This window comes from Clostridium grantii DSM 8605 (assembly GCF_900129965.1).
Classification (GTDB): Bacteria; Bacillota; Clostridia; order Clostridiales; family Clostridiaceae; genus Clostridium_AF; species Clostridium_AF grantii.
Genome location: NZ_FQXM01000003.1, coordinates 173,014 through 230,684, shown reverse-complemented (window position 1 = coordinate 230,684; position 57,671 = coordinate 173,014). Strand labels below are relative to the sequence as shown.

The window sequence follows — 57,671 nt, the reverse complement described above, 5'->3', positions numbered from 1 at the left end:
ATTAAATGCTATAGTGATTTTCTCAAATGGTGGTGTAATGCCAGTAAGTAAAGTGGCAATGGAATCATTAGGAGCTAACTATGATGTTACTAAAACAGGATTATATGTTATAGCTAGTAGAACTACTAAATTTTATTATTTGAGTGATATTATTCCAGGTGGGGTCATGATAATGAGTATAGGCGATATTATTTCGGCGCTAGCTATGATGGGATTTATTATTAAAACTATGAAAAATGAATCACTTATAGGGATCCCACTGTGAAACTTGATTTATACTTGTACAAAATCTCCATGTTTCTAGGAGTTTTGGACACGTATAAATTAATAGTTGAACTGGGATACCTATAAAAATATTAAAATTTAAAAGGTTATTTTGGATTTGTATATTTAAATAAATTGAAGAATGGGAGCATAAAATTACTAATTGTGAATAGTGAATCCTTTAAAACGAAAATTATGCTTATATTTTTAGCATAATAACAGGTTGACATTATTTGTTCATTCTTATATAATCTTTAAAAGATAGTTTTTAAAAATTTATATTTATGCTATGAAAAGAAGTAGTAAATAGTAAGATGTTTTACAGAAAAGGGATAAAGCTGAGACCCCTAAATAATCAACTATTGAACTTGTCTTTGAGCAATGGGAAGAAAAATCCCGTCGGCCTAGCCGTTATGAAATTAAGAGAAATTTTGGATGGTACCGCGCAAACAGCGCTCCAATGGAGTAAGAGCTGTTTTTTTTGTACCTTTAATTCTAAAAAAACTATTAATAAATCGGCTATTTTTAAGAAAATAACATTCAATTTAAAAGTATAGTTATCATGTTGTTGGGAAAAGATGTTGACTTTTTACAAAAGATACTGTATTATACAAATTAATTCATTTATATGCACTGTTGTGTATAAATACAAAATTATATATGGTGTAAGTTAAGTACTAGAAAGTTGGATACTTAACAAAACCTGAAAATGCGTTGATAAGAAGTAGTAAATAGTGATATGTTTTAAAGAAAAGGGATAAAGCTGAGACCCCTAAATAATAAACTATTGAACTTGTCTTTGAGCAATGGGAAAAGAAATCCCATCGGCTTAGCCGTTATGAAATTAAGAGAAATTTTGGATGGTACCGCGCACAGACAGCGCTCCAATGGAGCAATGTCTGTTTTTTTGTACACTTAAAGACACTAAGATCAATTTTTAAACATTTAAATATTAAAATAAATGTATAAATTTTCGAAGAAAATTATCTATAACTGTGAACTGTACACTGTCAACTGTTCACTGACTAAAAGGGGGACATTTAAATGAGAAAAATTATAATTTTTGATACTACACTTAGAGATGGAGAACAAACACCAGGGGTAAGTTTAAACAAAGAAGAAAAAGTTGAAATTGCAAAACAATTAGAAGCAGCTGGAGTAGATGTTATTGAAGCCGGTTTTCCTATAACATCAAATGGAGATTTTGAAGCAGTTTCTGCTATCGCAAAAGAAATAAAAAATTGTACAGTAGCAGCTTTAGCTAGAGCAAATAAGAAAGATATTGATAGAGCTTGGGAAGCAATACAATGGGCTAATAAACCTAGAATTCATACTTTTATAGCTACATCTGATATTCATATGGAATTTAAATTAAAAATGCAGCCAGAAGAAGTTCTAAAGAAAGCTAAAGAAATGGTTGCTTATGCTAAAAGCCTTTGTGATGATATAGAATTTTCACCGGAAGATGGAAGTAGAACAAGACCAGAGTTTTTATATGAAGTTCTTGAAACAGTAATTGATGCAGGAGCTACAGTTTTAAATATTCCAGATACAGTTGGGTATTCTACACCAGGAGAATTTGGAGCTTTTATTAAAGGAATAAAAGAAAATGTTAAAAATATTGATAAAGCAAAGATAAGTGTGCATTGTCATAATGACTTAGGACTTGCAGTAGCAAATTCTTTAGCGGCTATGGAAAATGGAGCAGATCAAATCGAATGTGCAGTAAATGGTTTAGGGGAAAGAGCAGGAAATGCTGCTTTAGAAGAACTAGTCATGGCTATTAATACAAGAAAAGATTACTTCAATTGTGAAACAGGGGTTAATACAGAAAGAATTCATAGACTTTCTTCTTTAACTAGTAGAACAACAGGGGTAATGATTCAGCCGAATAAAGCAATAGTAGGAGCAAATGCTTTTGCTCATGAATCAGGAATTCATCAACATGGGGTATTGAGTAATAGAATGACTTATGAAATTATGACACCAGAATCTATTGGACTTAAAGATAATGTAATGGTACTTGGAAAACATTCAGGAAGACATGCATTTGAAGATAGAATAATAGAATTAGGTTATTCCTTGGATAAAGAAAAAATCAATGAAGCTTTTATTAAATTCAAAGAATTAGCAGATAGAAAGAAACAAATATTAGATGAAGATATTGAAGCATTAATTCATGAAGAAGTTATTGAAATTAATGAAAAATATATATTAAAAGATTTCCATACAACTACAGGAAATCAAATAAGATCTACATCCACAGTGAAAGTAGTTTCGGAGGATGAAATCTTTGAAGAAGCAGCCATTGGGGATGGACCAATAAACTCAATATTTAGAGCTATAGAAAGATCTTTAGGAGAAGAAATGGAATTATTAGATTTCTCAATAAAATCAATAACAGCAGGAAGAGATGCCTTGGGTGATGTAAGAGTTCTAGTAGCTAAAAATGGTAAGAAATTTGTTGGAAAAGGAATTAGTACTAATATTATAGAAGCAAGTGCTAGGGCTTATTTAAATGCTATTAATAAATATAAGAACAGCATTGAATAATTGACAGTAAACACTAATTATTAATCCTTTTAAGTTAACTACTAAAAAAATAATTATGCAAATAATATTTCAAATAAGATAAAAAAAAGACGGGGGTATTAAAAATGGGGATGACAATGACTCAAAAAATCCTTGCAGCTCATGCAGGATTGGAACAAGTTAAAGCGGGCCAACTTATTAAGGGAAAATTGGATTTGGTATTAGGAAATGATATAACAACTCCGGTAGCTATTAAAGAATTTAAAAAAATGGGAGTTAATAAAGTTTTTCATAAAGATAAAATTGCTATAGTACCAGATCATTTTACTCCTAACAAAGATATTAAATCAGCAGAGCAATGTGTTGAATGTAGAGATTTTGTTAAAGAAATGGATATAACAAATTATTTTGAAGTTGGCAGAATGGGTATTGAACATGCATTAATACCTGAAAAAGGCTTGGTTGTAGCAGGAGATGTAGTTATAGGAGCAGATTCACATACTTGTACTTATGGAGCTCTTGGAGCTTTCTCTACGGGAATAGGGAGTACGGATATGGCGGCAGGTATGGCAACAGGAGATGCTTGGTTTAAAGTTCCAGATGCTATTAAGTTTAATATTACTGGAGAACTTAGTGAATGGGTTAGTGGTAAAGATGTTATCTTGCACATTATTGGTATGATTGGAGTAGATGGTGCTAGATATATGTCTATGGAATTTTCAGGAGAAGGATTAAAAAATTTAAATATAGATGACAGATTTACTATGGCAAATATGGCTATAGAAGCAGGAGCTAAAAATGGTATTTTTGAAGTTGATGATATAACTATTGATTATATAAATGAACATTCTACTAAAGAATATACAATTTATAAAGCAGATGAAGATGCTGAATATGCTAGAGTTATTGATATTGATTTAAGCAAATTAGAACCTACAGTAGCTTTTCCACATTTACCTGAGAATACAAAAACTTTTGATGAAATAGGAGATATAGATATTCATCAAGTAGTTATAGGGTCTTGTACAAATGGAAGAATTGAAGATTTGAGAGTTGCAGCTAAGGTACTAGAAGGAAGACAAGTAGCTTCTAATGTAAGAGCTATAATTATTCCAGGAACTCAAAAGATTTATCTTCAAGCTATTAAAGAAGGATTAGTAGAAATTTTTATAAATAGTGGGGCTGTATTCTCTACACCAACCTGTGGACCTTGCTTAGGAGGACATATGGGAATCCTTGCAAAGGGAGAAAGAGCAGTTTCAACAACTAATAGAAATTTTGTAGGTAGAATGGGAAGTACAGAAAGCGAAGTTTATCTTGCAAGTCCTGCAGTGGCAGCAGCTTCAGCAGTTACAGGAAAAATTTCTTCACCTAAGGAGGTATGCAAATAATGAAAAGTACAGTGATAAAATACGGAGATAATGTAGATACAGATGTAATAATTCCAGCTAGATATTTAAATACTAGTGATCATAAAGAGCTAGCTTCTCATTGTATGGAGGATATCGATAAAGAGTTTCCTTTAAAAGCTGAAAAAAGCAAAATCATTATTGCAGGAACTAACTTTGGATGTGGTTCTTCAAGAGAACATGCACCTATTGCTATAAAAGCTTCAGGTATAGAGTGTGTAATTGCAGAATCTTTTGCCAGAATTTTTTATAGAAACTCTATTAATATAGGCTTACCTATAATTGAGTGTGAAGAAGCTGCAAAGGATATTGAAGATGGTAATGAAATAACAATTGACTTAAAAGCAGGTACTATTGAAAATATAACTAAAAATAAAACTTATCAAGCAGAGCCTTTTCCTGAATTTATTCAAGAAATAATTGATGCAAATGGACTTGTGAACATGATTAAAGAAAGGATGGCAGAATAATGAATATAACTATACTAAAAGGTGATGGAATAGGTCCAGAAGTAATGGATCAAGGAATCAAAGTTTTAGAAAAAATATCTGAGTTATACGCTTTTCCTTTAAATTTTAATTATGGGTTTATTGGCGGAGATTCAATAGATAGATTTGGAGTACCTTTAACAGACGATACAATAGAAATGTGTAGAAAATCTGATTCAGTTTTACTTGGAGCAGTTGGAGGAGAAAAGTGGAATCAACTTCCTAAAGAAATACGTCCAGAAGCAGGGCTTTTAAAAATAAGAAAAGAACTTAATTTATTTGCAAATTTAAGACCAGCAATTTTATTTAATCAACTTAAAGATGCATCTCCATTAAAAAATAGTCTTTTAGAAGATGGACTAGATATTATGATAGTAAGAGAATTAACTGGAGGAATTTATTTCGGAGAACAATTTCATGATGTAATAGATGGAGTTGAAACAGCTTGGGATACAATGAAGTATATGGATTATGAAATTGAAAGAATAGCAAGAGTTGCTTTTGAAATTGCACAAAAGCGTAATAAAAAATTAACTCTTGTAGATAAAGCTAATGTACTAGAGAATTCAAGGTTGTGGAGAAAAATTGTGGAAAAAGTATCAAATGATTACAAAAATGTGGAATTAAATTATCTTTATGTGGATAACGCATCAATGCAATTAGTATGCAATCCAAAACAATTTGACGTTATTGTAACAGGAAATATGTTTGGAGATATTATAAGTGATGAAGCTTCAGTAATTACTGGGTCTATAGGAATGCTTCCATCTGCTTCATTATCTGATGATAAATTTGGATTATATGAGCCTATTCATGGCTCAGCACCAGATATCGCAGGACAAAATATAGCCAACCCACTTGCTACAATAATGAGTGTAGCAATGATGCTTAAATACTCATTTGATATGAATGAAGCCTTTGACAGAATAAATGCAGCAGTAGAAAAAGTTCTAGAAAATGGATACAGAACAAAAGATATTTACGAAGAAGGAAAAACTTTATTATCCACAACTGAAATGGGCGAAAAAGTTATTCAATACTTATAAAATTATACCTGTAGGGGTCGGTTTCCATGCCGACCCGATTTTTTAATGCATTGTTAACCAATTAATTTTTATAAAAATAATCCAATGTTCTTCATTGACATTATATTTATATAATGCTACTATGACAGTATAAAATAAATTTATTTAAAAGATTACACGACTGGCGGAGATATGTGGAATTAACCACTATGGGAGTGTAATTAAATAGACAAACAACTTCAACTATAAATTTATTCAAGTCCATAACTCGCAAAAACATGAGATTTTGGACATGAGTAAATTAAGTTTATGTAAGATTTGTCTATAAATGCCGACCGCCTGGGCAACTTGTCCAGGCGGTCGTTTATTTTTTGCTTGGATTAGTAAAAACTAAGGAGGCATAAAATGAATTTAGAACAGTGGAAAGATTTTAAAAAAGGTAAATGGAACGAGGAAGTTAATGTTAGAGATTTTATTCAGAATAACTACCAGCCTTATTTAGGAGATGAAAATTTTTTAGTTAGCATAAGTGAGGCTACAAAAACTCTTTGGTCACAATGTGAAGAATTACTAGCAGAAGAACTAAAAAAAGGTGTTTTAGATATTGATTTAAATACCATATCAGGTATTGATAATTTTGAGCCAGGTTATATTGATAAGAATAATGAAAAGATAGTTGGACTTCAAACAGATGCACCATTAAAAAGAATGATAAACCCATATGGTGGAATAAGAATGGCGGAAAGAGCTTTAAAAGAATATGGATATGAAGTTAGCGAAAAAATGGATGAAATTTTTTCGAATTACAGAAAAACTCATAATCAAGGCGTATTCGATATATATTCAGAAGAAACTAAATTAGCGAGAAAAACAGGGTTATTAACTGGGCTGCCTGATGCTTACGGTAGAGGAAGAATAATTGGAGATTATAGAAGAATTCCTTTATATGGTATTGATAGATTGATAGCTGATAAGAAAAAAGATTTTAGTTTAATAAATATGGCTATGAATGAAGAAGTTATGAGACTTAAGGAAGAAGTTAGCGAACAAATAAAAGCTTTAGAAAAAATGAAAAACATGGCTAAATCTTATGGATTTGATATTAGTGTTCCAGCAAAAAATGCTATAGAGGCAGTTCAATTTCTTTATTTTGGTTATTTAGCAGCTATAAAAGAGAATAATGGAGCAGCAATGTCTCTTGGGAGAACCAGCACCTTTTTAGATATTTATATTCAAAGAGACATTGTTAAAGGCTTAATTTCTGAAATAGAAGCACAAGAATTAATTGATCAATTTATAATAAAATTAAGGTTGGTTAGACATTTAAGAACACCAGATTATAATGATTTATTTGCAGGAGATCCCAATTGGGTAACAGAGTCAATTGGGGGGATGGGCTTAGATGGCAGAACGCTTGTTACTAAAACTTCTTTTAGATATTTACACACTTTAATTAATTTAGGATCTTCTCCAGAACCTAATCTTACCATATTATGGGACAATAATTTGCCGGAAAAATTTAAAGAGTATTGTGGCAAAATATCCATTGAGACAGATTCTATTCAATATGAAAATGACTCTCTTATGAGAGAAATATATGGGGATGATTATGCTATTGCTTGTTGTGTTTCGGCTATGAAGCTTGGATATGAAACGCAATTTTTCGGAGCTAGATGTAACCTTCCTAAAGCATTGTTATATGCTATAAATGGGGGAAAAGATGAAAAGATAAATATAAAGGTAATTCCTAATATTGAACTAGTTAAAGAAGATGTATTAAATTACGAAGACATAAAAGAGAAATATTATAAAGTATTAGAGAATGTAGCTGAACTATATGCAAATACTATGAATGTAATTCATTATATGCATGATAAGTATGCTTATGAAGCAGGTCAATTAGCTCTTCATAATACTGATGTAGAAAGAATAATGGCTTTTGGAGTTGCAGGATTATCAGTGGTTACAGATTCTCTAAGTGCCATTAAATATGCTAAAGTTAAACCGATATATAAAGATGGAATAGCTGTAGATTTTGAAATTGAGGGTGACTTTCCAAAGTATGGCAACGATGACGATAGAGTGGATTCAATTGCAGTAGAACTAGTAGAAAAATTTATATCAGAACTAAAAAAGCATAAACTTTATAGAAATGCTAAACACACTTTATCCGTATTAACTATAACGTCTAATGTTGTATATGGAAAGAAAACTGGTTCAACTCCAGACGGAAGAAAAGCAGGAGAACCCTTTGCCCCAGGCGCTAACCCAATGCATGGTAGGGAAAATAGTGGCGCTCTGGCAGCATTAAACTCAGTAGCAAAAATACCATATAAAGATGTGTGTGAAGATGGGGTTTCAAATACTTTTTCTATAGTACCAGAAGCTTTAGGGAAAATAGAAGAATATAGACCTAAGCAATTAGTAAATATATTAGAAGGATATTTTTCTCAAAAAGCCCATCACTTGAATGTAAATGTACTTAACCCAGAAATGCTTATAGATGCAATGAATCATCCGGAAAAGTATCCATCGTTAACTATCAGGGTATCAGGATATGCAGTACACTTCAATAGATTAACAAAAGAACAAAAAATGGAAGTAATAAGTAGAACTTATCATAAAACAAATTAAAAACTGAAATGTTTAGCTAAAACAGTGGACAGTCAAATTGGGTTATCTTTTAATCCTAAACTGTCCACTGATATTAAAACTGTTAATTATTTTTTAAAGCTCCAGGCTCTTTAATTAACCCATTTCTATAAGCAATTAAAAGCATTTCGATTTCTTTGATGCTTTTTTGTAGTTCTTTTCCTTTATCTGTATCCATAACTCTTTTTCTCATAGGAGTTCTCTCTAATATGATAGCAGAAGAAATTATGTCTTTATCTTCATGGATTGCTTTTTGAATGGAGTCAAAAGGTTCATGAGAAATTAATAAAAGACCATAAGAATTATGAACTAAAGTATAGCCAGCAATTCCGGTTTCAGGTTGATAGGCTTTGCAAAAACCTCCATCTATGGCTAATAATCTTCCACCAGCTTTAATTGCGCTTTCACCATCAATAGATTTAACGGGCACATGACCATTAATTATATGAGATTTATCAGGGTTTAAGTTAAACTCGGACAAAAGTCTTTTGGCAAAACTTTCTTCATTTCTATAAGTATAATAAAGCCCTAGCTTTTCGTGATGGGTTTTTGTATCAGCGATAAAATAGCGCTCAAAAGTGGTCATTTTATCTTTTCCAAATTGAGGCGAATCTGTCCCACACCACAAATACCAAATCAAGTCCATAGCTTTATGTTGAGATACAATATCATCTTTAAAGAAATAAGCTTCTCGAGCAATTGAATCATATTTTTCAAGTAAGTCTTTACCTTTATAATAATCACCGTCAATAATAACCTTTTTAAAACTGCCATCCTCATTTAAAGGGATACAGCCATGAAAAAGTAAATTTGAATTATGAATTAAGTACATGCTACCTTTGCTATAAAGAAATCTAATATGTCTTTGAAGTTTTTCGCTATTAAGAAATGAATGTTTTAATTTTTTTATTAAAAGTTCTTCTTCAATAGTTAACTCATAAGGATTATCTTTATTTAATGTAGGAAGAAAATTATCTTTTATTGGGTATTCCATATTATTCAACAAAACTGTTGATTTTTCTAAATCAATTTTATCCAATAACAATCTATCATCCATATTGAATTCAGGATGATTCTTTATAATTTGACCTTCTAACTTAAATTGGATAATGGTTATGGCTTTATGCATTTTAGAAAGAAGTTTTTTTTCTTTTTTAGTGAATTTCTTGGTTGGATTATGAGGTATGTAATTTGTACAAGAATCTTCATCATAAATTTCCATGGCAAAAGTAGCTAGTGGAAGTAGATTAATACCATAACCATCTTCCAAAGTTCTTAAATTTCCATATCTTAAAGAATTTCTAAGTACATTTGCAATACAACTAAGATTTCCAGCAGCAGCGGCCATCCATAATAAATCATGATTTCCCCACTGTATATCTACAGAATGATGATTCATAAGCTCTTCAACTATGATTTCCGCACCAGGTCCTCTGTCATAAATATCTCCAACTATATGAAGACGTTCAACTACTAAGCGTTTAATAACAGAGGCTATAGCTATAATAAATTCATCCGCTCTATCAATATCGATAATGGTATCAATTATTCCATTATAATATTTCTGCTTATCCATTTTTTCATCTCTTTCATGAAGTAATTCTTCAATGATATAAGCAAAATCAGTGGGAAGTGCTTTTCTAACTTTTGATCTAGTATACTTAGAAGAAACTATTCTACAAATATCGATTAACCTATGAAGAGTGATTTTATACCAATCTGATATTTCATTTTCATTTTCTTTTATAAGACTCAATTTTTCTTCAGGATAATATATAAGTGTTATAAGGGTCTTTTTTTCGCTTTCTCTTAATGAATTTCCAAAAACTTCATTTATTTTTCTTTTGATAACTCCAGAAGCATTTTTTAGCATATGTGTAAATGATTCGTACTCACCATGAATATCGCTGATAAAATGTTCAGTACTTTGAGGTAAGTTTAATATTGCTTGAAGATTAATTATTTCAGTTGAAGCAGCTGAAATACTGGGATACTTGGATGATAATAGTTCTAAGTATCTTAAATCTGAAATGATTGCTTCAAGGTTCTTTTCGTCGAAATAAGTCATGGAATCCCCCTTAGATAAAAATATATATTCGTCAATTAATGACAAATATGATAAACAATTAAAATATATGCTATACAAATAAAGTATAGTATAAAAAAAAAAATAAGTATACACTTTTTAATAAAAAGTCATAATTAAATTTCAGGGATATTACAAGCTAGATATTTGGTAAAAGAAAAAAGAAAGTATTAACAAAAAATGAACAAATTATATTGTTATTGTATTTCTAATAATGTATAATGTAAATGTAGTTTGGTGAAATTTTATATGAATAATTAATCATAAATTTAGTGAAAATTAAATTCATAATATAAATTTACCGACATATTAATAAAATATGATAAATTAAAATGATAACATTTACAAAATGTGGGGGTATAGTATCTATGAATTCATTAGAATATAAGTCTAAATTAAAAGATAGCCTGGAAGCTTATTTTGATGTTTCTTTGGACAAGGAGTTAATAAACAATAAATTTGATATTTATGCAAATTTTAATTCCAGGAATGCAAAGTATATGCTATCAAAAAAAGCTGAAATTTATGCATATAAAAGCAATGAATATGTATTTTATAAAAACATAAACCAATCTATACATAAAGGATTTTCCAGGGAAATAAAAGAATATATATTAAATAATACAAATGAATTATTGCAATTAGATAAAGAACATATGAGTAGCATAATTAATGTTATTTTTACTATATCGGGAGGGTTAACTGAAGAAATAATAAAAGAAACAAAGAGTTTTAAGTTGTTCAAGAATTTTAATTTTGGTTTTAATGGATGGATGAATACCAGACTTATTGTAATTGATTTAAATACCAATGAAATTTATACAAATAAGTTTGGGAAAAAAGACGGAAAAAAATTTTTATTTAACAACTAGATAACAATTTAGATTTTACTGAATCTAAATTTTTATAAAAAAATTCAAGGAGGTTTATTATGAATTCTTTAGTACTTATTTTTGTTTCTATTGTATGTTTTGTTATAGCATATGCTACTTATGGTAGTTGGCTATGCAAGAAGTGGGGAATTGACGATAAAAGACCTACACCAGCTCACACTAGAACTGACGGTGTAGATTATGTTCCAGCAAAAGCTCCAGTTTTACTTGGACACCATTTTTCATCAATAGCTGGTGCGGGTCCTATTGTTGGTCCAATTGGGGCAGCAGTTTTTGGATGGCTACCTGTTATGTTATGGATAATCATAGGAAGTATTTTCTTTGGTGGAGTTCATGATATGGGTTCTCTTTTTGCATCAGTAAGACATGATGGGAAATCAGTTGGAGAAGTTATAGGTGTAAGTATGGGTAGAAAAGGTAAAAATCTTTTCTCATTGTTTGCTTGGCTTACATTATTACTTGTAATTGCAGCATTTACATCTATATGTGCTAGTACATTTACAGCAGTACCTTCAGCAGCTACATCTTCATTATTATTTATGGCTTTAGCGGTTGCTTTTGGATTTTTAGTTTATAGAAAAGGCGCTGGACTTTTATTAAGTTCCGTTATTGGAGTAGTTTTATTATTTGTATGTATTTGGTTAGGAATAATGTTCCCATTATCATTATCTTATAACGTATGGGTAATTATTTTATTAGTTTATATCGCAATAGCATCTATTGCGCCAGTTTGGATATTATTACAACCAAGAGATTATTTGAACTCATTTTTATTATATGCAATGTTATTAGGGGGAGCAATAGGTGTTGTTCTTATGCACCCAACAATAGAATTACCAGCTGTAACATCTTTTAATTTAGGAAAAGGTAATTTGTTATTCCCAATGCTTTTTGTAACTGTTGCTTGTGGTGCCATTTCAGGATTCCACTCATTAGTTGGATCAGGAACAACATCTAAACAAATAGATAGCGAAAAAGATATAAAGATTATTGGTTTTGGTTCTATGCTGATAGAAGGTGTACTAGCTACTTTAGCAATTATCACTGCTGCATATATTGGTGGAGATAAATTAAAAGAGCTATTAAGTGCTGGCGGAGCTGTTAATGTATTCTCATCAGGTCTTGGTGATTTTATGACAAGTTTTGGATTGCCATTTGAAACAGGTAAAAGTTTCACAGCTTTAGCTATTTCAGCTTTTGCATTAACATCTCTAGATACTGCAACAAGACTTGGAAGATTTATTTTCCAAGAAATGTTGGATAATGGTAGTGGAAAAGAATCTCCATTTACAAATAAATATGTTGCAACAATCATTACTGTTGTATTAGGTGGAGCTTTAACATTTAAAGGATGGGCAGCGGTATGGCCTATATTTGGATCAGCAAATCAATTGTTAGCTGCATTAGCTTTACTTTCACTTGCTGTTTTCTTGAAAAAGAGTGGAAAAGAGTATAGAATGGCAACAATTCCTACTGTATTCATGTTTGCGGTAACAATAGTTGCTTTAGTTATACTAATATATACTAAAATAACTGCAGGTTTTGCAGCAAATATTGTGCTTATAATTATAGCAGTGGCATTATTGGGATTATCTTTTGTATTAATAGCAGAAGGTATTAAAGCACTAAAAGACGAATAGTTTTGGTTTAAGTATATAAAAAATGCAAATAATAAAGCTAACGTAATTTTGCGTTAGCTTTATTATTTAATAAGGAAAGGGAGTTTTTTTATTGTCAGAAGAAAAATATACTTTCAAGAAATTTTTCGTGGATTTAAAGTTGTTTTTAGGAGCAGCCTCTGATTTTAATAGAAAGTCAAGTGCTATATTAGAAAAAGAAGCTCACAATGAAATGGATAATTTTGTTTTACTTTGCTATGGAGATTTACTAGGTTTGCCTATCCCAACTTCATATTATACCCTTGAAATTCTACCTTATATTGCAGATGATTTGGAACATTGGCAAAAAAGGATGTTAGATAGAAAATCAGTATGGGGTGAGCGTTGGGGAGATTATGATTTAGACGCATAAGATTATATTGGAAGGAGAAAATTCATGAACAAAATAGTATTCTTCGGAGGAAAAGGTGGAGTAGGAAAAACTACATGCTCAGCAGCTTTTGCAGTAGCTAGCGCTAACAGGGGTAAAAAAACACTTCTTGTATCTACAGACCCAGCACATTCTACAACACACATATTTGAAAGAAATATCGGTAAAGAAATTATAAATCTTCAAAATAATTTAGATGCTTTGGAAGTAGATGGGGAATATGAAAGTAAAAAATATATGGAAGGAGTAAGAGCTAATTTAAAAACAGTGGTAAGTCCTATTATAGTAAAAGAAATAAAAAAGCAGATTGATGCCGCAGCCGTTTCACCAGGAACAGAAGAGGCAGCTCTTTTTGATAAAATGATTGAAATCATTAATGAAAAATATGAAGAATATGATCAAATCATATTTGATACTGCACCAACTGGACATACAATAAGACTTATTTCCCTTCCAGAATTGTTAGGAGCTTGGCTTGAAACTCTTATTGGTAAAAGAAGAAAAGCTTTAGGGTTAATGCAAATGGCTAAAAATGCAGGAAAGAAAAATAAAAAAGATATAGAAGAGGATGCAGTTGTAACTATTTTAAAGAAAAGATTAGATAATGTGAATAAAGCAAAAAAAATATTGATAGATGATAAAAAAATGAGTTTTATTTTTGTTTTAAATGCAGAAAAATTGCCTATTGAAGAAACGAAAAAAGCAGTAGACACATTAGAAAAATATAAGATTCATGTGGATACTTTAGTAATAAATAGAATTCTACCAGAAGATATAAGTGATGAATTTTTTAAAAATAAAAAAAATCAAGAAGAAGGGTATTTGAAAGAAATTAGTGAATCTTTCAAAGGAAAAAATTTAGTTAAACTACCTATGTTAAATTCAGATATGAGAGCAACAAATATAAAGGAAATAGCGGAATTTTTTTAAAAAATAAAAGAACTTAAAAAGTTTAAATCAACTTTTATAAGTTCTTTTAAAAATTATTATTTTATTATTTTAATTTAAGTGTTAAAGTTTTAATTTCTCCATCTCTTGATACTTTTATTTCAATATCATCACCTATGGCGTGACTTTGTTTGATTTTATTTAATTCATCTAAAGTTTTGATATCTTTTCCGTCAAAACCAACTATAACATCACCATTTTTAAGTCCTGCAACTTCTGCAGCGCTAAATTCAGAAACCTCATGAACATAAATACCAACAGGGTAATTATATTTTTTAGACATTTCTTCAGTGATTTCTCTAACTGATATTCCAAGAGTTATTATAGGTTTTAATAAATCTTCAAGTAAAGGTTCTATATCGTTTATAGGTATTGCAAAGCCTAAACCTTCTACATTGGTACCACCTATTTTTGCACTATTTATTCCTATAACTTGGCCATAAATATTAACTAAAGCGCCACCACTATTTCCAGCATTTATTGCAGCATCTGTTTGAATATATTTTTGAGTTTTGCTATTCTCATCAGTAACTTCTCTGTCTAAAGCACTTACAATACCAGAGGTTATTGTGCCAAGAAATTCTTCACCTAAAGGATTTCCAATTGCAACTACAGGATCTCCTACTAATAGATTACTAGAATCACCGAATTGTGCAACGGCAGGTACAGTTACATTATCCTCAAGTTTAATAACTGCCACATCTAGCTCTTCATTATAATTAACAATTTTAGCAGCATGTTGAGTTTTCTCATTATCACTATCGCTTGTGGTGTTAAAAATAACGTTTATTTCTTTAGCACCAGCTACAACATGATAGTTAGTAAGGATATATCCTTCTTCACTAAAAATTATACCAGAACCAAATCCACCTTGATTAGGAAACCCAAATCCATCAAAAGCTGAAGAAGAAGTGGTAGAAACACCTACTACAGCAGGTCCAACTTGTTGAGCTATATTGGAAACGGATAAAGGTATATAGTTTGTTGAGGTTGCAGATGATGTTGTAGATTTTGGAGTAGTATTGTTAATTGAGTTATTTGAAACAACATTAGGGTTAAGTTGAGGGTAAAAATACATAGTAGCACCAGCTGAAACTACTCCGCCTAACATAGAACATATTAAACCAAAAACTATGTAATGGACAAAGCCACTTTTTTTAGTTTTTGTTTTATTGTGTTTAGTCGCTGAAATAGTATTTTCTTCAGTTTGAGTACTAAGAGATAAAGTAGTTTCATTTACCATTTCACTAGAGTTTTCGTTGTAATTTTCATTGTAATTTTCGTTCATAATTAATGCCTCCTATTTGATACATTATATAAGTTTATTATGACATAAAAAGTAAAACATTTCAAAAGTATACTTTATATATCCTTATGTTATATTAATATATTAAGTTCTTTGTGTGACAATTTGTTGACAGAAATATTATGAATATGAAAACTATTTTTGAACGAAGTAAAAATTGATTCATCTATCAAGCTAAAACACTGTGAACTGATAAAGGAATATGGTAAAATTAAAAAAAGACTGTGATAAAAGTGGGTGTTATAAATTGAATAAAACTATATTATTAGTTGAGGATGAAGAAAGAATTAGAAAGCTGATAAAAGCATATTTAACCAAAGAAGGGTATCAATGCATCGAAGCAGAAAATGGTGTAGAAGCTTTAAAGAAATTTAAAGAGTTCAGCGTAGACTTAATAGTACTAGATATAATGATGCCTTACATGGATGGATGGACAGTGTGTACAACTATAAGAAAAGAATCAGAAGTACCTATAGTAATACTTACTGCAAAAGCAGAAGAGGATGATAAATTACTAGGCTATGAGCTAGGGGCAGATGACTATGCTACCAAGCCTTTTAGTCCAAAAGTGCTAGTGGCCAAAATAAAAGCACTGTTAAAAAGAACAACTATAAATGAAATCAATATAGATGAAATAATAAAATATGATAAATTGGAAATTAATAATTTATCTCATGAAGTAAGTGTGGATAATGAAATAATAAATTTATCCCCTAAAGAATATGATTTATTAATATTCTTTACAAAGAATATTGGTATTGCTTTATCTAGAGACACAATACTTGATAAAGTTTGGGGCTTTGATTATTTTGGAGGGCTTCGAACTGTAGATACTAACGTTAAAAGATTAAGAGAAAAGTTGGGAGATATGTCTGAACATATTGTAACAATAAGGGGTAGTGGCTATAGATTCGAGGTGAAATAAATGAGAAAAAATATAAGCTTTAAGCTATTTATGGTTACTGTATTTTTCTTTCTTTTATTTATAGTAACTCAATTAATACTTCAATCTTTATTTTTCGAAAGATATTTTATTTGGAGAAAAACCACAGAGTTTGAAACAAAACTTAAAAAATTTGAATTTCAATATTATAATTATGTGGACGATTGGAGTAAAGCTATTGGTTTAATCAATGAATTCGAAAAGAATGAGGATTCAAAGATTGTAGTATTAGAAAATGATGGTACCATGAGCTATATAACAAAATATTATGATGAAAAAAATGATATAACAAAAATAAATGATGTTAAAGAAATAATAACTAAATGGAGAAATGATTCAAATAATGCATATAATTTAAAAACTGCTACTGATATTATAACTTATACAGTAAATAATAAAAATTATGATTTTAAACATTTAGTTTGTGTTTCTTCCATAAAAAAGAATGGAATTCAAGTGAAAACAATATTTGCAATCACTCCTTTAAATGAAGTTAGTGATACAATTGAAACTCTTTCAGATTTTTATATGTATTTTTATATAGTTGCTTTTGTAATTAGTTTAATATTATCAATAATTTATTCAAGAATGGTTTCAAGACCTTTGAGAAAAGTAACAAAAACTGCAAAGAAAATGTCACGATTAGACTTTTCAGAAAAATGTGAAGTTACAAGCCAAGATGAAATTGGAAGATTGGCAGAAACTTTGAATTTTTTATCAGCAAATTTAGAATTAGCATTAAATTCCTTGAAAAAATCCAATAAAAAATTAAAAATTGATATTGAAAAAGAAAAGAAAATAGAAAAAATGCGAAGAGAATTTATTGCTTCAATTTCTCATGAGTTAAAAACGCCAATAACTCTTATTGAGGGGTATGCAGAAGGATTTAAAGATGGAATATTTGAAGATGAGGAAAAAGACTATTATATAGATGTAATACTAGATGAAGCAAGAAAAATGGAAGTAATGGTGGCGGATATGCTTCAACTATCCAAATATGAATCTGGAAATATAGAATTACATATAGAGGAATTTGATATTATTCCTTTAATAAACAAAATAATTAAAAAAATGAGTACTTCTCAAGTAAATGATAAAAAATTAAATTTAATAACTGATTTTTATGAAAAAGAGATTTTAGTAAAAGCTGATATTCAAAGGATAGAAGGGGTTATAAATAATTTTTTTACAAATGCTATAAGACATACACAACAAGATGGAAATATATATGTAAATATTAAAGATGATAAAAGTCGGATATTTATTGAAGTGGAGAATGAAGGAAGCTTTATACCAGAAGAAGAAAAAAATAAAATATGGAACAAATTTTACAAAATAGATAAATCGGGTAATAAAAAATTTGGAGGTACAGGTTTAGGACTCGCTATAGTTAAAAATATACTAGAACTACACAAAAGCACTTTTGGGGTGGAAAATACAGAAAAAGGGGTTAAATTTTATTTTTCCTTAGACAAATAAAAATTATTTTTTATTTAGAATGGAATTTATTTCTCCCCCTATTAAAATCACTAAAGAACTCATATACAGCCAGATCATTAAAATAATAACAGTGGCTATACTACCATAAATCATAGAATAATTGCCAAAGTTATCTACATAGTATGCAAACCCAAGTGAGGATAATAACCAACCAATGGTAGCAAAAATTGCACCAGGAAAAACATCTTCAAAGGTGAGTTTTACAGTAGGTGTTACTTTGTATACAACTGCAAAAATAAAAATCATCAATATTAAAGCGAGAATATATCGCATTAAATTCCAAAATAAATTGAAGTTTATATTAAATCCTAGCCAAATAGTAAGTCTTAAACCTATAATATTACCAACTACAAGTAAAAAGAAAGCTATGATAATCATAAAAGTTAAGCCTAAAGTTCCAATGATGCCGGAAAGTTTTAAAACAATAAAGGATCTAGTTTCTTTGCTTTTATAGGCTCTATTCAAACCCTTAATAACTGCACTTAAGCCAGTAGAAGAAGCCCAAATAGTAACAATTAAAGAGAAAGAAAGCAAATTTCCTTTTTTAGAATCAAAAAGTTCTACAACAGTGGAATAAATTAATTCATAAACATTTAAAGGTAAAATAGCCTTAAGGCTTACTAATACTTCTGAACTGTCCAAAGGAAGATAACCAAAGATAGTAAAAAGAAATATTAAAAATGGGAATAAACTCAAAAGTAATCCGTAAGCAAGTTGAGAACTTAAAGCAAAAATATCATCATCATCTAATTTCTTAACTAATATTTTTATAAAATTTATGTAGGTCAAAGTTTTTCTCCTTTTTAGTGTTTTCATAAATATCCTTTAATCTAGTATAAATTAAAACAACAAAAATTAGTACAAAAATTAGTACAAAAATCTAAAGTATAAATAAAAATTATCAATAAAGTTTTACTACAAATAAATAAATGGGGGTACAACTAATGAAATATTTAAGATTTAATTATGAAGGAAATGAAGATTTGGGGATTCTTATTAATGAAGAAACAGTAATACCTTTTAAAAAAATTTTTAAAGAAAATTGTCCAAAAAATTTCACCGAATTTATTGAGAATTTTCACAATAAATATGAAAGCATCATTACAGAATTAAAAGATGAGGTTAAGGGAATTCCTTTAAAAAATGTTGATTTAAAAGCTCCTTTAAAAGAAATTCCACGTGGCGTGATTTGTTTAGGTAAAAATTATAAAGAACATGTAAAAGAAGTTCCATCAACTATGGATTTAAAGAATGGTATACCGGAATTCCCTATTTATTTCTTTAAATTAGTTAATGAGCCAGTGGGACCAAATGAGGTCATTAGTCTTCACCAAGAATTAACTTCACAATTAGATTATGAAGTGGAATTAGGAATTATAATAGGCAAGGAAGGAAAGGATATTCCACCAGAGAAAGCGGAAGAATATATTTTTGGATACACAATAATAAATGATGTATCCGCAAGAAATCTTCAAACAAAGCATGTGCAATGGTTTAGAGGAAAGGGGTTAAATAATACTTGCCCAATAGGTCCTTATCTAGTGGATAAAAGTGATATAAAATTCCCAGTACAATTAAATATTCAAAGTTACGTTAATGGTGAACTAAGACAAAATTCAAATACAAAAGAGTTAATCTTTGATATAAATTATATAATAAGTGATTTATCAAAAGGAACAACTTTAAAACCGGGAGATATTATAGCCACAGGAACTCCTTCAGGAGTGGGTATGGGATTTAAACCTAACAAATTCTTAAAAGCTGGAGATGTGGTTAAATGTGTCATTGAAGGAATTGGAGAAATGAGCAATATGGTTAAATAAAGTGAAATGTTAAAAGTTAAAACATAGTGCCGAAAGTACTGTGCACTATGTTTTATTCTTTTGGGGGTGTTGTAATGAAAAAAAATATTCATTTAATTGGAGCTGTTTTTGCAACTACATTATTTTGGGTTGTTTTAAATGAAAAAATTGAACTCTTAAATATAATTATAGGAATTGGTATAAGTTTAGTAGCATTAATTATTACCCGTAAATTTATATTAAAGAAACCATTTAGTGAAACTTATAGGTTTAACTTTCTATTTTTAGTGAAATTTTATTTGTATTTAATATATAAGATTTTTTCTTCTGGATTTCAGATACTACCTATTATTATTAAGGGAGAAGAAAATAATACTATTATAGATATAAAAACGGAATTAGATAATGAACTTTATATAGCACTATTAGCCAATGCAATAACTTTAACACCCGGCACAATAACTGTGGGAAATACAGGCAAAAACTTAAAGGTTTTGTGGATAAATCCTACCACTGATGATAGTGAAAAAGCAGGGGAAATTATAAAGGGAGATTTCGAAAGATTGTTAATAAAAGCTAGTAAAAAAAGTTTTTAATATAAAAAATGGGGTGGATAAATGTTTGAAATTATAGTTATGATGATAATAACCTTGCTGGGAATTGGAAGTTTAATAAGAATAATTTATGGACCCTCAATATGGGATAGAATACTTGGATTAAATTTATTTTCTTCAAAAATAATCATGTTAGTAGTTATATTTGCTTTTTATGAAAGAAAATCTTTTCTTTTAGATATAGCTATTGTATTTGCTCTTTTAGGCTTTATTTCAATAACGTTTATTTCAAGATTTATAATGAAAAAAGGTAAAATATAGAACAATTCTAAGGAGTGACTTTATGATAGATATTTTAGGAAATGCAGTTATTATAATTGGATTAATATTTATGTTTTTTGGAGTTTTTGGGCTGTTTAGATTCAAAAAATTTTATCCTAGGGCTTTATCAGCTTCCACAATAGATACTGTAGGATTTATATGTATATTAACAGGAATTATTCTTAAAGAAGGAATGAACTTTTTTTCTATTAAAATAGTATTAATATTAATAATTGCAATGATAATAAATCCAGTAGCAACCCATTCTATAGTTAAATCCGCTTATAAAAGTGGATATAAAGAAAAGTAATTATAAAGAAAATAAGAAAGGAAGAAAAGAGTTATGCTTAAAATATTTTTGATTTTATCTATAATTTTTGCATTTAAAGCGATTAACACAGAAAAACTCAGGGTGGCTATAATTAATATGGGCATATTCTCATTAATAAGTTCATTTTGTTATTTGATTTATAGCGCGCCAGATGTTGCAATTGCAGAGGCAGTAATGGGATGTACCTTAAGTACTATTCTATATTTAGTTGCTTTCCAAAAGTATAGAGTATTTTCTATTTACTATATTGCTATCAATGGATATGAAAAAGAATCTGGAGAAAGATTAAAAAAAAGAGAAAATCTTTTCAAAGTTATAGGCAGTTTTTGCAAAGAAAAAGAACTGGAATCTCATGTTATTTATACTAATGAAGATATTGAACATATTAAAGCAGAGCACGATTATGATTTGATAGTGCATGAGCATAATAATGAAATAACCATTTATGGCACTAATGACAATTATTTATTAGAAGGATTAGAAAAATTTATTTGTTTTAATTGTGATGAAAACCTTAATTACGAAATTGAAGAAATGCAAGAAAGTGAAGTTTCTCAGGAGGAGGTATTATGAAAAATAATAAATCTAAAAATAGAAGAATCTTTCTTGGAACATATCTATTAATAATAGCTTTATTTGTTTTATTTCTTTACTATAAAAACTCAGAAATAATACCTAACGAAATTATAACTTATTACACCAATTCAGCTTTAATAGATACAGGAGCTGAAAATGTGGTCACCGGAATTTATCTTAATTATAGATTATATGATACTTTCTTTGAAGCCCTTATGTTGCTGGTTAGTGTTATTGGAATAATTCATTTTTCCAGACATGATGGCAATGATCACCTTGAAGATGAAGATGTGAATAAAGTATGGGAAGAAAATTTGGAGCAATCTCAATTAATGACCTCAATGGGAGGATTTTTATATCCCTTCATACTAATATTTGGAGCCTATATAATTTTTAATGGTCACAAATCTCCAGGAGGAGGTTTCCAAGGAGGAGCAGTACTAGCTTCTGTTTTTATAATAAAATATTTAGTAATGCCAACAAACGATATTCATGCTGAATTTTTATATAAAACTGAGAAAATACTTTTCTTTTTAATAATTTCAACTGGAATAATATTTTCCTTTGGGGGTTTATTAACCCGATATAATTTCTTAAATGTTCCATTCTTGATTTTTATGAATACTTTAATTGGGATAAAAGTATTCTGCGGTTTATCAATAGTTTTTTATAGATTTGTTTTCTTTGAAAGTAGGTGATGTGATGAAATTTTTAGAATATATTAATGGAGAAACAGTGAGTATTATTTTATTCTTTATTGGATTTTATGGATTAATGGCTAGAAGAAATATAATAAGAACCATTATATCTTTTGGTATTATTCAATCTGCAATAATTTTATTCTTTGTAACAATCAATTTTAATATAGGGGATATTGCACCTATAGGAAAAAATCTTGGAAATAATGTTGCAGACCCCTTGCCACAAGCTTTGATGATAACAGCAATAGTTATTGGAGTGGCAGTTACAGCAGTTTCATTAACAATGTTTATTACTTTATATCATAAATATGGAACAACCAATTGGCAAAAAGTTAAAAAGAAAAGGGTGGGGAGATGATGATAGATTTATATATTTTTATTCTAGAACCTATTTTGATAGCTACACTTTTTTACTTATTTCCAAGAGGAAATACAAAGCTTGCTTTTATAGGATTTCAAGGAATTTTATTGGCTTTGTCCATTAAAAATTTTATTTATGTTAGAAATAATGGCACAATAATTCAAAACTTAGGCAGTTGGAATGCTAATATAGGAATTGCACTGAGAGCAGATTTGCTGTCCACAATTTTAGTTACTTTAACTTTATTTCTTTTTCTAGCTATGCTTATTTTTAGTTATGATAAACATTACATAAATAGCTTATTCCTATTTTTATTTTTAATTCTCCAGTCCTTAATAATTGGAATATTATTTAGTGAGGATTTGTTTAATCTTTATGTTTTATTAGAAGTATCCACCATGGTAGTTAGTGTTTTAATAATGTTCAAAAAAGATAAAAGATCAATCTATGATGGAATGCTTTATTTATTAGTAAATATAGCAGCTATGACTTTCTTTTTGTTTGGAATAGGATATTTATATAAAATGTTTGGAGTATTAAATATATATAGTATCAATGAAAAAATGTATTTAATTGAAAATAAAAAATCACTTATATTACCTTATGCTCTTATGATAACAGCTGTAGGATTAAAATCAGCACTTATGCCTTTGTTTAGTTGGTTACCTAAAGCCCATGGAACGCCTAGTGCACCTTCTATAGTTTCGGCAATTTTATCAGGATTATATGTAAAAACAGGAATTTACCTTTTTATAAGAGTTCAATTTATGTTTTCACCAGTGCTGGACACCTCACAACTTTTTTTGATAATGGGTTTGCTTACAGGAATTGCGGGATTTTTCCTAGCTATTTGCCAAAGTGATATTAAATTAATATTAGCTTATTCTACAGTATCTCAAATTGGGTTGATTATGATTGGATTAACATTGGGTGAAGGATACGTTTACTGGGGTGCCATTTATCATATGATCAATCATGCCATATTTAAGTCAACTTTATTTTTGACTGCGGGATTAATAATAGAAGAGTACAATACTAGAGATATTTATAAAATTAAAGGAGTATTTAAAAGAATGCCCTTTGTTTCAATAGCCGCTATACTTGCAATTTTAGGGATAACAGGAGCGCCACTTTTTAATGGGAGTATTTCTAAATATTTAATTCAAAGTGCAACAAAAGGAACTTATATGGAGTATGCAATATTATTAGTAAACTTTGGAACAATAGCTTACTTTATAAAATACTCATCCATATTCTATAGCAAAAAAGAAGAAACTAATTTTCCAATAAAGTTTAGAAGAAATAAAAATATAAACTTAAATAGAACTATTGTGGTGCTTTTTCTTGGAATGGTATGTTTCTTAGGTGGAGTATTTGGAGAAAAAATAATTTACATATTATTTAATCAAAAGATACATATAACCTTACAATCATATCTTCACAAAGCAGAAGTATATTTACTAACTTTAATAGCAGGTTTCTTTTTCTATAAATTTGTAATTTTGAAATGGAAGTTTTTGCATAAGGTTAGAGAAATAGAATTAAGTTTCAATGGTATTTGTATTTCTGTAATCAGTTTCTTTTTCTTTATGCTCACAATACTAACTTTTGCATAGAGTTCAGTTTCTATGAGACCCTCTATTGTACTAATAAAGTGAAAAATAAATAAGAGAAAAATCCAATGATAGCATAAAGCTAAATATATACAAATTACATTTTACATTATAATTGAAAGAATACGTGAAAAGGGTAGACAAAAATGTCTACCCTTTATATAGTGTTAAACAGAAGGAGTTGATTAAAGTGTTACATGTAAGCTGATTATTTTAACTAAAAACTTACAACAAGCTACTTTATTCTAAAGTATCGCCGATTTCCAATAGAGACACCTCCAGTAAAATTAAATCATAGACTTAGTTTCATACTTTCATTGCTATCTCTGAAATCTATCTTTAATCAATTCCCTCTGACATTTATTATGATACCCCGATACTCAGATAATATACACACTATTAATATTTTTTTGAGAAAATAAAGAAGAAAAAAACAGGTTGCCTCTTGAAGAATGCTGTGCTATAATGAACAAGAAAATAGAAATCTTTAAAATAGTCCTGTGAGGCTGGTAAGATAATTATATTGAACAAAGACTTTATGAGTCTTATTCTGCGCGAATATAACTTCTTATCAGTAGGTAAGAAGTTTTTTTATTTTCAAAAAATATAAATTTTTAATTCAGTCCAGTGAGACTGGAAAGAGGAGGCTTTTTTTATGACAGAAAACGTAGTAGGAAAATCAAAAGAAGTATCAAAGGGTTTTGAGAGTTCTAAGAAAGTTGTTTTAGCACTTCAACACTTAATCGCAATGTTTGGTGCAACAGTATTAGTTCCGATTCTTACTGGATTTGATCCAGCAGTTGCTTTAATTTGCGCAGGGTGCGGAACCTTAATATTTCACTTCTGTACAAAGAAAAAAGTACCAGTATTTTTGGGTTCTTCCTTCGCATTTATAGGCTCTATCATAATGGTAAAAGAACAATTTGGTAGTTTAGCTTATGCACAAGGTGGTTTGATAGTAGCGGGACTTATTTATGTTTTATTATCTTTAGTTATAAATAAAATAGGCGTTGATCGTTTGAATAAAATTTTACCGTCACATGTTATTGGCCCAATGATTATTGTAATTGGACTTAGCTTATTACCAGTAGCAATAGATATGACAGGGTTAAGTATTTCAAGTTCAGCAATAGCTATTAGTACTCCAGAGATTTACTTAGCAATTATAACTTTTTCATCAGCAGTGTTAATAAATAAATTTGCAAAAGGTTTTGCAAGACAATTATCAATTCTAATAGCAGTTATTATAGGATATACAGTAGCATCATTAATGGGACTAGTTGATATGTCAGCAATGACAAGCGCACCATTAGTTGCTATACCAGCTTTTGCTGCACCTAAATTTGATATAGGAGCTATATTAATAATAGCACCAGTTGTATTAGCAGTATTCATGGAACATATTGGAGATATTACTACTAATGGTTCAGTAGTAGGTAAAAACTTTATCGAAGATCCAGGCTTAAACAGAACTTTATTAGGAGATGGACTTGCTACTATGTTTGCAGGATTCATAGGGGGACCAGCAAATACAACTTATGGAGAAAACACAGGGGTTCTTGCAATTACAAAAAATTATGATCCTTCAATACTAAGATTAGCAGCTATTTTCGCAATAGTTTTAGGTTTTGTAGCTAAAATAGGAGGATTATTAAGAACAATTCCAGTGCCAGTAATGGGTGGAATCAGCTTTATGTTGTTTGGGATGATAGCTTTTATAGGGGTTAGAATATTAAAAGATAATAATGTTGAATATACTACTAAAAATGTTATTGTAATGGCTACGATAATAGTAGTTGGATTAGGAACAACTTATTTAGCTAAATATTTTGGAATATCTATTGGAATTCCATTATCAAGTAGTAATCCTGATTTAATTCTAACAGGTTTAAGTTTAGCAGCTTTAAGTGGAGTTATATTAAATGCAATATTAGGACTTGTATATAAAATTGAAAAGGCTTAGTTAAAATAACAATTTTATAATAAAATAAAAACGCTCTTTTCTGTATTACTAGGAAAAGAGCGTTTTGTTTTGAATAAAATCCAGTTAGCAGTGAATATTTATACTTACTTTTGAAAAACCCCTTGTAATTAGCATCATTAAATAATATAATTTATTAAATATGTAAATAGGGGGTACTATAGATGAAGTGTTCTAATAGAATTAATGGGGTGGGGACGTCACCTGTTAGAAAATTAATACCTTATGCTAATGGGGCTATTAGCAAGGGTAAAAAGGTTTATCCTTTAAATATTGGGCAACCAGATATCAAGACACCAGATTTGTTTTTTGAAGCAATTAGGAATTATAAAACAGAGGTATTAAAATATGTACCATCAAATGGTATGCCAGAGCTTATAAATGCTATAAAAGATTATTATAGCGGATATGGTATGGAGTATGCATTTGAGGAAATATTAATCACTTGCGGGGGTAGTGAGGCTTTATTACTTACATTATTAGCTTTAGCAGATGTAGGGGATCAAGTGCTTGTTGTGGAACCGTATTATGCAAATTATAATACTATTTTTAAGGCTTTAGAAATAGATGTAGTAGCTGTTTCCACTAAAGCAGAAGATGGATTTCATTTACCAGCTAAAGAAGAAATTGAAAAAGTAATTAAAAATAATCCTAAAATAAAAGCTATTTTACTTCCTAATCCAGGAAATCCTACAGGAACAGTATATACAAAGGAAGAAGTTCAACTTATATCAGATATTGCTAAAGAAAATGATATTTATATTATAGCTGATGAGGTTTATAGAGAGTTTGTATATGAAGGTAGTGAATGTGTAAGTTTTGGAACTATGGAAGGTATTGAAGAAAATTTAATTATTATAGATAGTATTTCAAAGCGTTATTCAGCTTGTGGCGCAAGAATAGGATGTATAATATCTAAAAACAAAGATGTAATAGCTCAAATCTATAAATTATGTCAATCTAGGCTCTCAGTACCAGAACTTGAACAAGTAGGTGCAGCTGCTTTATATGAAACACCTGATGAGTATTTTAAAGAAGTTAACGAAGAATATACTAAAAGAAGAGATACATTATATGCAGAAATGAGTACAATGGAAGGCGTTGTTTGCAGCAGACCAGAAGGAGCTTTTTATTCTATGGTTAAACTTCCAGTAGACGATGCAGAAAAATTTGTGATTTGGTTATTAAGTGAATTTGATATAAATGGAGAAACAGTTATGATGGCGCCAGGAGAAGGTTTCTACGCAACTCCAGGAGCAGGAATTAATGAAGTGAGAATAGCTTATGTATTAAATGTAGAAGATATTAAAAAAGCAATGAACATTATCAGAGAAGGGTTGAAACAATACCCAGGAAGAACGGTATAAGTAATGAAGAATTGAGAATGGAGAGTGGAGAAGGTTGCTTAATTCTCAATTTTCAAATTTTAATTGAATAAAAGGGGTGTAAATTTTGGAAAAACTAGTAGTGGCAAAATTCGGGGGAAGTTCTTTAGCTAATGCAGAACAATTTAATAAAGTTAAAAATATTGTACTTGAGGACAAAAGTAGAAAGTATGTTGTACCATCTGCGCCGGGGAAAAGATGTAGTGAGGATTATAAAATAACAGATTTGTTTTATCTTTGTCATGCTCACGTGCAGCAAAAAATTCCCTTCAATGATGTTTATAGATTAATTGAAGAAAGATATTTGGGAATAGTTAAAGATTTAGAGTTAGAACTAGATATAGAAAAATACTTAAAAGAAGTAAAAGAAAATATTACTAATGGTGCTAGCGCAGATTATACTGCTAGTAGAGGGGAATATTTGAATGGATTAATACTTGCAGATTTTCTTGGTTTTGATTTTGTAGATGCTTGTGAGTTAATAAAATTTGATGAATCAGGCTATTATGATTCAGAAACTACAGATAAAGCTATATATCAAGTGCTTGTAAAAGAGAGTAGAGAAAAAGGTGTAGTTATCCCTGGTTTCTACGGCGCAATGCCAGATGATGAGATTAAAACTTTCACAAGAAGTGGTTCTGATGTATCAGGTTCAATTATTGCACATGGGGTAAAAGCAGATTTATATGAAAACTGGACTGATGTTTCAGGATTTCTTATGACAGATCCTAGAATAGTAGAGAATCCTAAACCAATTGCTAAAATCACTTATAAAGAACTAAGAGAGTTATCTTATATGGGAGCTAGCGTACTTCATGAAGATGCAGTATTCCCAGTATTAGAAGATGGAATACCTATCAATATTAGAAATACTAATAAACCAGAAGACGATGGTACATTGATAGTTGGTGAAAATAAAAGTGATTCTATAGGAGCTATTACAGGTATAGCAGGTAGAAAGAACTTTACAGTACTTGCTATTGAAAAAACTCTCATGAATAGCGAAATAGGTTTTGGAAGAAGAGTTTTATCTGTTTTAGAAAGCCATGGAGTTTCTTATGAAAATACTCCTTCTGGTATTGATACTATGTCTGTTATTGTAGACGATGTTCAAATAAAAGGTAAATTAGATAAAATTATAAAAGAAATTAAAAGGACTTGTAATCCAGATTCTCTTCAAGCTATTCCTAATATGGCATTAATCGCAACAGTTGGTAGAGGAATGGCTCAAACAGTTGGTGTGGCTGCAAGGATTTTTGGTGCACTTGCTAAAGAAAGTGTTAACATTAGAATGATAGATCAAGGATCTAGTGAAATGAATATTATAGTTGGTGTTGAGAATCATGAGTTTGAGAAAGCTATAAGAGCTATTTATAGGGAGTTTGAATAAAAAACAATATATATATAGTGTAAAGGGATAATTTAAATATATTATCCCTTTATTTATTTAATAAAAAAATCATAAAAAGGTTTAAAATGTATTTTTTTCAGGCCAATTATGAATAATTTATAACATAGGAGCATTTGCTATATGATAAAAATATAAAATAATGTATAATAGGAGATAAGATTTATAAACTTATTTAGATATAGACATAAAAGATATATATAAATATAATAATAAATTCATATAAAATTAAATTTTAAATAAAACTAAAGTATGTTATAATCACATAGTGATTTTAACACATCTAAGAGATGGGTATCTTAAGATGAATTTAGTAAAGTAATATAATGGGTAGCTACAAAGATTCAATTAATTGGGGGTATTAAAATGAATGAAGTAAATAATTTAACTTTTAAATTTAATAGTGATAGTCAAGTATTAAAAAAGAACATAGTATATTTATTCTTAAAAAGAACTATTGATATTTTAGGGTCAATTGCAGGGTTGATATTATTTTCGCCTATATTTATTATTATTGCAATAGCAATAAAATTAGAAGATAAAGGACCAGCGATTTTTTCACATAAAAGATTAGGTATGAATGGAAAGTATATAAAAATTTACAAATTTCGTTCTATGTTTTGTGATGCAGAAAAAATGTTGGAAAGTTTATCACCTGAACAAAAAAAAGAGTTTCAAGAGAACTTTAAATTGGAAAATGATCCTAGAATTACAAAACTAGGTAAAAAATTAAGGAAAACAAGTTTAGATGAACTACCGCAGTTTTTGAATGTATTAAAGGGAGAATTGACTTTAGTTGGTCCAAGACCAATAATTGAGATTGAACTAGAAAAATACGGTGAATTTGCGGCAAAATTTTTAAGTGTAAAACCAGGCTTGACCGGCTTATGGCAAGTAAGTGGTAGAAGTGATACAACCTACGAGGAAAGAGTAAAAATGGATATGGATTACATCGACAATAGAACTATTATTGGAGATGTTATTATTATTCTAAAAACTGTTACTACTGTAATAAGTAAAGAAGGGGCTAAATAAGAAAGGACGGCATAATGTATAAAATATCAATAATAATGCCTGTTTATAATGGCGAAAAATATTTAAATAAACTTATTTCGGAAATTAAATTGCAACATATAGACATTCCAATAGAAATTATAGCTGCAGTAAGCAAATCCAAGGATAATAGCTTAAATATATGCAAAGAATTATGCGATATAGTCTATGAAGTTGATAATTTCCAACATGGACTAACAAGACATGAAGCAGCTTTAAAAGCTACTGGTAATATTTTAGTTTTTATTACTCAAGATATTATGCCGGAAAATGTAAATTGGTTAAATAATTTAGTTAAACCTCTTATTGAAGAAAATAATATAATTGCAACATATTCTAGACAAATAGCTTATCCAGAAGCTTCTGAAACTGAAAAGTTAATTAGAAACTTCAATTATCCAGATTATAATAGGATAGCTAATAAAGATACCAAAGGAAAATGGGGAAGAAAAACAATTTTTTATTCAGATTCTTCATCAGCTACCCTAAGAAAAGATTTTTTAGAATTGGGTGGCTATAATTTTGATCTTGGTACAAATGAAGATGTTATTTATGCTATTAATGTAGTAGATAGTGGTAAAAGTATACTATATAATTCGCAAAGCATTATATATCATAGTCATGATTTTAAAATCAAAGCTGCATTTAATAGATATAAGCTTATAGGTGAGTTCGAGAAAAAATATGAAACGAAGATCAAAGCATATGATTCAGCTTCAGAAGGTAAAAAATTATTGATTTATTTGTTGAGGAATTTATTGAAAAAATTTAAAATTATAGAGATTGTATACTTAGGTGTAGATTTATTTACAAGATATCTAGGGTTTAAAGTTGGATATTTGAAAAAATAGATGCAATAAAATAATATTAAAGGTGGTGGATACTTTGTTTAACAGAAAATTAAAATCTATGCTTATTATTATACTAATACTTTGTATTAGTCTTGTTTCTTCGCCAAATTTAGTACAAGCAGCAGGAACAAATGGGTGGAAAGCTAGTGGGAGTAATTGGTATTATTATGTGAATGGGAAAATGAAAACTAATTCATGGGTACAAGGTTCCTCAAAACTCTGGTATTACATGGGGTCTAACGGAGTTATGAAGACTAATTCATGGGTACAGGATTCAACATCTAAAACTTGGTATTACTTAGGTTCTACTGGAGCTATGAAAACAGGGTGGGTTTATTTGGGTAATAAGTGGTATTACTTATATTCAAATGGAGCTATGGCTGCTAGTAAGTGGATTCTTTATGGTGGGAAATATTATTATTTAAATGCAAGTGGTGATATGGCAGTCAATACTAAGACTCCAGATAATTACTATGTTGGTTCCACTGGAGCGTGGGATGGTAAAGCAGCTACAACAAGTAATACAGCCAGTAGTACAACTAATACTACAACAACCAATACTAGTTCAACAACAAAAGTGTTCCAGGTTATATCCATAAATTAAACAATTAAGTGCTTATCATCTAAAAATGATAAGTACTTTTTATTGTTTTGATTTCCGGAAAAGTTTTTTAGTTTTTAATATACAAAAAAATATGTTATAATGCATTTGTGTAATATTATTTATATGAAACAAATAAAGAAAGGAAGGAAGACGGATGTTAAGTAATGAATTTGAAATATCTTATGCTCCAAAAGATGAAAATAGAATTTCTAATTTAGAAAAAGAAATTGATAAAGAAGATTTGAATTCTATTTCAGATATAGAGGAAAGCTCAGTTTCTTTTAAAACTATATACATATATGAATCAGAAGAAAACATAGAAGTAAAAGTGTTTATAATAAATTCAACAAAGCAAAATGTGAATTTTGATTATTTACCTTTGATTATTGTAAATAAAGATAAAGAAGTAGTGGTATCAGAATATTTAAAGTTAGTAGAAGTTGGAGAAATACCTACTATGAACATTAGACCTTATAGCATATTTTTTAGCAAGAATAGTTTGGTACATTATAAAACTATAGATGAAGATTGTACGTTACAGATACAATCTGATAAAATAGCCGCAAAAGTGTCTAATAAAACATTTTTGGATTATATTGATGAAAAAATATCTTTATATGATAGAAGGATAATTGAAAAATATATTGAAAATATGGCTCCAGTAATGAATGATAGTTTTAAGGTTAATCCATACAAAAGCAGCATTGATGAAGAAGGCAACAAATATTCTTTGTTGATATTATCAAATGGAACTGAAAAAGATGTGCAGCTAACTGATATGAATTTAATTTATAAAAATAAAAATGATGAAATACAAGCATCTAAGAAAATAGAAAGCCTACCTTTGATAAAAGGTAATTCCACAGCAGTTATAAAAGTTATCATCGAAAAAGAAGATGTGATTGAAGAAAATTTTGATCCAGAAGAATGTAAATTAACTTTCGCATAATTATAATAGTGAGGAGAAAGTATGAAAATTTTAGATAAGGTACTAAAAGACTACAGCAAAAAAGAAATAAAAAAACTTATAGCTACAGCAGAAAAAATAGAAGCCTTAGACACTGAAATGCAATTATTAAGTGATGAAGAATTGAAGAATAAAACTCTAGAATTTAAAGAAAACCTTAAAAATGGGAAAACTTTGGATGATATATTAGTAGAAGCTTTTGCAGTGGCTAGAGAAGCATCTTATAGAGTGTTAGGTTTAAAACATTACCAAGTTCAATTAATTGGAGGTATAGTATTACACCAAGGCAGAATAGCAGAAATGAAAACTGGAGAAGGTAAAACCTTAGTTGCCACACTTCCAGCATATCTTAATGCTTTAACTGGAAAAGGTGTACATATAATTACAGTTAATGACTATTTGGCACAAAGAGATAAAAACCAGATGGGAGCAATTTATGAGTTTTTAGGACTTACTACAGGAGTTGTTATTCATGATCAAGCTCCAGAATTAAGAAGTGCTCAATATTATTGTGATATTACCTATGGGACAAACAGTGAGATTGGCTTTGATTATCTAAAAGATCATTTAGTGGGAAATAGAGCGCAAAAAGTACTTAGACCTTTAAATTTCACTATAGTAGATGAAGTAGATTCTATTTTTATAGATGAAGCGAGAACTCCTTTAATAATATCAGGAGAAGGATCGAAATCTAAAGAAATTTATAAAGTTGCGGATTTGTTTGCAAAATCCCTAGTAAAAGATGTGGACTTTTCTATTGAAGAAAAAACTAAATCAGTTTTATTTACTGAAGAAGGTATAGAAAAAGCTGAGAAGTTTTATAATGTAGAAAATTATGCCAATCTTGAAAATCTAACAATTCAACATCACACCTTTCAAGCTTTAGCGGCTAATTATGTTATGAAAAATACCGTTGATTATATGATAGTAAATGATGAGGTTATGATAGTTGACACATATACAGGAAGAGCTATGGAAGGTAGACGTTTTAGTCATGGATTACATCAAGCAATAGAAGCAAAAGAAGGAGTGAAAATCCAAGATGAAAACACTACTATGGCAACTATTACTTATCAAAATTTCTTTAGATTATACAAAAAACTTTCAGGTATGACAGGAACAGCTGTTACAGAAGAAAAAGAACTTAAAGAAATTTATAACACAGATGTAGTAGTTATTCCCACAAATAAACCTATAGCTAGAGTTGATAGAGAAGACTTGATTTATAAAACAGAGCTTGGAAAATTTAAAGCAATAGTTCAAGACATCATTGAAACTCATAAAACTGGACAACCTTTATTGGTAGGAACAGTATCTATAGAAAAATCAGAATTGCTATCTACTATGCTTAAAAGGAAAAGAATAACTCATCAAGTATTGAATGCTAAATACCATAAAAAAGAAGCTGAAATAGTTGCACAAGCAGGGGAAGTAGGTATGATAACTATTGCTACTAATATGGCGGGTAGAGGGACTGATATAAAATTAGGAGAAGAAGCTTTAAAACTTGGGGGCCTTAAAATTATAGGAACAGAAAGACATGCCTCTAGAAGAATAGATAATCAATTAAGAGGTCGCTCGGGTCGTCAAGGAGATGTGGGAGAATCTGTATTCTATGTTTCTCTGGAAGATGAGATAATAACCAGATTTGTAGGAGAAAGAGCAGAAGCTCTTGATAAAAAATTAAAACTTTTAGAAGAAGAAGCCTTAGATCATAAAAAAGTAAGAGAGTTAGTAGAAGATGCTCAAAGAAATGTAGAAGGAGAACACTTTTTTCAAAGAAAAAATTTAATTAAGTATGATGATGTAATAAATGAACAACGAAAAGTAATTTATGAGCAAAGAAATGTAGTAGTAGATAGCGATTCATTAAAAGATCATACTTTATCCATGTTTGAAGAAATAATTGATACAGAAGTAGAACAAAGAATTGTAAGTGAAGACTATATAGAAACAGAAGTTGAAGATTGTGTTAAATTTTTCAAAGATTTTTTTGGAGATATAAAAGAATTTACTAAAGATGAATTTATGAAATTGAGAAAATCAGAAATAAAAGAAAAATTATATGATATAGCTACAAAGATTTATAAGGAAAAAGAAGAAGCTTTTGGAGAACAATGGATTGCCATTGAAAAGAATTTCACATTAAAATTTGTTGACAATAGATGGATAGATCATATGGAAGAAATGGATGATTTGAAACAATATATTGGATATCAATCCATGCTACAAAAAGACCCTGTGCAAATGTACAAATTGCAAGGAAGTCAGCTTTATATGGAAATGTTATATAATATAAAAAAAGATATAACTAGATATATCTCCTATATAAAACCATTTAATGCAAAATAATTAAAATAAAAAAAGGAATTTTTTTGTTTTTATAGAATATAACTAGGTGTATAAGAAAAAAGCAACAATAAATATATATATTGATTATGAAAGAAGAATTTATATTAAATAGATATATTTAATATAAAAGGGTTGTAAAATGTACATAAAAGTATTATAATAACCTATAACTTGTACAATTTTTTTTACCTAAGCTTAAAAAAAGTCTTGCATACTAGGACAAGTTCTATTACAATAATATTGTAGTAAAATAACCTTGTATTGTATGAGTTTTCCAAACCTATGACAATCGTTATAGCCTTTATGTTGTAGATTAAATCTAACAACATAAAACAATATAAAACCAAAATAAAAATAAGTTTAATAAGAGATGTACATATTTTTTATTAACTTAAAAAACTAGGAGGAAAGATATTAATGAAAAAATCAAACAAATCATTAATTAGTGCAGTAACGGCTTTTAGTACAGTAGCTGCTATGGTAGCACCAGCTACAACAGCTATGGCTGCAGTAACAGGCGAATGGTCAAAAGCAAGTGGATCATGGATGCTTTATAACAATGGTCAAGTAGTTAAAAATGCTTGGAGCATGGATGCAGGAAAATGGTATTATTTAGGTGCAGATGGAGTAATGGCAGCAAGCAAATGGGTTAAATCTGGTTCAGCTTGGTACTATTTAGGTGCTAACGGAGCTATGGTTGAAAAATCATGGGTTAAACATACTGATGGAAAATGGTATTACTTAGGATCAGGCGGAGCAATGGTTGAAAACAAATGGGTTGGAAACTATTACTTAGGTGCTGGCGGAGCTATGGCTGTAGATACAGTAACACCAGATGGATATAAAGTTCTTGCAAGTGGTGCTTGGGATGGAAAAGATAAAGTTACAGCAGCTATAAAAGTTGAGTCAGCTAAAGCAATTAATGCAACTCAATTATTAGTAACTTTTAATAAAGAAGTTGATAAAACAGATGCAGAAACTACAACTAACTATTCAGTTGGTAAGTATACTGTTGCAACAGCAAAATTACAAGATGACAAAAAATCAGTTTTAATTACAACAACAGCAGCAATGAGTGGAACAAGTCTTTATATTGTACAACCAATTAAATCAGCAATAGATGCTACAGCTAAAACAGCAATATTCACAAATGTAGAAACATATACAGATACTGTTGCACCTACAGTGTTAAAAGTAGAATATCCAACATATGATACAGCAAAGGTAACATTCTCAGAGCCAATGTCAGCTTTAGGAAACGTTACAGTAACACAAGATGGATCAGTTTTAAACGTAGCACCAAGTTTCACAGCAGGTACAAATGTTGCTACATTTGATCTTTCAAGCGTAACTGCTAATAAAGTTGTTTCAGTAGTTATTGTTGGAGCAAGAGATACTGGTAGCAATTTAATAGCTCAAAATCCTACTATGCTAAGCTTAACTAAAACAAAAAGTGACACTACTGCGCCAACAGTAAGTTCAATTGATGTTTTATCTGATACAAGAGTTTCAGTTACTTTTAGTGAAAAATTAAAAGCAGCTCCAGCAGTTACTGTTGGTGAGAAAACAGTAACTTTTACAACAAGTGAAGATGGAATGACTTGGGTAGGTACATTTGATACTATAACAGGTGTTCAACAAGTAAAAGTATCAGAATTCAAAGATATGAGTTCAAATGCTGGTACTACTGTTACAATGCTTAAGCAAGTATCTAAAGATACAACTAAACCAGTATTAGTTAGTTCAGAAGTAAAAGTATTTAATAGTAAATCTTACTTAGTTCTTAATTTTTCTGAAGAAGTAACAGCTGATCAAGGAATAATAAAAGGAACAAGAGTGAAAGATTATGTTAGTAACACATTCACTACAACTACAGCAGTTACACCAGTAGCATATACCAAAGCTAACGGTGCAGATGTAGATAATACAAAAGCTGTAATGTTGGATTTATCAAATGATACAACATTCCCAGTAGGAGCTTATACAGTTTCAATACCAGCAGGGTTTGTAAAAGATAAAGCTTCAACTCCATTAGTTAATGATGCAAAATCTGTAACATTTACAAAAGGAACATTATCAGTAAATGATACTACAGCACCAACAGTTAATGGTGTACCTACTATTTCAGCTGATAATAAAACTGTAACAGTTAAATTCTCAGAATCAATGGATTATGCTACAGCTTTAAATGTAGCTAACTATACAGTAAGTGGGCAAACAATATTTACAAATGCTATTTTCTCAGGCGATAACAAAACTGTTACATTAACAGTGGCACCTGGAACAATAACTTACTCAGGCGATAGATTAATTCAAGTATCAGGAACAAGAGATTTAGCAGGAAATCTTAATACAACATATAGTCATGTAGTAGATTTCAATGAAAATGTTGCACCATATGTTGCATCAGCAAAATTGACAGCTGCTGATACTATATCAGTAACATTTAGTGAAAATGTAAAAGCTACAACTGCAACAGATTTTGAAGTTTATATTGCAGGAGTTAAAGTAACTACAGGCGCTGTTACTTCAGTATCAGATGTTGCAACTAAAACAGCTACTATTAAATTAACAAGCCCAGTAACAGATTTAAGTAAAGCAATACAAGTTAAACTTGTAAATACTAGTACTGTTGATGAAAAAGGTAATGCTGCTGTAACTGGTCAATTAGTTTCAGTTCAATAGTTATCGGATTAAAACTTTAAGTAAAATAAGTAATAAAATATTAAAGAATCGTCATTTATATGGCGGTTCTTTTTTTATGATCTTAATTCACAATCAATTCAAATCAATAAACTATCTAAAGCCACTTTTAAGCCATTGACGTATCAAACAATATTCAGTTTTCAATGTACAAAAATATATATAAAAAGATCATTTAATATTCTTAATTTCTTACTTAATTATATTGTATTTAATTAAATAAGTCAAGCAAATAAGGGTTTATTCTATGGGAAAAGTTGAAATTATTTGTCGAATAATAAGATGAATGTCGAATGATAGAATAATGTCGAATGAAGTCGAAGAGCTTCAAGGGAACTGAAATAAAATATTAAATATTTCATAGACTATCATTTCCTATTCGTTTAAGTTAAACACTTTGTAAAATTTTATACATTGATACAAAGTTAAATGAAAACTCATGATTGTTAGGATGAAATACCATTAATTATGGTAAATTTATAGATTACATAATTTTTCTAATATAAAAAACAAGAAATATTTGACGGAATCATCCCTTTAATGTATAATTATTACATTAAGTGAAAATGGAGGGTTCAAATGAAAAATTTTAAAAAAAGTGTCAGTTTAGTGGTTACAATTTTGATGAGCATAGCATTATTTGCAGGATGTTCATCAGATGGGATTGCATTTTATAATGCAATGAAAAAGAGTAATAAAATAACTACTGCTGAAACAAAGAGTACAATCTCTATTAATGTTTCCGCAACTAATTTATCTCCACAAGAAGAGCAATACATGCCCCTTGTTTTGCCTATGATAAATGGGTCAAAAATTTATGTGACAAGTAAGGTGAAATCAAATGAGGCTCAAACTATTGCTAAAATGGAAGGTAATATCTCAATTCAAACAGCAGATACAAATGTACCTTCTATGGATGCTGGAATGTGGGTTGATGTTAACATGGAAGGGGACAAGCCTCTAATAAAAGAAGTAATAAAAATTCCGCAAGAATATAATATGTTTACTAATGGAAAAGAATATATCGTAATGGATCTTCAAGAGCTTTCAGAAGAAACTACTGATGTAGAAGTTGATTATTCAAGTGTTGTGGATATGAGTAAAGAATTTCAAGAAAAAATGTTAGATTTTATGGATAAGTATGCTTATAAATTTAATCCAGATGTAAAAATAGCTAAGAATGGAAATGAATACATAGAACAAAATGGAAAAAATCAATATGTTACAAATTATGAATTAAAATTAAATGATAAGCAATTAAAAGATTTGATACGTTACTCTTCTAATAATTTACTTCAAGATGAAGAAGTATTAGGTTTTGTTTTAGATTACATGAAAATGATATTAGAAGTAAGTGGATTACCGGAAGAAGAAATGCAAGCAAGTTTAAAAGAGATGGAAACAGAATTGGCTAATTATAAAACAGAACTTCCTACAATGATGGAAAACATTAATAAACAATTAGATAAGTTAAATGATGTTAGAATGTTGGGTGATAAAGGGATTAACTTAAAATATTCCGTAAACTCAGAGGGATATATAATAAAGGAATCAGGAACAGTGCAATTTGTTATAGATTTACCAAGCATTACGGCTATGAATAAAGAATTAGTAAATGAAGAAATGATGGCATCTATGCCAACAGGAATTTACACAATAGATTTAAATTTTAATTCAGAAATTAATAATATCAATTTACCTTTAGAATTTAATTTTCCAAGTTTGAATAATGATAATTCTATTGGGTATTTAGAATTAATTCAATCAATGATTCCGGAAGTTGAAGAATTGAACGGTTGGGTTCAATATGATGATGTCTGGGTATATTTTGATAAGGGTGAATTAAAAATAAATGAATGGATTAAAGGTTCAGATCAAAAATGGTATCATATAGGTGAAGATGGAACAATGGAAACAAATGCATGGATTTATCATTCGGATAAACAATGGTATTATCTAGGTGAAAATGGAGCTATGAAAGAAAATTCTTGGTTAAAATATTCTGATGGAAAATGGTATTATTTAGGGCGAAATGGTGCTATGGCAAAAGGTTGGATTCAAACAAGTGGTAAATGGTATTATTTATATAACAATGGAGCTATGGCACAAAACACAAGAACTCCAGATGGTTATACAGTATTAAGTGATGGGTCATGGAACGGTAAATAAAAAAAGAGAGAGGGTATAGTTTAGACTATACCTTCTCTTTTGTATTTATGTAGTTGGATAATGATTCTAGTATGTAAAGTTCTGTCTTCTAAATTATGGTTTATATCAATGTAATCATTTTTGTGTGGGTTTTTATGTTGGAAAATAGAAAACAAATGTTAAAAACAAGAATAAAGAACGAAAAAAAGGTTAATTAAGAAAATAGTCCTTTAATATACTATAAAAAACATGGTTTTGATGTTATAATTTATGAAGTAATGGTTAAATTATGTAGCTATTAAATGATATATTTATACTTTAAATTTAATTATGGAATGTAGCCATGGGGAAGGAATGAGAATATTGTTAATTAATAAGAAAGCTATAGGAGTTGTATTATGGAGTATACTTATATTTTCAAATTTGAGTATTTTAGTAGCTAAAGCTGATGGAATAAGTGGGTGGAATAAAGAGGGACAAGCTTGGAAATATTATATTAATGGAGAAATGAAAATAAATTATTGGATACAAGATTCTGTTAAGCAATGGTACTATATAGGTTCAGATGGTGTTATGAAAACAAACGCATGGATAAAGGATTCAGCAGAAAGATGGTATTACTTAGGGAATAATGGAATTATGCAGAAGGGTTGGAAATATGAAGGTGGTAAGTGGTATTATTTGAACGCAGAAGGGGCCATGTTATCAAATCAATGGCTAAAATTAAATGGTAGCTCCTTCTATTTTAATAAAAATGGAGAGATGGAGATTGAGTCAATAGATGCAAAAACTCCACCTAAAATAGCTTTGGATTTTCCAAAAAACAACAGTTCAATAAAGGATAGTTTTAATATTAGTGGTTGGACTTTAAACAATTCAGGAGTGAAAGAAGTTAAGATTTATATAGATGATATATATATAGGTAATGCCACAACAGGTATTTCAAGAGAAGATGTCAATAAAGCATTTCCCGGATATATGAATGGAGATAAAAGTGGGTATAGCTATAATGTTGATATAAATACAATAACAGCTGGAACTCATAATATTAAGATTCAATCAATTGGAAATAATGGGACAAGCATTGATAATATTATAAAAATAAATATTGTAAAATTGCCGTATAGAATTGCAGTGGATTTTCCAAAAGAAAACACTAATATAGAAACAAGTTTTTCGGTTAGTGGATGGGCTTTGAATCCTTCTTCAGTAAAATCTGTAGAGGTATATGTAGATGATGTATATAAAGGTGACGCTTATGTGGGAATATCTAGATTAGATATTAAACAAGCATTTCCGGATTATAAAGGTGGAGAAAAGAGTGGGTATAATTTTCCTATTGATATAGATACAATAAAAGTTGGTGTTAGAAATATCAAAGTGAAAGTTAAAGGATATGACGGATCTATTACTGAGAGTTCAAGAAATGTTAATATTGTTAAAATACCATCCAAAATGGCATTGGATTTTCCAAAAGCTAATACAGAAATTAAATCAAATTTTAAGATTAGTGGATGGGTATTAAATGCATCGGGCATTAATGGGGTAAATATTTATGTGGATGATATTTTTATGGGAAAAGCAGAAATTGGACTAACAAGAGAAGATGTGAATAAAGTATATCCAGGTTATAGGAGTGGGGATAAAGGTGGATATTGCTATGATTTGAGTGTGTACAATGTTTCATTAGGAAAACATATTGTTAAAATTGAAGCTATAGGAGTGGATGGTGAATTAATTAATTCTTATGTTTCTGTAAATGTGCTGGATAATACAAAACGATTTGTTTCTTCTGAAAAAACTGTACAACAAATGATTGACTTAGAATATGCAAAAAGTCCTAAATACGGTACTGGGAGAGAAGCTACCAAAGAAGAGGTGGCTCATTATGTGAACCCAAATAATTTTATTAATGATGAGTTTGGTAAATACATGTTTATGAAATTAAGTTATATGGAGGGGGTTGACGTAAATGATTTGAATCTTATGTTAAAGGGTAAAGGTGTATTAGCTGAAAAAGGACAAGTGTTTAAGGATGCAGGTAAAGCTAATGGTATAAATCCAATTTATTTAATTGCACATGCATTGTTGGAAACAGGTGATGGAACTTCAAAATTATGTGATGGCTCGTTGAGTTATAATGCAACTAAGGTGTATAACGCTTATGGAGTTGGAGCTATTGATTCAAATCCTAATTATTATGGATCTAAATATGCTTATGAGCATGGATGGACTTCAATAGATGCGGCTATTAATGGTGGAGCAGAATTCATATCTACTAATTATATAAAAAGTAATAAGTATAATAGCAAATATCAAGATACCTTGTATAAGATGAGGTGGAATGATGAACAAATGTGGCATCAGTATGCTACAGATATTACATGGGCATATCAACAAATAACGGATATAAAAAAATTGATAGATATGTGCACTAATAGTACGAACTACTTTGAAATACCAATCTATAAATAATCAAATAACTTTCGAATTAAAGACTTAAAAATACTGGATTTGGTATTTTTAAGTCTTTTTTATAATTTAATTGTATTAAAAAATAGATCTTGTGTATGTTACATAAGACCTGTTTGTAATTAATAACTTACACTACAATTTGGTAAAGCTTTTATTAAATTCTTAGCAGCTATAGTAGCTATTTGATTATTCTTTATATCAAGGGTATCAAGTTTTAGTAAAAAAGATAAAGTGTCTATATCATTAAGTTATTTAAAGAATTTAATTGTTCTATAGTTGAAATTTTGTTGTTGTATAAATCTAGTATTTCTAAATTTTTTAATGAATTTAAATGTTCCATTCCATTTAAAGTTCTAATATCATAAGAAGTAGCATCTAATTCTGTAATTTTATCTATTTGATGCGTTAAGTAAGGTGCTTTCTTGGTTGGCCAAATCTCCAACAGTAATAATAGGTAGATTGCCAAAGGATTTGGCGTAGTTTAATAATTTAAAGCCTTCAGGTATTCTTGAATCTATATTAGAAGCATGTATATCCGGAGCGTATAGTACTCATTTGTTTCTATACATAGATAATAGTATCCATCTGTTAATTTTCTTAAAAATAATTGATTTAATTTGAATTGTTTGGTATTGTGAGTTAATACCAGCTTTGAAAATTGGCTGAGTCATTTTTGCTATCGGAATATAATTATCAGGAAAATCAATATATGGCTGTAGTTTTAGTTTACCATATAGTTGTATACTGCCAATATCAGATATTTCTAAGTTTAAAGGAATATCTTTTTTTGCTTTGAAGTTATCTAATATATTTAGCTTGATTGCTATACTATTTTTAGAATCAAAGGCATTTGTATGAGTAAGAAAATTTGAGGATTTGTATTTTTGCATTAATCGTGGATCTGATTTAATTGAAGTTGAATTTGTTGAACTTACACTAAGGTATACTTTTTTTTGATTGATTTCTTGGTAATAGAAAATACTTTTTTCTTCAATATTTTTCTTAGATAAGCAACATATGCCGAATAAAAAAAGATTTTCATATATTAAATAAAGGCTTAAGAATAATTAGCTTAGAATTTTTGAGTATTTTTTTTAATTATTTTTATTATAATTTTAAAAATAGAAATGAAAAACATAATTAAACTAGAAATAAACAAAACTTGATGGTATAATAAATTTAACCAATCACAATAAGTTGAATAAAAATTTAAATTAAATTATAAAATATATATAAAACACCATTTATTCAAATAGAAAAATTGAGGAGATGAAGTGGATTATGAAAAATAATAATAGGCTAAGAAAAACGTTTATAGTGTTAGGTTTATTGATAAGTTTGAGTTTTTCAATAGCAAATGCTTATGTAATGAATGGATGGGTTAAAGAAAATCAAGCTTGGAAATATTATAATAATGGGGTAATGAAAACAAATTTATGGGTGCAAGATTCAGTAAAAAATTGGTATTATATAGGAAGTAATGGAGTTATGAAGTCTAATGAATGGTTGCTGGATTCAGGAAAGAATTGGTACTACTTAAGCTCTAGTGGAATAATGAAAACAGGATGGCTTTATACTGGTGGCAAATGGTATTATTTAAATACTTCTGGAGCAATGGCATCAAGTAAATGGGTGGCCTCAGGAGGAAAATACTATTATTTAAACAAATCCGGAGATATGGCGGTTAATATAATTACGCCAGATGGATATAAAGTAGGGGTAGATGGAGCGTGGGATAATAAGCCAGCTACAAAAACTAGTGAAACCACAGTATTAAATTCTGGTAATACTATAATTACAAATAAAGAAGAGTTTAAAAATTTGATAAAAAATAGCTTAAAAAATTATGAAACAGTAGTAGAATTCCAAGGACTTTATTCAAGTAAAAACCAAATAACGGATTTAAGTGTAATAAATGATGTTATTTATACCGACCCAACATTAGGTGGAGGGTGGTACAAAGGCGCAAAGATTTCATACTCTACTAAATATATAAATGGAACTATTTCCAGCACGATTAATTGTGTACTTACAATAACTTATGCTAAAACTAAGGAAGAAATGGTTGCAATAGAAACACAAGTAAAAAACAAAGCAAATGAAATACTTAAAAATATAATCACTGAAGGAATGAGCGACTATGAAAAAGAAATTGCTATCCATGATTATATAGTATCAAATACATGTTATGATTATCAAAATTATGTAAATAACACATTGTCATATGATGCACACACTGATTATGGAGTACTAATAAAGGGACAAGCTGTATGCGATGGTTATGCAATAGCAGCTTATAGATTATTGAATTTAGCTGGTATAGAATGTAGTTATGTTGTAGGATATGCGGGTGGAGTACCACATGCATGGAATAAAGTTAAAATCGATGGTAAATATTATTATTTAGATATAACATGGGATGATCCTGTAACATCTAATGGAACTAATATATTAACATACAATTATTTTAATTTAAGTGAAAGTGAAATTTTAAAAGATCATGTAATAATTTATGGAAGATAAAAACAACAATAAAAAACAGTTTACCTAATTGTAAAATAAGGTATTAACGAAAAACCCTGTAGCTAAATTCTATAGGGTTTTTCATTTTATAAAAACAGTGGATTTTGCAAAAAAAAGAAATAATTCAATAAAAAATTTTAAGTTAATTGTAAAAAGTTGTATTTGCATGGTATAATTGAAATGCTATTATTTTGAATAATAGCATTTTTGCAAATTATATAACTTAGGTCATTTAAAGCAAGGGAGATAACTATGAAATTTAAAAATAAGTTTAATATTTTTATTAGTGTATTAACTTTGGTGTGTTTACTTAATACCACAATAATAAATGCTGTAACATATGAAAATTTATCAAGTGAAAATAATATATTAGCGGCAGAGGAAGTAGTGAGTAATAAGCCAGATGAGGTTTTAGAAGAAGTTAAAACTTTAGTAAAAAAATATTTTGTGCATGAATATTCAGAAGAAGATTTTAAAGTTTCTACTGTTGATGAATTAATAAAAAATTTAAATGACCCTTACACTTCATATTTTACAAAACAAGAGTATGATGAATTTATAAATAGCTTAGATAATAAATTTTGTGGTGTGGGAATAAATGTTGAGATGGCAGATGAAGGAGTATTAGTTATTTCTGTTATTGAAGGCTCTTCAGCAGAAGAAATTGGAATTGAATCAGGGGATATAATTATAAAAGCAGATGATTTTGAGTTATCTAATATTGCTATTGAAGAAGCTATTACAAAAATTCGAGGAGAAGAAGGAACAAGCGTACATCTATATGTAAAAAGAGGAAGTGAGATTTTTGAGTTTGATGCTATAAGAAAAGTTTTAAGAAACTCTACTGTAACTTCAAAAATATTCAATGATAATATTGGATATATTGGAATAACAACCTTTGGTGACGAAACAGAAAAAGATTTTATAAGTTCCATGAATAATTTACAGGATAATAATATTGAAAAACTTATTGTTGATTTGAGATATAATCCTGGTGGATGGATGGATTCTGCTACAGATATTGCAGGATATTTTGTAGGATATAAAAATGTTTTAAATATAGAGGATAAAGATAAACAAGTGTACAAAATTTATAGTAAAAAATATGATAAAATTTTTGATAAACCAGTAATATTTTTAATTAATGAATACTCAGCTAGTTCATCTGAAATTCTTTCTGCTGCAGTTAAAGATTATGGTAAAGCTTTCTTTATAGGAAAAACAACTTATGGTAAAGGAGTAGCACAAAGTTTATTCTCATTATCCAATGGTGGTTTTTTAAAGCTTACCACATTGAAATTTTATTCTCCAATGGGTAATATAATTCAAGATATTGGAGTTAAAGAAAATTTTACAGTTGATAATAAAATAGATTCTTTATATGTGGCTATACTTTTAAATGAAGAATCCAAAGAAAACTTGACAGATAAAAGCGGGTATGTAAAGATTAAGATTGATGGAAAATTGTTTTACATAAACTTAAATGAAGCAAGAAAAAAAGAGAATTGGGAAGCTTATAAGTATATAATCGAAAAAACTAATAGGGATGATATTTATATAGGTAAAAAAGATTTATGGGTGAAAAGTGATGAAAATTTCAAATTGGATGCAATTTGTTTTTATCCAGAGGCAGTTCAATTGAAAACTATTGAAAAGGCTACCGAAGACAAAGAATTCACTATTAATTTTAGTAAAAAAGTTAAAGTAAGCACAGCTAATAAAGAAACCATAAAATTATTAGATATTTCTACAGGGCAAGAAGTTAAGTATGATTTCATCAGCACAAATAATCAGGATTCTATAAAATTAAGACTTCAAGAAGAATTAAAGAAAGGAAAATCTTATTACTTGATTGTTGATAAGGAAATACAAAGTAGTGATGCGGAAAATTTGGATGAAACATCTTTGACAAAGCTCACTGTAAAGTAGTACAAAGAAAATTTTACAAAAAATTAATGTTTTTTACTAATTTTAATTTTAGCTAAAACATGATATAATTTTAATGATATTTTTTAGGGTATTAAAGTAGAATGTGTTGAATAACATAGGTTTATGAAAATTAAAAACAAATGGGTTGATAGGAGATGGATTTATGAAGGGTATAATTTTAGCAGGAGGGTCAGGAACAAGGCTTTATCCTATAACAAAATCGGTATCAAAGCAGATATTGCCTATATATGATAAACCAATGGTTTATTATCCTATGTCTGTATTAATGTTAGCGGGAATTAAAGAAATACTAATTATATCTACACCAAGAGATATAAACTTTTTCAAAGATTTGTTTAATGATGGAAGTAATTTGGGATTAAGTATAGAGTATGCTATTCAAGAACAGCCTAGAGGATTAGCAGATGCTTTTATAGTTGGAGAAAAATTTATTGGTAATGATAAAGTAGCTTTAGTACTTGGAGATAATATATTCCATGGATATGGATTTACAGAAAGACTTGAAAGAGCTGTGTCAAGAGAAGAAGGGGCTACAATTTTCGGATATCATGTAAGTGATCCAACTTCTTTTGGAGTAGTAGAATTTGATGATAAATACAATGTTCTGTCTATTGAAGAAAAACCACAGATACCAAAATCAAATTACGCAGTACCAGGATTATATTTTTATGATAATGATGTAGTAGAAATAGCTAAAAATGTAAAACCTTCAGCAAGAGGCGAAATAGAAATTACAGCTGTAAATAACGAATATTTAAAAAGAGGGGATTTAAAAGTAGAACTCTTTGGAAGAGGTATGGCTTGGTTAGATACAGGTACACACAAAGGCCTATTAGAAGCAGCAAATTTTGTTGAAGCAATTCAAACAAGACAAGGGCTTTATGTTGCTTGCTTAGAAGAAATTGCTTATAGAAAAGGGTATATTAATAAAGATAACTTAATTGAACTTGCGCAGCCATTATTGAAAACTGAATATGGTGAATATTTAATGAATATTGCAGAGGATAAAAAACTTGCAAAGAAAATTGCAGGAAAATAAAGGGGTTAGATTATGAAAATAGTTATAACAGGCGCTAAAGGACAATTAGGGACTCAGTTAATTAATATAATAAAAGCTGGAAAATCAGAAATTGGTAGTATTGATGAAAGATACAAAGATTCAGAAATTGTTGGTATAGATATAGAAGATTTGGATATTTCAAATTTAGACGATGTTGTGGATTTTATTAATAAAGAGAAACCAGATATAATAATAAACCCTGCAGCTTATACAAATGTTGATGCTTGTGAGAGCAATGAAGATTTAGCTTATAAGGTTAACTCTTTAGGAGCTAGAAATTTAGCTATTGCTGCTGAAAATTTAGGAATAAAGTTAGTTCATGTATCTACAGATTATGTTTTTGAAGGAAATGGGGTAAAACCTTATAAAGAATATGATATGCCAGGACCAGTAGGGGTTTATGGAAAAACAAAATATTTAGGTGAATCATTTATAAGAGAGTTTTGTTCAAAACATTTTATTGTTAGAACAGCTTGGTTATATGGATATTATGGTAATAACTTTGTTAAAACCATAATGAAAGCAGCTAAGGAAAGACAAGAACTTCAAGTAGTTGATGACCAAAGAGGAAACCCAACTAATGCAGAAGATCTTGCTCATCATATTTTAAAAATTGCCTTAACCCAAGAATATGGAGTTTACCATTGCACTGGTGAAGGAGAATGTAGTTGGTATGATTTTGCTTCCAAGATTGTGGAGCTTTCAAATATAGAATGTATAGTATCACCTTGTGATTCAGAACAATACAAAAGAGCAGCTAAAAGACCAGCTTATTCTTCATTAGATAATATGATGTTAAGATGTACTGTTGGTAATGAAATGAGAGAGTGGGAAGAAGCTTTAAAAGAATTTATACAAAAGGTTAAACTATAGGAGGATAAAGATGAAAACATACTTAGTAACAGGTGGAGCAGGTTTTATAGGGTCTAATTTTGTTTTGTATATGCTTAAGAAATATGATGATATAAAAATAATAAATGTTGATAAATTAACTTATGCAGGTAACTTAGAAAATTTAAAAGAAATAGAAAATGATGAAAGATATGAATTTGTTCAAGCTGATATTTGCGACAAAGAGAATATACAAAGTATTTTCAATAAAAATGAAGTTGATTATGTTGTTCATTTTGCAGCAGAATCACATGTGGATAGAAGTATTAAAGAACCAGAAATTTTTGTTAAAACAAATGTACTGGGAACGGTTAATCTTTTAAATATTGCTAAAGAAGCTTGGGAAAATGAAGATGGATTTAAGGAAGGTAAAAAATTCTTACATGTATCTACGGATGAAGTATATGGTTCTTTGGGAGAAACAGGTTTCTTCATGGAAACTACACCAATTGATGCCCATAGTCCTTATTCTGCAAGTAAAGCAGGTTCTGATTTAATGGTAAAAGCTTATGCAGATACATATAAAATGCCAGTGAATATAACTAGATGCTCAAATAATTATGGCCCATATCAATTTCCAGAAAAATTGATACCATTGATAATTAATAATTGTTTGAAACATAACGATTTACCTATTTATGGGGATGGATTAAATATTAGAGATTGGTTATATGTAGAGGATCATTGCAAAGCTATTGATATGGTTATTTCAAATGGAAGACTTGGTGAAGTATACAATGTTGGTGGACATAATGAAAGAACAAATATTCATATTGTAAAAACTATAATTGAATATATAAATGAAAATGTGGATAATGAAGTTTCAGAAACATTGATGAAGTTTGTAGAAGATAGAAAAGGTCATGATAAAAGATATGGAATTGACCCTACAAAGATAAAAGAAGAGTTAGGTTGGTATCCTGAAACTCCATATGAGGAAGGTATTAAACTAACTATCAAATGGTATTTAGAAAATAAAGAATGGCTTGAAAATGTGACTAGCGGAGATTATAAAAATTATTATTCAAAAATGTATAATAAATAGATAAATAAATATAAAAAGTTTATAGATAGAGAGGAAGATTAATTTGGGTAATTTTAAATTTATTGAAAGTCCTATAAAAGGAGTTTTTGTTATAGAACCATCTTTGTTTGGAGACAGCAGAGGCTATTTTATGGAAACTTACAATTATAATGACTTTAAAGCGGCAGGACTAGATATGGTTTTTGTTCAAGATAATCAATCTATGTCCACTAAAGGAGTTCTTAGAGGACTTCATTTTCAAAAGAATCATCCTCAAGGTAAATTAGTTAGAGTTATTAAAGGAGAAGTATTTGACGTTGCTGTTGATATTAGAAAAGGATCTGAGACTTATGGGAAATGGTATGGGGTTCTTTTAAGTGATGAAAATAAGAAACAGTTTTATATTCCAGAAGGATTTGCACATGGATTTTTAGTTTTATCAGAGGAAGCAGAATTTTGTTACAAATGTACTGATTTTTATCAACCGGGAGATGAAGGTGGATTATTATGGAATGACCCCAATATAGGGATTCAATGGCCACTTGAAGGTATAGGTGAAATATTATTATCAGAAAAAGATAAAAAATGGGATTTGCTAAGTAAATAAAAACACTGGAATTTGGAAGGTATTGATAAGATGAATGATTTTGTTTCTATAGCGATTGTTAATTACAATAATAAGGATTATCTTCAAAGGTGTATCAATTCAATATTAAATCAAAGTTATAAAAACTTTGAAATTATATTTATAGATAATTGTTCTGTAGATGGTTCTTTTGAGTATGTTTCAAATTTATTTAAGCAAGAAAATATTAAGGTTATAAAACCAGATACTAATTTAGGATATGCAGGAGGGGCTAATCTAGGAATAGATTTGTCCTCAGGCAACTATGTAATGATAATGAATCCTGATGTGATTTTAGATAAAGATTTTGTAAAAGAATGTTGCAATTTAATGGAATCAGACTCAGAAATTGCAGCTATAAATGGTAAGTTATTAAAATATGATTTTGAAAAAGATGTTAAATTAAATATCTTTGATAGTACAGGAATATGTGTAGAAAGAAGCCGAAGAGCTTATGATAGAGGTCAAAATCAAGAAGATGTGGGTCAGTATGAAAAAACTGAATTGATTTTTGGAGTATGTGGGGCAGCAGCTTTTTATAGAAAAAGTGCTTTAGAAGATATAAAAATTGAAAAAGAATATTTTGATGAAGATTTTTTTGCATACAAAGAAGATATAGACCTTTCTTGGAGATTAAATTTATATGGATATAAAAATATATACTATCCTAAAGCACTTGCTTATCATGGCAGAGCATTAGGGGGATCCAGGGGTGGAATAAAAAATTATTTAAACAATAGAAAATCTCAATCAAAGTTTTTAAGAGGCATTTCTTTTAGAAATCATTATTTAATGCTATTAAAGAATGAAACTCACAAGAGCTTTGGTACCGATAAGTTTAAAATCTTAAAAAGATTTTTTGTGTTTTTAGGATATTCACTGATTTTTGAAAGATTTAATTTTAAATATTTAGTGGAAATTTATAAACTTAAAGGGAAAATACTACACAAAAAATCATTATTCATGAATAATGAGAAAATTAAAGAAATAAATATTGATGTTTTTAATTAAAGTTAACTTTTATTGAGATATAAATAAACAATAGTTATTTTATAAAAAGCAATCAAAGAGTGGAGGTAAGTTTTATTTTTATATTATTAATTTCATTAATCATAATCTACATTTTACTTTGGATAAGAGAAATAGTTGTAAAAAAGAATTTTTTGGGTATCGGGACCATTATTTTTGGCGGGTTAATTTTAAATATAATTTTATATTTGTTTAAATGGTCAGATTTTTTAATAAATGAAGATATAGATTCTAGTACATATCTAATATTTATTTATATAAATATTGCCTTTATAATCTGTATGCTTTTTTCAGAAAAATTCAAGAATTTAAATATAAGAAAGATTATTATGAGAGAAAGATATCTTAAAATTTTCAAAAAGAAAATAAATATTTGCCATATTATTAACGGAGTTTATATACTTTTATTGTTAGTTGAAAATTACATTGGTAGTAAAAATATTTTTCCTTATATATTTGGAATAGACATTCATGCTTATTCAGCACCTATTATATCTTTTTTTACTAGAAGTTTATTTGTTATTTTCGTATATAACTATTTAGGATATGATAACTTTAAGAAAAAAATATTTATAATATACCCATTAATAGATGTAATGATTTTAATGGTTGGCCGTGGAGCAAGGATGGAAGTATTCATTGCATATTTTGAAATTTTGATTTTCTTTTTCATGTATAATGCCAATAAAATTAAAGAAGATTATTTTATAATAGCAAAAGCCATTTCTATAAGTTTAGTAATTCTTTTTATTGGTGTATCAATGGGTAATTTTAGAGTTCATAATCAAACAAAAGGAATGGTATTAATTGAAGAAACATCCAGTGAGGATGATGAAGAAGTAGAACAGGACTATAGCGTTGGTTATAAAGACATGATTCAATACTCTGGTCCATTGAAGGAATCAAGTATTTTGCCATGGTATTATGGATATTTCCCTATGAGTTTTGCTAATTTAAACTTATCAATAAAAGATATAAAAGAAAATAATGTTCAAACTTATGGAATATATACTGCACGACCAATTTTGGTAGGGTTATTTGAACTTGATAATTTAGTTCATAACTATAAAGATATGGAATATGCTCAGCAATTTAAGAAATACTATACACCAGCGGCAACAGTTACTACAGGATTCACAGAATTTTATTTAGATTTTGGGAATTTTGCCTTTATAAGTATAATGGTATATGCTTTTGTTTTGCTGTATTTCTATAACGGGTTAAGAAAAAATCCATATTTTCTAGTGTTTTATTCATTCTTTGTTGGTCAATGGTTTTTTATGTCTTTCCAAAACACTATGATAAAAGTAATAACTATTTATGGATTGATATTTTTGTTTATTATTTATAAATTTTTAACAGTGCACGAAAATTATAATAATAGAATAGACAAAGCTTAAATTTTAATGAAGAAATTAGGAGTTAATTATGGGAAATGATTCAAAAAATTCGCTACGGTTTTTACTTAAGAATACATCCTTGGTTTTTGTAATGAAAATCTTTGGTATGGGATTAGCCTTTGTTTTTCAAATGCTTATGGGAAGACTACTTGGTCCAAATTACTATGGTGAATATACTATATATATCACCATAGTAAACATTTTTTGCTTATTTACTGTTTTGGGTACAGACAATAGTTTGATTAGAACTATTCCGCGTATAAGCAGTGATGATAGGTTGAAATTCACATTACTAAAAAAAATACTCAGTATGGTTTTTGTCAATTCCATTTTTATATCAATATTGATGATGATTTTTAAGAAAGAATTATGCAGTTTCTTTAATGTATCAGATGAAAGATATATTATAGTAACTTTTCTAATTCTAATACTTGTATCATTATCAAAAGTAATAGATGGATTTTTGCAAGGAGAGAAGAAAACTATTATTTCAACTTTCTTTAACACTGCGCTAATTAACTTATTTAGAATAATTTTCTTTTTTGCTTTTTATATGCTTAATGGAAAGAATATAATAAGTGCATTATTAGCATATTTGGTAACAGAATTTATACTTTTAGTACTTAGAATTTTGTATATTCGAAAGTATAAACTTAATCAGAATTTCACAAAAGAAACTATTTATGATAAACAGGAATATTTTCATTTTATAAAATATTCTATATCATTATTTATTATTATGGGTATAGATATTGTTATGAGAAGTATCGATAAAATAATGATTAAAGCATACATTGGATATGAGCAAGTTGGTATTTATAAAGCGGCAGAAAATTATTTAGGACTTGTTGCAGTGTTTATAACACCATTTGTTGTTTTTTGGCCAATGATATCAGATATGTATAAGGAAAAGCAAATAAAGAAAATAAATGAAATGTTCAGTATTATAATAAAAATTGTATCTTTATTATCCTTGCCGGTAATAATATTTATGATTGTTTTTTCAAAAGACTTACTAGGCTTTTTTGGAGAAGCTTACGTTTACGGATATCCAGTTTTGTTTTTATTATTAATAGGAAATGTTTTTGATGCTTTGGCAGGGCCAGTGGGAGCATTACTAAATATGACAGAGTATGCAAAATACAATTTGATAAATATGGTTTTGTTATTAGTAATGAATGTAATATTAAATTTCTTACTAATACCTAAATATGGAGTTAATGGAGCAGCAATAGCAACTAGTATTTCACTGGTTACAATAAATAGTGTTAATATTATTCAGAATAAAATTTTGTTAAATGTTTTCCCATATAAAAAAGACACTTTCTTTTTTCTAGCATTTAGTGTTATAATATATTTTGTGGACAAGAAGCTATATAATACAATTGATGTAAATATTTTCATTAAAATGATTATTTTTATAATAATTAATTATGTTATTATGATCACATTATATGTAGGTATACTAAGACCAAATCTGAGAGAAATGTATAATACTGTGAAACGAAAAAAATAAATCTACTCATATCAAATTATTATAAAAGATATAAAATTTGGGACAAACTGATATAAAAGTTAGGGGTAATATTTATGAAGTATAAAGAAATAAGAAAAAATTATCAGAATTATAGTTATATTGACACTGCCTTAGTGGATCCGTACGTTGCATCTATATCACCACTTTTTACAAAATTATTTATTAAATATAATATAATACCTAATTATGTTACAGTTTTGATGATTATCTCTGGAATTTTAGGGGCTATATTATTTTCATTTCCTAGTAACATATTAAAAGGATTAGGAATTATGTTTATTCATTTGTGGTATATACTTGATTGCTCTGATGGAGAAGTAGCAAGAATAACGAAAAAGTTTTCAAAATTTGGGAAAGAAATTGATCATATGGCTCATATTATAAACCATCCTTTATATAATCTATCTTTTGCTTATTCAATGATATGCATAAATAGGTTTAATTCAGTAATGATTTTATTCCTTTTTATGGGAGTTATAAGTATTGAAATGATTAATAGATATCTTGAAAGTTTTTATATAATATATACTTTACGTTTAGGAAATGATGTAGATAAGTCAAAAAAAGATAGCTTGAAAAAAAGAATATGTTTATATATTGCTAATATCTTTGTGCTATATCCTAATTTTGCTTTGATTTTTCCTATAATATATTTAATTGATGCTAATTTAAATACAAATGTATCAATTTACTACTTAGTGATTCAGGTATTTGTAGCAGGAGTAGTTGTTTTACGAAATTTTGTTAAGCGTTTATTTATTATTGTAAACTTATAAAAATACTATAAGTTTAATTTAAAAGAGGGTGAAGATGTGGATTGTGATAAATTCAAAATAGTTACAGAGCCAAACAATAAGAATAATTTAGTTGAAATGCAACACAATGAAATTAAAGAACATACTGTTGATAATGCTATAATTATGGCAGCAGGCTTTGGATCACGTTTTGTACCTTTATCTTATGAAAAACCAAAAGGATTGGTAGAGGTTTTAGGAGAAAGTATGGTAGAACGCCAAATTAAACAGTTATTAGAGGTCTCCATAACGGATATAACAATTGTGGTTGGATACTTGAAGGAAAAATTTGAATATTTAGTGGAGAAATATGGAGTTAAACTTATTTGTAATCCAGAATATGATACTAAAAATAATTTATCCACAATTTATCATGTAAGGCATTTGCTTAGAAATACATATATTTTATCCAGTGATAATTATATAACTAAGAATCTTTTTAGTACTGTTGAACACAGGAGTTGGTACAGTGCAATAAAAGCTGAAGGACATACAGAAGAATGGTGTCTTTTTACAGATGAGAAAGATAGAATTAAGAAGATAGAAGTGGGAGGATATAATCAGTGGCACATGTACGGGCCAGTATATTTTTCAAAAGAGTTCTCTAGTAGTATAGTACCTCTTGTTGAGAGTACTTATGAAAAAGTTGGATCAGAAGATTTTTATTGGGAAGATGTATTAAAAGATAATATTGATAAGCTAGAAATATTTATAAACCCACAGCTGCAAGATGTTATCTATGAGTTTGAGAATCTTGAAGAATTGAGGGAATTTGATTGCCTATACAAGAAAGAATCAAATAGCAAAATAATGAAAATTATAGCTAAGGTATTTAATGTGAAGGAAGGAAGTATTACTAAAATCAAGCCACTTAAATCAAAGGATGATAAAAATTCTTTTACATTTGAAATTAAAGATAAGAATTATAGATGTATTATATCAGAAGAAACTATGAAAAACATTATTAGGAATGATAAAGAATTTAATAAATTTGAAGGTTATAGTAGTTCGAAAATAAATAACAAAATAGTTTATAAAGATTCTTATAGTGGAATTGAAATCTTAGAATTATAATTTTTAAAAATCAATTAAATATAGGCTTATAAAAAGCCTATATTAATATGTACTGAGGCTATTGACAAATATAATTTGTCAATAGTCTTTTTTATTGCACTCATATACTAAAAAAAACAAATAAGTATTTTCTTTAAAAAAAAGTAAATATATGGTATGATATAATATGTAAAAATTAGTAAGGTGGTAAGGCGCAAAAAGAGAGGGGTAATATGTTTGATCAATAAGAAATGTGTATCAATGTTTTTAATAACTTTGATATTAGTTGGAAGCACAAATTTTTTAACAACAAATGCAGAAGGTTTAAACGGTTGGAATGAAAGTCAGGGAGACTGGTACTACTATAGTGAAGGAGTAATGAAAACCCAAGCATGGGTTGAAGACTCAGAACAAAGATGGTATTATGTAGATAATCAAGGCATAATGAAAAGTAATAGTTGGGTTCAAGATTCTTTAGGCAAATGGTATTATTTAGATGGACAAGGAGTTATGAAAGCAAATAGTTGGTTTCAATACTCTTCAGGTAAGTGGTGTTATTTGGGTAAAGACGGAGTTATGGAAACAAACACTTGGGTTCAAGATTCTTCAGGCATATGGTACTATTTGGATGGAAATGGTGAAATAAAGGCAAATGGATGGGCTCAAGATTCAGGTGGTAAGTGGTATTATTTAAATAAAGATGGTTTAATTAAAACTAATGAATGGATACAAGATTCAAATAATAGAAGGTATTACTTAGATTCTGCAGGAATAATGAAAACAGGATGGTTTACCTATGAAAATAAGCAGTATTATTTTAATTCAAAGGGAGTTATGACGAATGGATGGATTGATTACCAAGGAAAATGGTATTATTTAAATTCAAATGGGTCATTAGCTACTGGATGGATAGAAAGTGCTAGTGTATGGTACTATATAGCAGAAAATGGAGAACTATTAACAAATGAAAGTTTTGAGAGAATAATAAATACAAAAGATTTATCAAGTAGCACAAGTTATTTAATTACAATTGATGAAGAAAAACAAATGGTTAATATATTTGAAGGTTTCACCAATAATTGGAAAATAATTAAATCCATACGTTGTGCTACAGGAAAAAAATCAACTCCAACTGTAAAAGGATTTTATATAATAGAAAGTAAGGGAGCTATGTTTAGGGTATCTAGTAATACTATATGTAAGTATTATACAGGGTTTTATGGTAACTATTTATTTCATACAGTGTTGTTAGACAATGCTGGAAATGTACAAGTTGGAACATTAGGACAAGCAGTATCCCATGGATGTGTTAGACTTTCAATAGAAGATGCAAAATACATATATGATAATATTCCTTATTATACTAAGGTTTGGTCGTATTAATATATCAAATTAAGTTCAACTATTATGTAAGTTTCATAGTCAGGTCCCCATATAGACAAATCACTTCAAGTGCTTTGTCTATAATATTTCATTTAAAAAACCATTAACACATAATACACTT

General features: G+C 28.9%; 48 protein-coding genes (1 of these 48 running past the window's edge). 43 read left to right on the top strand and 5 right to left on the bottom strand.

Features of this window, described 5'->3' with window-relative positions; translation table 11 throughout:
• The 6 genes from BUB83_RS03070 to pflB all read left to right on the top strand — a co-directional run.
• On the top strand, positions 1 to 265 hold the final stretch of the coding sequence (locus tag BUB83_RS03070; RefSeq protein WP_073336914.1) for a DUF5317 family protein. It extends 272 nt beyond the left edge of the window; only the last 265 of its 537 coding nucleotides appear in the window; the start codon falls outside the window, past its left edge; it ends in the stop codon at positions 263 to 265.
• A gap of 1,043 nt (positions 266 to 1,308) precedes the next feature.
• A complete protein-coding gene (locus BUB83_RS03065; protein WP_073336911.1) occupies positions 1,309 to 2,817 on the top strand; it encodes a 2-isopropylmalate synthase in 1,509 nt (502 codons plus the stop codon).
• Between the two features lie 104 nt (positions 2,818 to 2,921).
• Positions 2,922 to 4,187: a 3-isopropylmalate dehydratase large subunit gene (gene leuC / locus BUB83_RS03060; RefSeq protein WP_073336909.1), complete on the top strand. Its 1,266-nt coding sequence runs from the start codon at positions 2,922 to 2,924 to the stop codon at positions 4,185 to 4,187.
• Positions 4,187 to 4,675 carry a 3-isopropylmalate dehydratase small subunit gene (gene leuD, locus BUB83_RS03055; RefSeq protein WP_200801421.1) on the top strand — a complete coding sequence of 163 codons (489 nt, stop codon included), beginning with the start codon at positions 4,187 to 4,189 and terminating at the stop codon, positions 4,673 to 4,675. Before leuC ends, leuD begins: the two co-directional genes overlap by 1 nt.
• Positions 4,675 to 5,739 (top strand): 3-isopropylmalate dehydrogenase, encoded by a 1,065-nt coding sequence (gene leuB / locus BUB83_RS03050; RefSeq protein WP_073336907.1) that lies wholly within the window; start codon positions 4,675 to 4,677, stop codon positions 5,737 to 5,739. The genes leuD and leuB overlap by 1 nt, the downstream gene beginning before the upstream one ends.
• A gap of 384 nt (positions 5,740 to 6,123) precedes the next feature.
• Positions 6,124 to 8,352: a formate C-acetyltransferase gene (gene pflB / locus BUB83_RS03045; RefSeq protein WP_073336905.1), complete on the top strand. Its 2,229-nt coding sequence runs from the start codon at positions 6,124 to 6,126 to the stop codon at positions 8,350 to 8,352.
• Positions 8,353 to 8,434: 82 nt separating this feature from the next.
• Here pflB and BUB83_RS03040 read toward each other — a convergent pair whose 3' ends face one another.
• Positions 8,435 to 10,438, bottom strand: coding sequence for a fructose-1,6-bisphosphatase (locus BUB83_RS03040; RefSeq protein WP_073336903.1), 2,004 nt, complete (start codon positions 10,436 to 10,438; stop codon positions 8,435 to 8,437).
• 386 nt (positions 10,439 to 10,824) lie between these two features.
• Between BUB83_RS03040 and BUB83_RS03035 the strand changes: the two genes are divergently transcribed.
• The 4 genes from BUB83_RS03035 to BUB83_RS03020 all read left to right on the top strand — a co-directional run bounded on the left by BUB83_RS03035 (position 10,825) and on the right by BUB83_RS03020 (position 14,328).
• On the top strand, positions 10,825 to 11,328 hold the full coding sequence (locus tag BUB83_RS03035; protein WP_073336901.1) for a DUF8052 family protein: 504 nt from the start codon (positions 10,825 to 10,827) through the stop codon (positions 11,326 to 11,328).
• A 59-nt stretch (positions 11,329 to 11,387) separates the two neighbouring features.
• Positions 11,388 to 12,989: a carbon starvation CstA family protein gene (locus BUB83_RS03030; protein WP_073336899.1), complete on the top strand. Its 1,602-nt coding sequence runs from the start codon at positions 11,388 to 11,390 to the stop codon at positions 12,987 to 12,989.
• A 91-nt stretch (positions 12,990 to 13,080) separates the two neighbouring features.
• Positions 13,081 to 13,380: a DUF7990 family protein gene (locus tag BUB83_RS03025; protein WP_073336896.1), complete on the top strand. Its 300-nt coding sequence runs from the start codon at positions 13,081 to 13,083 to the stop codon at positions 13,378 to 13,380.
• Between the two features lie 24 nt (positions 13,381 to 13,404).
• Complete coding sequence (locus BUB83_RS03020; RefSeq protein ID WP_073336894.1) at positions 13,405 to 14,328, top strand: ArsA family ATPase; 924 nt, start codon at positions 13,405 to 13,407, stop codon at positions 14,326 to 14,328.
• 64 nt (positions 14,329 to 14,392) lie between these two features.
• Here the strand turns inward: BUB83_RS03020 and BUB83_RS03015 are convergent, their stop codons facing one another.
• Entirely contained in the window at positions 14,393 to 15,634 is a 1,242-nt protein-coding gene (locus tag BUB83_RS03015; protein WP_084133376.1) for a S1C family serine protease, read from the bottom strand.
• 265 nt (positions 15,635 to 15,899) lie between these two features.
• Between BUB83_RS03015 and BUB83_RS03010 the strand changes: the two genes are divergently transcribed.
• Positions 15,900 to 16,577, top strand: coding sequence for a response regulator transcription factor (locus tag BUB83_RS03010; RefSeq protein WP_073337071.1), 678 nt, complete (start codon positions 15,900 to 15,902; stop codon positions 16,575 to 16,577).
• Positions 16,578 to 18,074 (top strand): sensor histidine kinase, encoded by a 1,497-nt coding sequence (locus BUB83_RS03005; RefSeq protein ID WP_073336892.1) that lies wholly within the window; start codon positions 16,578 to 16,580, stop codon positions 18,072 to 18,074.
• Positions 18,075 to 18,077: 3 nt separating this feature from the next.
• On the opposite strand, the gene BUB83_RS03000 is transcribed toward BUB83_RS03005, so the two are convergent.
• Complete coding sequence (locus tag BUB83_RS03000; RefSeq protein WP_073336890.1) at positions 18,078 to 18,911, bottom strand: YihY/virulence factor BrkB family protein; 834 nt, start codon at positions 18,909 to 18,911, stop codon at positions 18,078 to 18,080.
• Between the two features lie 128 nt (positions 18,912 to 19,039).
• On the opposite strand from BUB83_RS03000, the gene BUB83_RS02995 reads away from it, so the two are divergent.
• From BUB83_RS02995 to BUB83_RS02905, 19 genes are all read left to right on the top strand, one after another.
• Positions 19,040 to 19,918, top strand: a complete 879-nt coding sequence (locus BUB83_RS02995; protein ID WP_073336888.1) for a fumarylacetoacetate hydrolase family protein — start codon at positions 19,040 to 19,042, stop codon at positions 19,916 to 19,918.
• A gap of 74 nt (positions 19,919 to 19,992) precedes the next feature.
• Positions 19,993 to 20,493 (top strand): Na+/H+ antiporter subunit E, encoded by a 501-nt coding sequence (locus tag BUB83_RS02990; protein WP_073336886.1) that lies wholly within the window; start codon positions 19,993 to 19,995, stop codon positions 20,491 to 20,493.
• Between the two features lie 21 nt (positions 20,494 to 20,514).
• Positions 20,515 to 20,772 (top strand): MrpF/PhaF family protein, encoded by a 258-nt coding sequence (locus BUB83_RS02985; protein WP_073336884.1) that lies wholly within the window; start codon positions 20,515 to 20,517, stop codon positions 20,770 to 20,772.
• 22 nt (positions 20,773 to 20,794) lie between these two features.
• Positions 20,795 to 21,082: a monovalent cation/H(+) antiporter subunit G gene (mnhG, locus tag BUB83_RS02980; protein ID WP_073336882.1), complete on the top strand. Its 288-nt coding sequence runs from the start codon at positions 20,795 to 20,797 to the stop codon at positions 21,080 to 21,082.
• A 33-nt stretch (positions 21,083 to 21,115) separates the two neighbouring features.
• Positions 21,116 to 21,676 (top strand): Na(+)/H(+) antiporter subunit B, encoded by a 561-nt coding sequence (locus BUB83_RS02975; RefSeq protein ID WP_073336880.1) that lies wholly within the window; start codon positions 21,116 to 21,118, stop codon positions 21,674 to 21,676.
• Complete coding sequence (locus BUB83_RS02970) at positions 21,673 to 22,377, top strand: MnhB domain-containing protein (RefSeq protein ID WP_073336878.1); 705 nt, start codon at positions 21,673 to 21,675, stop codon at positions 22,375 to 22,377. Before BUB83_RS02975 ends, BUB83_RS02970 begins: the two co-directional genes overlap by 4 nt.
• A gap of 4 nt (positions 22,378 to 22,381) precedes the next feature.
• Entirely contained in the window at positions 22,382 to 22,738 is a 357-nt protein-coding gene (locus BUB83_RS02965; protein WP_073336876.1) for a sodium:proton antiporter, read from the top strand.
• Positions 22,738 to 24,357: a complex I subunit 5 family protein gene (locus BUB83_RS02960; RefSeq protein WP_073336874.1), complete on the top strand. Its 1,620-nt coding sequence runs from the start codon at positions 22,738 to 22,740 to the stop codon at positions 24,355 to 24,357. Before BUB83_RS02965 ends, BUB83_RS02960 begins: the two co-directional genes overlap by 1 nt.
• 652 nt (positions 24,358 to 25,009) lie before the next feature.
• Entirely contained in the window at positions 25,010 to 26,317 is a 1,308-nt protein-coding gene (locus BUB83_RS02955) for a uracil-xanthine permease family protein (protein WP_073336872.1), read from the top strand.
• 182 nt (positions 26,318 to 26,499) lie between these two features.
• A complete protein-coding gene (locus BUB83_RS02950; RefSeq protein WP_073336870.1) occupies positions 26,500 to 27,702 on the top strand; it encodes a pyridoxal phosphate-dependent aminotransferase in 1,203 nt (400 codons plus the stop codon).
• Positions 27,703 to 27,787: 85 nt separating this feature from the next.
• Positions 27,788 to 29,110: an aspartate kinase gene (locus BUB83_RS02945; RefSeq protein WP_073336868.1), complete on the top strand. Its 1,323-nt coding sequence runs from the start codon at positions 27,788 to 27,790 to the stop codon at positions 29,108 to 29,110.
• A gap of 384 nt (positions 29,111 to 29,494) precedes the next feature.
• Complete coding sequence (locus BUB83_RS02940) at positions 29,495 to 30,163, top strand: sugar transferase (protein ID WP_073336866.1); 669 nt, start codon at positions 29,495 to 29,497, stop codon at positions 30,161 to 30,163.
• A gap of 14 nt (positions 30,164 to 30,177) precedes the next feature.
• Entirely contained in the window at positions 30,178 to 31,032 is an 855-nt protein-coding gene (locus BUB83_RS02935; RefSeq protein ID WP_073336863.1) for a glycosyltransferase family 2 protein, read from the top strand.
• Between the two features lie 34 nt (positions 31,033 to 31,066).
• Positions 31,067 to 31,636 carry a hypothetical protein gene (locus BUB83_RS22665; protein WP_073336861.1) on the top strand — a complete coding sequence of 190 codons (570 nt, stop codon included), beginning with the start codon at positions 31,067 to 31,069 and terminating at the stop codon, positions 31,634 to 31,636.
• Between the two features lie 154 nt (positions 31,637 to 31,790).
• Positions 31,791 to 32,585 (top strand): SLAP domain-containing protein, encoded by a 795-nt coding sequence (locus tag BUB83_RS02925; RefSeq protein WP_073336859.1) that lies wholly within the window; start codon positions 31,791 to 31,793, stop codon positions 32,583 to 32,585.
• A 21-nt stretch (positions 32,586 to 32,606) separates the two neighbouring features.
• Positions 32,607 to 34,955 carry a preprotein translocase subunit SecA gene (secA, locus tag BUB83_RS02920; RefSeq protein WP_073336857.1) on the top strand — a complete coding sequence of 783 codons (2,349 nt, stop codon included), beginning with the start codon at positions 32,607 to 32,609 and terminating at the stop codon, positions 34,953 to 34,955.
• A gap of 417 nt (positions 34,956 to 35,372) precedes the next feature.
• Positions 35,373 to 37,640 carry an N-acetylmuramoyl-L-alanine amidase family protein gene (locus BUB83_RS02915; protein ID WP_073336855.1) on the top strand — a complete coding sequence of 756 codons (2,268 nt, stop codon included), beginning with the start codon at positions 35,373 to 35,375 and terminating at the stop codon, positions 37,638 to 37,640.
• Positions 37,641 to 38,237: 597 nt separating this feature from the next.
• Positions 38,238 to 39,827, top strand: a complete 1,590-nt coding sequence (locus tag BUB83_RS22660; RefSeq protein WP_073336853.1) for an N-acetylmuramoyl-L-alanine amidase family protein — start codon at positions 38,238 to 38,240, stop codon at positions 39,825 to 39,827.
• A gap of 333 nt (positions 39,828 to 40,160) precedes the next feature.
• Positions 40,161 to 42,281 carry an Ig-like domain-containing protein gene (locus BUB83_RS02905; protein ID WP_073336851.1) on the top strand — a complete coding sequence of 707 codons (2,121 nt, stop codon included), beginning with the start codon at positions 40,161 to 40,163 and terminating at the stop codon, positions 42,279 to 42,281.
• Positions 42,282 to 42,516: 235 nt separating this feature from the next.
• Here the strand turns inward: BUB83_RS02905 and BUB83_RS02900 are convergent, their stop codons facing one another.
• Both BUB83_RS02900 and BUB83_RS02895 read right to left on the bottom strand, forming a co-directional pair.
• On the bottom strand, positions 42,517 to 42,747 hold the full coding sequence (locus BUB83_RS02900; protein ID WP_073336849.1) for a hypothetical protein: 231 nt from the start codon (positions 42,745 to 42,747) through the stop codon (positions 42,517 to 42,519).
• Positions 42,748 to 42,832: 85 nt separating this feature from the next.
• Complete coding sequence (locus tag BUB83_RS02895) at positions 42,833 to 43,171, bottom strand: hypothetical protein (protein ID WP_073336847.1); 339 nt, start codon at positions 43,169 to 43,171, stop codon at positions 42,833 to 42,835.
• A 391-nt stretch (positions 43,172 to 43,562) separates the two neighbouring features.
• Between BUB83_RS02895 and BUB83_RS02890 the strand changes: the two genes are divergently transcribed.
• The 12 genes from BUB83_RS02890 to BUB83_RS02835 all read left to right on the top strand — a co-directional run bounded on the left by BUB83_RS02890 (position 43,563) and on the right by BUB83_RS02835 (position 57,550).
• Positions 43,563 to 44,804 (top strand): transglutaminase domain-containing protein, encoded by a 1,242-nt coding sequence (locus BUB83_RS02890; protein ID WP_073336845.1) that lies wholly within the window; start codon positions 43,563 to 43,565, stop codon positions 44,802 to 44,804.
• A gap of 252 nt (positions 44,805 to 45,056) precedes the next feature.
• Positions 45,057 to 46,733, top strand: coding sequence for a S41 family peptidase (locus BUB83_RS02885; RefSeq protein ID WP_073336843.1), 1,677 nt, complete (start codon positions 45,057 to 45,059; stop codon positions 46,731 to 46,733).
• Between the two features lie 163 nt (positions 46,734 to 46,896).
• Positions 46,897 to 47,793: a glucose-1-phosphate thymidylyltransferase RfbA gene (gene rfbA, locus BUB83_RS02880; protein WP_073336841.1), complete on the top strand. Its 897-nt coding sequence runs from the start codon at positions 46,897 to 46,899 to the stop codon at positions 47,791 to 47,793.
• 12 nt (positions 47,794 to 47,805) lie between these two features.
• Positions 47,806 to 48,687, top strand: a complete 882-nt coding sequence (rfbD, locus tag BUB83_RS02875; protein WP_073336839.1) for a dTDP-4-dehydrorhamnose reductase — start codon at positions 47,806 to 47,808, stop codon at positions 48,685 to 48,687.
• Positions 48,688 to 48,697: 10 nt separating this feature from the next.
• Positions 48,698 to 49,750, top strand: coding sequence for a dTDP-glucose 4,6-dehydratase (rfbB, locus tag BUB83_RS02870; protein WP_073336837.1), 1,053 nt, complete (start codon positions 48,698 to 48,700; stop codon positions 49,748 to 49,750).
• A 43-nt stretch (positions 49,751 to 49,793) separates the two neighbouring features.
• The gene (rfbC, locus tag BUB83_RS02865; protein WP_073336835.1) at positions 49,794 to 50,336 is read left to right on the top strand and encodes a dTDP-4-dehydrorhamnose 3,5-epimerase; all 543 of its coding nucleotides are present in this window, start codon (positions 49,794 to 49,796) and stop codon (positions 50,334 to 50,336) included.
• A 30-nt stretch (positions 50,337 to 50,366) separates the two neighbouring features.
• Complete coding sequence (locus BUB83_RS02860) at positions 50,367 to 51,365, top strand: glycosyltransferase family 2 protein (RefSeq protein WP_073336833.1); 999 nt, start codon at positions 50,367 to 50,369, stop codon at positions 51,363 to 51,365.
• Positions 51,366 to 51,712: 347 nt separating this feature from the next.
• Complete coding sequence (locus BUB83_RS02855; protein ID WP_143160461.1) at positions 51,713 to 52,783, top strand: oligosaccharide repeat unit polymerase; 1,071 nt, start codon at positions 51,713 to 51,715, stop codon at positions 52,781 to 52,783.
• A 28-nt stretch (positions 52,784 to 52,811) separates the two neighbouring features.
• Positions 52,812 to 54,299, top strand: coding sequence for a flippase (locus BUB83_RS02850; RefSeq protein WP_073336829.1), 1,488 nt, complete (start codon positions 52,812 to 52,814; stop codon positions 54,297 to 54,299).
• A 74-nt stretch (positions 54,300 to 54,373) separates the two neighbouring features.
• The gene (locus BUB83_RS02845; RefSeq protein WP_073336827.1) at positions 54,374 to 55,096 is read left to right on the top strand and encodes a CDP-alcohol phosphatidyltransferase family protein; all 723 of its coding nucleotides are present in this window, start codon (positions 54,374 to 54,376) and stop codon (positions 55,094 to 55,096) included.
• A gap of 36 nt (positions 55,097 to 55,132) precedes the next feature.
• Positions 55,133 to 56,188: a sugar phosphate nucleotidyltransferase gene (locus BUB83_RS02840; RefSeq protein WP_073336825.1), complete on the top strand. Its 1,056-nt coding sequence runs from the start codon at positions 55,133 to 55,135 to the stop codon at positions 56,186 to 56,188.
• Between the two features lie 216 nt (positions 56,189 to 56,404).
• The gene (locus BUB83_RS02835; protein WP_073336823.1) at positions 56,405 to 57,550 is read left to right on the top strand and encodes a L,D-transpeptidase family protein; all 1,146 of its coding nucleotides are present in this window, start codon (positions 56,405 to 56,407) and stop codon (positions 57,548 to 57,550) included.
• Positions 57,551 to 57,671 lie beyond the last annotated feature (121 nt).

Bases quoted from the DNA above. Each gene is read 5' to 3' on its own strand.
- BUB83_RS02995 (WP_073336888.1), top strand. From the start codon at position 19,040: ATGAAATATTTAAGATTTAATTATGAAGGAAATGAAGATTTGGGGATT.
- BUB83_RS02970 (WP_073336878.1), top strand. From the start codon at position 21,673: ATGAAAAATAATAAATCTAAAAATAGAAGAATCTTTCTTGGAACATAT.
- BUB83_RS03065 (WP_073336911.1), top strand. From the start codon at position 1,309: ATGAGAAAAATTATAATTTTTGATACTACACTTAGAGATGGAGAACAA.
- BUB83_RS02990 (WP_073336886.1), top strand. From the start codon at position 19,993: ATGAAAAAAAATATTCATTTAATTGGAGCTGTTTTTGCAACTACATTA.
- BUB83_RS02935 (WP_073336863.1), top strand. From the start codon at position 30,178: ATGTATAAAATATCAATAATAATGCCTGTTTATAATGGCGAAAAATAT.
- pflB (WP_073336905.1), top strand. From the start codon at position 6,124: ATGAATTTAGAACAGTGGAAAGATTTTAAAAAAGGTAAATGGAACGAG.
- leuB (WP_073336907.1), top strand. From the start codon at position 4,675: ATGAATATAACTATACTAAAAGGTGATGGAATAGGTCCAGAAGTAATG.
- BUB83_RS03035 (WP_073336901.1), top strand. From the start codon at position 10,825: ATGAATTCATTAGAATATAAGTCTAAATTAAAAGATAGCCTGGAAGCT.
- BUB83_RS02925 (WP_073336859.1), top strand. From the start codon at position 31,791: ATGTTAAGTAATGAATTTGAAATATCTTATGCTCCAAAAGATGAAAAT.
- BUB83_RS02895 (WP_073336847.1), bottom strand. From the start codon at position 43,171: ATGCAAAAATACAAATCCTCAAATTTTCTTACTCATACAAATGCCTTT.
- BUB83_RS02955 (WP_073336872.1), top strand. From the start codon at position 25,010: ATGACAGAAAACGTAGTAGGAAAATCAAAAGAAGTATCAAAGGGTTTT.
- BUB83_RS02850 (WP_073336829.1), top strand. From the start codon at position 52,812: ATGGGAAATGATTCAAAAAATTCGCTACGGTTTTTACTTAAGAATACA.
- BUB83_RS03030 (WP_073336899.1), top strand. From the start codon at position 11,388: ATGAATTCTTTAGTACTTATTTTTGTTTCTATTGTATGTTTTGTTATA.
- BUB83_RS02975 (WP_073336880.1), top strand. From the start codon at position 21,116: ATGCTTAAAATATTTTTGATTTTATCTATAATTTTTGCATTTAAAGCG.
- BUB83_RS02905 (WP_073336851.1), top strand. From the start codon at position 40,161: ATGAGAATATTGTTAATTAATAAGAAAGCTATAGGAGTTGTATTATGG.
- rfbD (WP_073336839.1), top strand. From the start codon at position 47,806: ATGAAAATAGTTATAACAGGCGCTAAAGGACAATTAGGGACTCAGTTA.
- BUB83_RS03000 (WP_073336890.1), bottom strand. From the start codon at position 18,911: ATGAAAACACTAAAAAGGAGAAAAACTTTGACCTACATAAATTTTATA.
- BUB83_RS02960 (WP_073336874.1), top strand. From the start codon at position 22,738: ATGATAGATTTATATATTTTTATTCTAGAACCTATTTTGATAGCTACA.
- BUB83_RS02855 (WP_143160461.1), top strand. From the start codon at position 51,713: ATGAGAGAAAGATATCTTAAAATTTTCAAAAAGAAAATAAATATTTGC.
- BUB83_RS02885 (WP_073336843.1), top strand. From the start codon at position 45,057: ATGAAATTTAAAAATAAGTTTAATATTTTTATTAGTGTATTAACTTTG.
- leuD (WP_200801421.1), top strand. From the start codon at position 4,187: ATGAAAAGTACAGTGATAAAATACGGAGATAATGTAGATACAGATGTA.
- BUB83_RS02940 (WP_073336866.1), top strand. From the start codon at position 29,495: ATGAATGAAGTAAATAATTTAACTTTTAAATTTAATAGTGATAGTCAA.
- BUB83_RS02860 (WP_073336833.1), top strand. From the start codon at position 50,367: ATGAATGATTTTGTTTCTATAGCGATTGTTAATTACAATAATAAGGAT.
- secA (WP_073336857.1), top strand. From the start codon at position 32,607: ATGAAAATTTTAGATAAGGTACTAAAAGACTACAGCAAAAAAGAAATA.
- BUB83_RS02985 (WP_073336884.1), top strand. From the start codon at position 20,515: ATGTTTGAAATTATAGTTATGATGATAATAACCTTGCTGGGAATTGGA.
- BUB83_RS03040 (WP_073336903.1), bottom strand. From the start codon at position 10,438: ATGACTTATTTCGACGAAAAGAACCTTGAAGCAATCATTTCAGATTTA.
- BUB83_RS03015 (WP_084133376.1), bottom strand. From the start codon at position 15,634: ATGAACGAAAATTACAATGAAAATTACAACGAAAACTCTAGTGAAATG.
- BUB83_RS02965 (WP_073336876.1), top strand. From the start codon at position 22,382: ATGAAATTTTTAGAATATATTAATGGAGAAACAGTGAGTATTATTTTA.
- BUB83_RS22660 (WP_073336853.1), top strand. From the start codon at position 38,238: ATGAAAAATTTTAAAAAAAGTGTCAGTTTAGTGGTTACAATTTTGATG.
- BUB83_RS02890 (WP_073336845.1), top strand. From the start codon at position 43,563: ATGAAAAATAATAATAGGCTAAGAAAAACGTTTATAGTGTTAGGTTTA.
- BUB83_RS03020 (WP_073336894.1), top strand. From the start codon at position 13,405: ATGAACAAAATAGTATTCTTCGGAGGAAAAGGTGGAGTAGGAAAAACT.
- rfbA (WP_073336841.1), top strand. From the start codon at position 46,897: ATGAAGGGTATAATTTTAGCAGGAGGGTCAGGAACAAGGCTTTATCCT.
- rfbB (WP_073336837.1), top strand. From the start codon at position 48,698: ATGAAAACATACTTAGTAACAGGTGGAGCAGGTTTTATAGGGTCTAAT.
- mnhG (WP_073336882.1), top strand. From the start codon at position 20,795: ATGATAGATATTTTAGGAAATGCAGTTATTATAATTGGATTAATATTT.
- leuC (WP_073336909.1), top strand. From the start codon at position 2,922: ATGGGGATGACAATGACTCAAAAAATCCTTGCAGCTCATGCAGGATTG.
- BUB83_RS02915 (WP_073336855.1), top strand. From the start codon at position 35,373: ATGAAAAAATCAAACAAATCATTAATTAGTGCAGTAACGGCTTTTAGT.
- BUB83_RS02845 (WP_073336827.1), top strand. From the start codon at position 54,374: ATGAAGTATAAAGAAATAAGAAAAAATTATCAGAATTATAGTTATATT.
- BUB83_RS02950 (WP_073336870.1), top strand. From the start codon at position 26,500: ATGAAGTGTTCTAATAGAATTAATGGGGTGGGGACGTCACCTGTTAGA.
- BUB83_RS03005 (WP_073336892.1), top strand. From the start codon at position 16,578: ATGAGAAAAAATATAAGCTTTAAGCTATTTATGGTTACTGTATTTTTC.